The organism is Noviherbaspirillum sp. FW303-A3 (assembly GCF_058788695.1).
This window is the reverse complement of record NZ_JBYTAZ010000001.1, coordinates 2715788-2772983: the sequence shown is the minus strand read 5'-3', so window position 1 is coordinate 2772983 and position 57196 is coordinate 2715788. Positions and strand designations below refer to the sequence as shown.

General features: G+C 61.1%; 53 protein-coding genes and 1 pseudogene (2 of these 54 cut by a window edge). 21 read left to right on the top strand and 33 right to left on the bottom strand.

All coding sequences use genetic code 11. From position 1 onward, the window contains the following. The 11 genes from AC3WOY_RS13370 to AC3WOY_RS13320 form a co-directional block, all read right to left on the bottom strand. Positions 1-206, bottom strand: partial view of an ABC transporter permease gene (locus tag AC3WOY_RS13370; RefSeq protein WP_492424513.1) — the start only. It extends 643 nt beyond the left edge of the window; the window shows 206 of its 849 coding nt (coding positions 1-206); the start codon lies at positions 204-206; the stop codon falls past the left edge of the window. A 1-nt stretch (position 207) separates the two neighbouring features. Next, on the bottom strand, positions 208-1221 hold the full coding sequence (locus AC3WOY_RS13365) for an ABC transporter permease (protein WP_492424511.1): 1014 nt from the start codon (positions 1219-1221) through the stop codon (positions 208-210). Between the two features lie 245 nt (positions 1222-1466). Then, positions 1467-3077: an ABC transporter substrate-binding protein gene (locus tag AC3WOY_RS13360; RefSeq protein WP_492424509.1), complete on the bottom strand. Its 1611-nt coding sequence runs from the start codon at positions 3075-3077 to the stop codon at positions 1467-1469. Positions 3078-3090: 13 nt separating this feature from the next. After that, the gene (atzF, locus tag AC3WOY_RS13355) at positions 3091-4884 is read right to left on the bottom strand and encodes an allophanate hydrolase (protein ID WP_492424507.1); all 1794 of its coding nucleotides are present in this window, start codon (positions 4882-4884) and stop codon (positions 3091-3093) included. Positions 4885-5063: 179 nt separating this feature from the next. Next, complete coding sequence (locus AC3WOY_RS13350) at positions 5064-5306, bottom strand: ATP-binding protein (RefSeq protein ID WP_492424505.1); 243 nt, start codon at positions 5304-5306, stop codon at positions 5064-5066. Between the two features lie 38 nt (positions 5307-5344). Further along, positions 5345-5821 (bottom strand): VOC family protein, encoded by a 477-nt coding sequence (locus tag AC3WOY_RS13345; RefSeq protein ID WP_492424503.1) that lies wholly within the window; start codon positions 5819-5821, stop codon positions 5345-5347. Positions 5822-5835: 14 nt separating this feature from the next. Then, positions 5836-6264 (bottom strand): hypothetical protein, encoded by a 429-nt coding sequence (locus AC3WOY_RS13340; protein ID WP_492424501.1) that lies wholly within the window; start codon positions 6262-6264, stop codon positions 5836-5838. Positions 6265-6366: 102 nt separating this feature from the next. After that, entirely contained in the window at positions 6367-7488 is a 1122-nt protein-coding gene (locus AC3WOY_RS13335) for an NAD(P)/FAD-dependent oxidoreductase (RefSeq protein WP_492424499.1), read from the bottom strand. Positions 7489-7537: 49 nt separating this feature from the next. Beyond that, the gene (locus tag AC3WOY_RS13330; protein ID WP_492424497.1) at positions 7538-7801 is read right to left on the bottom strand and encodes a DUF5985 family protein; all 264 of its coding nucleotides are present in this window, start codon (positions 7799-7801) and stop codon (positions 7538-7540) included. A 4-nt stretch (positions 7802-7805) separates the two neighbouring features. Continuing rightward, entirely contained in the window at positions 7806-8066 is a 261-nt protein-coding gene (locus AC3WOY_RS13325) for a DUF5985 family protein (RefSeq protein WP_492424495.1), read from the bottom strand. After that, a complete protein-coding gene (locus AC3WOY_RS13320; protein ID WP_492424493.1) occupies positions 8067-8459 on the bottom strand; it encodes a hypothetical protein in 393 nt (130 codons plus the stop codon). A 211-nt stretch (positions 8460-8670) separates the two neighbouring features. On the opposite strand from AC3WOY_RS13320, the gene AC3WOY_RS13315 reads away from it, so the two are divergent. From AC3WOY_RS13315 to AC3WOY_RS13260, 12 genes and pseudogenes are all read left to right on the top strand, one after another. Further along, a complete protein-coding gene (locus tag AC3WOY_RS13315; protein WP_492424491.1) occupies positions 8671-11169 on the top strand; it encodes a penicillin-binding protein 1A in 2499 nt (832 codons plus the stop codon). Positions 11170-11266: 97 nt separating this feature from the next. Further along, positions 11267-11398 (top strand): hypothetical protein, encoded by a 132-nt coding sequence (locus AC3WOY_RS13310; protein WP_492424489.1) that lies wholly within the window; start codon positions 11267-11269, stop codon positions 11396-11398. Between the two features lie 162 nt (positions 11399-11560). Beyond that, on the top strand, positions 11561-11992 hold the full coding sequence (locus tag AC3WOY_RS13305) for a GreA/GreB family elongation factor (RefSeq protein ID WP_492424487.1): 432 nt from the start codon (positions 11561-11563) through the stop codon (positions 11990-11992). Between the two features lie 28 nt (positions 11993-12020). Further along, the gene (locus tag AC3WOY_RS13300; protein ID WP_492424485.1) at positions 12021-12911 is read left to right on the top strand and encodes a universal stress protein; all 891 of its coding nucleotides are present in this window, start codon (positions 12021-12023) and stop codon (positions 12909-12911) included. Between the two features lie 37 nt (positions 12912-12948). Continuing rightward, positions 12949-13371, top strand: coding sequence for a GreA/GreB family elongation factor (locus AC3WOY_RS13295; RefSeq protein WP_492424483.1), 423 nt, complete (start codon positions 12949-12951; stop codon positions 13369-13371). A 74-nt stretch (positions 13372-13445) separates the two neighbouring features. Further along, on the top strand, positions 13446-13844 hold the full coding sequence (gene rnk, locus AC3WOY_RS13290) for a nucleoside diphosphate kinase regulator (RefSeq protein WP_492424481.1): 399 nt from the start codon (positions 13446-13448) through the stop codon (positions 13842-13844). A gap of 28 nt (positions 13845-13872) precedes the next feature. Further along, entirely contained in the window at positions 13873-14892 is a 1020-nt protein-coding gene (locus tag AC3WOY_RS13285; RefSeq protein ID WP_492424479.1) for a C45 family autoproteolytic acyltransferase/hydrolase, read from the top strand. A gap of 515 nt (positions 14893-15407) precedes the next feature. Continuing rightward, positions 15408-18818, top strand: coding sequence for a DUF4214 domain-containing protein (locus AC3WOY_RS13280; protein WP_492424477.1), 3411 nt, complete (start codon positions 15408-15410; stop codon positions 18816-18818). A 535-nt stretch (positions 18819-19353) separates the two neighbouring features. Continuing rightward, entirely contained in the window at positions 19354-21252 is a 1899-nt protein-coding gene (locus tag AC3WOY_RS13275) for a hypothetical protein (protein WP_492424475.1), read from the top strand. A 245-nt stretch (positions 21253-21497) separates the two neighbouring features. Then, a pseudogene (locus AC3WOY_RS13270) lies at positions 21498-21710 on the top strand (glycosyltransferase); the annotation flags it as partial. A gap of 73 nt (positions 21711-21783) precedes the next feature. After that, complete coding sequence (locus tag AC3WOY_RS13265) at positions 21784-22416, top strand: glycosyltransferase family protein (protein WP_492429407.1); 633 nt, start codon at positions 21784-21786, stop codon at positions 22414-22416. 13 nt (positions 22417-22429) lie between these two features. Further along, positions 22430-22822, top strand: coding sequence for a GtrA family protein (locus AC3WOY_RS13260; RefSeq protein WP_492424473.1), 393 nt, complete (start codon positions 22430-22432; stop codon positions 22820-22822). A gap of 32 nt (positions 22823-22854) precedes the next feature. On the opposite strand, the gene AC3WOY_RS13255 is transcribed toward AC3WOY_RS13260, so the two are convergent. The 4 genes from AC3WOY_RS13255 to AC3WOY_RS13240 form a co-directional block, all read right to left on the bottom strand. Continuing rightward, complete coding sequence (locus AC3WOY_RS13255) at positions 22855-23235, bottom strand: P-loop NTPase family protein (protein WP_492424471.1); 381 nt, start codon at positions 23233-23235, stop codon at positions 22855-22857. A 457-nt stretch (positions 23236-23692) separates the two neighbouring features. Then, on the bottom strand, positions 23693-25897 hold the full coding sequence (locus AC3WOY_RS13250) for an OsmC domain/YcaO domain-containing protein (protein WP_492424469.1): 2205 nt from the start codon (positions 25895-25897) through the stop codon (positions 23693-23695). A gap of 275 nt (positions 25898-26172) precedes the next feature. Continuing rightward, positions 26173-27102, bottom strand: a complete 930-nt coding sequence (locus AC3WOY_RS13245) for an alpha/beta fold hydrolase (protein ID WP_492424467.1) — start codon at positions 27100-27102, stop codon at positions 26173-26175. A gap of 130 nt (positions 27103-27232) precedes the next feature. Next, entirely contained in the window at positions 27233-27997 is a 765-nt protein-coding gene (locus tag AC3WOY_RS13240) for an SDR family oxidoreductase (protein ID WP_492424465.1), read from the bottom strand. 185 nt (positions 27998-28182) lie between these two features. Between AC3WOY_RS13240 and AC3WOY_RS13235 the strand changes: the two genes are divergently transcribed. Next, positions 28183-29112, top strand: coding sequence for a LysR family transcriptional regulator (locus AC3WOY_RS13235; protein WP_492424463.1), 930 nt, complete (start codon positions 28183-28185; stop codon positions 29110-29112). 108 nt (positions 29113-29220) lie between these two features. On the opposite strand, the gene AC3WOY_RS13230 is transcribed toward AC3WOY_RS13235, so the two are convergent. The 5 genes from AC3WOY_RS13230 to AC3WOY_RS13210 form a co-directional block, all read right to left on the bottom strand. Beyond that, positions 29221-29685, bottom strand: a complete 465-nt coding sequence (locus AC3WOY_RS13230; RefSeq protein WP_492429297.1) for a YaiI/YqxD family protein — start codon at positions 29683-29685, stop codon at positions 29221-29223. 605 nt (positions 29686-30290) lie between these two features. Then, entirely contained in the window at positions 30291-31715 is a 1425-nt protein-coding gene (locus AC3WOY_RS13225) for an aminotransferase-like domain-containing protein (protein ID WP_492429295.1), read from the bottom strand. Positions 31716-31756: 41 nt separating this feature from the next. Further along, positions 31757-31963: a DUF2970 domain-containing protein gene (locus AC3WOY_RS13220; RefSeq protein WP_492424461.1), complete on the bottom strand. Its 207-nt coding sequence runs from the start codon at positions 31961-31963 to the stop codon at positions 31757-31759. An 11-nt stretch (positions 31964-31974) separates the two neighbouring features. Further along, complete coding sequence (gene ccoG, locus AC3WOY_RS13215; RefSeq protein ID WP_492424459.1) at positions 31975-33351, bottom strand: cytochrome c oxidase accessory protein CcoG; 1377 nt, start codon at positions 33349-33351, stop codon at positions 31975-31977. Positions 33352-33487: 136 nt separating this feature from the next. Beyond that, positions 33488-34381 carry a LysR substrate-binding domain-containing protein gene (locus AC3WOY_RS13210; protein WP_492429293.1) on the bottom strand — a complete coding sequence of 298 codons (894 nt, stop codon included), beginning with the start codon at positions 34379-34381 and terminating at the stop codon, positions 33488-33490. A 197-nt stretch (positions 34382-34578) separates the two neighbouring features. On the opposite strand from AC3WOY_RS13210, the gene ycaC reads away from it, so the two are divergent. Beyond that, positions 34579-35205, top strand: coding sequence for an isochorismate family cysteine hydrolase YcaC (gene ycaC / locus AC3WOY_RS13205; protein ID WP_492424457.1), 627 nt, complete (start codon positions 34579-34581; stop codon positions 35203-35205). Between the two features lie 39 nt (positions 35206-35244). Here ycaC and AC3WOY_RS13200 read toward each other — a convergent pair whose 3' ends face one another. Next, positions 35245-35784: a GNAT family N-acetyltransferase gene (locus AC3WOY_RS13200; protein ID WP_492424455.1), complete on the bottom strand. Its 540-nt coding sequence runs from the start codon at positions 35782-35784 to the stop codon at positions 35245-35247. A 117-nt stretch (positions 35785-35901) separates the two neighbouring features. On the opposite strand from AC3WOY_RS13200, the gene AC3WOY_RS13195 reads away from it, so the two are divergent. Next, positions 35902-36798 carry a LysR family transcriptional regulator gene (locus AC3WOY_RS13195; protein WP_492424453.1) on the top strand — a complete coding sequence of 299 codons (897 nt, stop codon included), beginning with the start codon at positions 35902-35904 and terminating at the stop codon, positions 36796-36798. On the opposite strand, the gene AC3WOY_RS13190 is transcribed toward AC3WOY_RS13195, so the two are convergent. The 3 genes from AC3WOY_RS13190 to AC3WOY_RS13180 form a co-directional block, all read right to left on the bottom strand. Continuing rightward, positions 36799-37656 (bottom strand): hypothetical protein, encoded by an 858-nt coding sequence (locus tag AC3WOY_RS13190; RefSeq protein ID WP_492424451.1) that lies wholly within the window; start codon positions 37654-37656, stop codon positions 36799-36801. Between the two features lie 71 nt (positions 37657-37727). Continuing rightward, complete coding sequence (locus tag AC3WOY_RS13185; RefSeq protein WP_492424449.1) at positions 37728-38309, bottom strand: YceI family protein; 582 nt, start codon at positions 38307-38309, stop codon at positions 37728-37730. Between the two features lie 20 nt (positions 38310-38329). After that, positions 38330-38791, bottom strand: a complete 462-nt coding sequence (locus tag AC3WOY_RS13180) for a MarR family winged helix-turn-helix transcriptional regulator (protein ID WP_492424447.1) — start codon at positions 38789-38791, stop codon at positions 38330-38332. 232 nt (positions 38792-39023) lie between these two features. On the opposite strand from AC3WOY_RS13180, the gene AC3WOY_RS13175 reads away from it, so the two are divergent. From AC3WOY_RS13175 to AC3WOY_RS13165, 3 genes are all read left to right on the top strand, one after another. Further along, positions 39024-40235, top strand: a complete 1212-nt coding sequence (locus tag AC3WOY_RS13175; protein WP_492424445.1) for a multidrug effflux MFS transporter — start codon at positions 39024-39026, stop codon at positions 40233-40235. 62 nt (positions 40236-40297) lie between these two features. Next, the gene (locus AC3WOY_RS13170) at positions 40298-40708 is read left to right on the top strand and encodes a VOC family protein (RefSeq protein WP_492424443.1); all 411 of its coding nucleotides are present in this window, start codon (positions 40298-40300) and stop codon (positions 40706-40708) included. Between the two features lie 70 nt (positions 40709-40778). Next, on the top strand, positions 40779-41249 hold the full coding sequence (locus AC3WOY_RS13165; RefSeq protein WP_492424441.1) for a Dps family protein: 471 nt from the start codon (positions 40779-40781) through the stop codon (positions 41247-41249). 8 nt (positions 41250-41257) lie between these two features. Here AC3WOY_RS13165 and AC3WOY_RS13160 read toward each other — a convergent pair whose 3' ends face one another. Together AC3WOY_RS13160 and AC3WOY_RS13155 are read right to left on the bottom strand one after the other, a co-directional pair. After that, the gene (locus AC3WOY_RS13160; protein WP_492424439.1) at positions 41258-41479 is read right to left on the bottom strand and encodes a DUF2061 domain-containing protein; all 222 of its coding nucleotides are present in this window, start codon (positions 41477-41479) and stop codon (positions 41258-41260) included. Positions 41480-41583: 104 nt separating this feature from the next. Then, positions 41584-42261 carry a hypothetical protein gene (locus AC3WOY_RS13155; RefSeq protein ID WP_492424437.1) on the bottom strand — a complete coding sequence of 226 codons (678 nt, stop codon included), beginning with the start codon at positions 42259-42261 and terminating at the stop codon, positions 41584-41586. Positions 42262-42525: 264 nt separating this feature from the next. Here AC3WOY_RS13155 and AC3WOY_RS13150 point away from each other — a divergent pair, with 264 nt between their 5' ends. Further along, positions 42526-43728 (top strand): esterase/lipase family protein, encoded by a 1203-nt coding sequence (locus AC3WOY_RS13150; protein ID WP_492424435.1) that lies wholly within the window; start codon positions 42526-42528, stop codon positions 43726-43728. Here the strand turns inward: AC3WOY_RS13150 and ltaE are convergent. Beyond that, the gene (gene ltaE / locus AC3WOY_RS13145) at positions 43683-44741 is read right to left on the bottom strand and encodes a low-specificity L-threonine aldolase (protein ID WP_492424433.1); all 1059 of its coding nucleotides are present in this window, start codon (positions 44739-44741) and stop codon (positions 43683-43685) included. The two genes, AC3WOY_RS13150 and ltaE, sit on opposite strands and share 46 nt — an antisense overlap. A 200-nt stretch (positions 44742-44941) precedes the next feature. On the opposite strand from ltaE, the gene AC3WOY_RS13140 reads away from it, so the two are divergent. Beyond that, a complete protein-coding gene (locus tag AC3WOY_RS13140; RefSeq protein ID WP_492424431.1) occupies positions 44942-45808 on the top strand; it encodes a response regulator in 867 nt (288 codons plus the stop codon). A gap of 111 nt (positions 45809-45919) precedes the next feature. After that, entirely contained in the window at positions 45920-46399 is a 480-nt protein-coding gene (locus tag AC3WOY_RS13135; RefSeq protein ID WP_492424429.1) for an AP2/ERF family transcription factor, read from the top strand. A 96-nt stretch (positions 46400-46495) separates the two neighbouring features. On the opposite strand, the gene AC3WOY_RS13130 is transcribed toward AC3WOY_RS13135, so the two are convergent. The 6 genes from AC3WOY_RS13130 to AC3WOY_RS13105 all read right to left on the bottom strand — a co-directional run. Then, complete coding sequence (locus tag AC3WOY_RS13130) at positions 46496-51727, bottom strand: calcium-binding protein (protein ID WP_492424427.1); 5232 nt, start codon at positions 51725-51727, stop codon at positions 46496-46498. Positions 51728-52599: 872 nt separating this feature from the next. Continuing rightward, on the bottom strand, positions 52600-53532 hold the full coding sequence (gene cysK / locus AC3WOY_RS13125; RefSeq protein WP_492424425.1) for a cysteine synthase A: 933 nt from the start codon (positions 53530-53532) through the stop codon (positions 52600-52602). Between the two features lie 22 nt (positions 53533-53554). Beyond that, complete coding sequence (locus AC3WOY_RS13120; protein WP_492424423.1) at positions 53555-55294, bottom strand: monovalent cation:proton antiporter-2 (CPA2) family protein; 1740 nt, start codon at positions 55292-55294, stop codon at positions 53555-53557. A 107-nt stretch (positions 55295-55401) separates the two neighbouring features. Next, entirely contained in the window at positions 55402-55638 is a 237-nt protein-coding gene (locus AC3WOY_RS13115) for a hypothetical protein (RefSeq protein WP_492424421.1), read from the bottom strand. A gap of 12 nt (positions 55639-55650) precedes the next feature. Continuing rightward, the gene (locus AC3WOY_RS13110; RefSeq protein ID WP_492424419.1) at positions 55651-56643 is read right to left on the bottom strand and encodes an LLM class flavin-dependent oxidoreductase; all 993 of its coding nucleotides are present in this window, start codon (positions 56641-56643) and stop codon (positions 55651-55653) included. 61 nt (positions 56644-56704) lie between these two features. Continuing rightward, positions 56705-57196: the 3' portion of a TSUP family transporter gene (locus AC3WOY_RS13105; RefSeq protein ID WP_492424417.1), read on the bottom strand. It continues 282 nt past the right edge of the window; 492 of the gene's 774 nt are visible here — the last part of the coding sequence; its start codon lies beyond the right edge, outside the window — the gene reads right to left on this strand; it ends in the stop codon at positions 56705-56707.

Genomic DNA, 57196 nt, shown 5'->3' with positions numbered 1-57196 from the left:
CGTCCCAGCGCATCGGTGCCGAACCAGTGCTGCCAGGACGGCGGTGACATCGGCGTGCCGACGTTGGTGGCGAGCGGATCGAAGGGCGCGATCCACGGGCCGATGACGGCCATCAGCACGAACGCGGCGAACAGCAGCGCGGCGAACGCGGTGATCAGGTTTTCCGACAGCACGTAGCGCAGGTGTTTGAAGAAATTGGATTGCATCTCAGTCCTCCAGCCGCACACGGGGATCGATCAGGCCGTAGAGCATGTCGATGGTCAGGTTCAATCCCACATACAGCAATGCCATCGTCAGCACGAAACCCTGCACCGGCGCGTAATCGCTCGACACCAGCGCTTCGATGGCGAAGGAGCCGACGCCGGGCCAGGCGAAAACCTTTTCCACCAGCACATTGGAACCGAGCAGGAATGAAAACACCATGCCGAGCGTGGTGACGACCGGCAGCAGCGCGTTGCGCAGGGCGTAGCGGAACAGCACGGTGCTGCGCGAAAGTCCCGAGGCACGGGCGGTGCGAACGAAATCGGCAGACAGCACCGACAGCATCGATGCGCGTGTCATGCGTGCCAGTGGCGCGAGCACGAACAGGCCCATGGTCAGCGCGGGCAGGATCAATTGTTTGGCGGCGCCGACGAAGGCCTCGACATCCCGTGCGATCAGGCTGTCGATCAGGTAGAAGCCGGAGACGTGGGCGGGCGCCGAGAGATAGGGATCGAGCCTCCCCAGCGGCGACGGCGCCCAGCCGAGGATGAAATAGAAAACGTAGGCCAGCAGCAGACCGGTGAAGAAGGTCGGCAGCGATACGCCGGCGGTGGTCAGCAGGCGGCACAGATGGTCTATCCACGAACCGGGCTTTGTCGCTGCCAGCACGCCGAGGGGAACGGCAACGGCGACCGCGAACAACAAGGCGGATAGCGTCAGTTCCAGCGACGCGGGAAGGCGTGTGGCGATCTCGGTGAGCACCGGCTGGCCGGTCGACAGCGACACGCCGAGGTCGCCCCGCGCGAGGTCTTTCAGGTAGATCCAGAACTGCACCGGCAGCGAACGGTTCAGGCCCAGTTTTTCGCGGATCTGCTCGACTGCTTCGGTCGTGCCTGCCGGGCCGGCGAAGAAGGCGGCGGGGTCGCCGGGCAAGGCGCGCGTGAGCAGGAAGGTGATGACGATGACGCCGATCACGTTCGGGATGGAGAGGAGCAGGCGTTTCAGGACCAGGGTGAGCATGATTGAATCTCTACGTCGTTTGCTGGGACGTGCTTTTGCATGCGGGTGGTGGCGATTGCATTACGGTTGCCTTTCCCCGTCGTTCCCGCGAAGGCGGGAACCCATAGTGCGATTGTTGGAACAGACCCAGCATGGGTTCCCGCCTTCGCGGGAACGACGGGGTAAGGAACGCCGATACGCCGACCGTCGTCACCCGCATGCAGAAACACACGTCAGGGCGGACGCAAGCACCCGCCCTGCCTTCCTTACATCGCCTTCTTCACCAGCTGCCGATAATCCGGCTGCAGGTGGAACCAGTACGTATACCCCTCGATATTCTTCTGCATCGCCACATCGAGCGAAGGCTGGAACAGCGGCACGCGCGGCACATCGTCGTTGACGACCTTGATCATGTCCTTCACGAAGGAGTCATAGATCAGCTTGCTTTCCGCGAAGCGCGCGTTGGTGATCATCTTGTCGAGCGCGGGGTTCTGGTAGGACATGGTGTTGAACACCGCATTCTGGCCGTGGTAGCACCAGAAGAAGAAATATTCCGGATAGTTCAGCCAGCCGCCGAAGCGGTTGATGACCAGCGGCATGTCCTTCTTCAGCAGCGCGGCGCGCCAGTTGGAACCCGGCACCTTGTTGATGCTGGTCTTGATGCCGATCTGCGCCAGCGATTCCTGGATCAGGATGGACATCGGTTCGGACACGGTGCCCTGGCCGAGGTCGAAGGACATGGTGGTTTCAAAGCCGTTCGGGAAGCCGGCTTCGGCCATCAGCGCCTTCGCTTTCTGCAGGTCGGTCTTGTAGCCGTGCGCCTGCGGCCATGCGGTGGTCTTGGGCGTGTTGCTGGCGCCGTACATCTTCACGCCGCGGCCATACAGCGCAGAATCCCACATCTTTTCATAGGGCAGCGCGTAGGCCACCGCCTGGCGCACCTTGGCATTGTCGAAGGGCGGCCTGGTCACGTTCATGCCGAGGTACCAGAGCGAATTCTCGATCGGCGTGCTGACCACTTTCACCTTGCTCTTGTCGGTGCCGAGTTCGCTGAAATCCTTCGGCGGCATGTCGTAGGTGATGTCGATGTCGCCCTTGACCAGCAGCGCGCGGCGGTTGCCGGCGCTCGGTACTTCGCGCTGGATCACGCGCTTGATCGCCGGCAGCGGGCCGCTCTTCCAGTCGTCGAAACGCGCATAGATGATTTCCTGGCCGGGCTTGTAGCTCTCGACCTTGTAGGCGCCGCCGCCGGCGGTATTGTTCTTCAGCCAGGTCGCGGCCCACGGGTCTTCCGCCGTGGCATGTTTCTTTGCCAGCGTCGCGTTGTAGATCGATGCGACCGGCACCGCGAGGTCCGGCATGGTCAGCTTGTCCTTGCGGATGAACTTGACCTTGAGGATGTGGTCATCGACGGCTTCGAACTGGTCGCCCTTCTCCAGCGAACCGGCCTTCATCTGGAAGGTGGGGAAGCCGCCCATCGCCAGCGCGCGCTCGAAGGACCATTTCACATCCTTCGCGGTGACCGGCGTGCCGTCGTGGAACTTCGCGTTCTTGCGCAGGTAAAAGGTGACGCTTTCGCCATCCTTGGCCATCTCCCAGCGTTCGGCCAGTTCAGGTTCCAGCCTGGTGTAGTCATACATGAAGGAGCCGTCCGGCATCTTCTTGCGGGCGTAGGTCATCAGACGGTCGTAGGCCAGCCAGGCGACGCCGTAAGACGGACGGTTGGCGCCGACGCCGTGGATGTCGAGCATGTTCGGCCCGGTTTCATTGGCGACGACCAGCGTCTCCAGCCGTTTGTCCTGCGCGGCCGCCGGCAGTCCGGCGCTTGCTGCGGCGGCGCACAGCGCCACCATCCCCAACCATTTGCGACGATTCATGAAAAAGCCCCCTTCAGGAATTTGAACGGATGTAATTGCGCCAGCCGCCGTAGCTGCTGACGTCCCTGGCATCGGCGACGGCCAGTGCTTCGCACAGGAAGCCCTGTACCGAGTCGCCGTTTTCCAGCATCAGCGTGCCGATGCCGAGCGGAGCCGGGATTGCTGCCACAAACGAACCGTAGTGTTCGAGCGGCATGTCCCAGACTTCGAGTTCAATGGCCGTGCCGCCGTCGGCCACGCGCACCAGGCCGGGTTTGGGGGGCGTGGTATTGGCCAGGGCGTAAAGGCGGTACGCGGGGGCGGTGCGCGTCTTCTGCAGCAGGCGCGCGCCGCGCTCGACGAGTTCGTGGTTGAGCGGCATGCCGGACAGGTGCGCGCCGACCACCGCGAGGCGGATGCCTTTGTGCGGCGGGCAGGCGACGGGCATGGCGGGATCGAAAGGCACGCGCATGGCGCCGGAATTCACCTGGAAGACACTCGAAAAAGCCGCTGCAAGCCGTGCCAGGCCGAAATCGCTCCAGGCCGGGCCGACCAGGGTCACGCCCGCGGGCAGGCCGTCCTCGCGGAAGGGGCCCGGGACAGCATGGGCGGCCATGTCGAGCAGGTTGACGAAGTTGGTGTAGATGCCGAGGTTGCTGTTCAGTCCCATCGGATTCGCGTGCAGTTGTTCGCGCGTGTAGGCGGCCGGCGCGGTCGGCACCAGCAGCACATCGCATTCTTTCATCAGGTGCTGCGCGGCGCGGCGGCAGGATTCCAGTGCGTATTGCGCGCGGAAGGCATCCGCGGCACTCGGTGCCGCACCGGAAGCGATGATCGTTGCGACAGTCGGATCGAGGGTAAGGCCTTCGGTCTTCAGGGCATCGCCGACGGCCACAAACCGCTCAGCCACCCAAGGACCGCCGTACAGCAACTCGGCGGCCTTGAGCAGGGGCGTGAAGTCGGACGGCACGAGGTTGAAGCCGGCCGCACGCAATTCCTTCAGCGCGTCAAGGTAGGCGCGACGGGACGCCGCGTCGCCAAAAAATTCCGGCTCGTCGGGGATGGCGATGCGCGGATTGCGCAGGGAAATCGGCGCAACCTGAGCAACGCGCGAAAAGGGATCGGCGTCATCATAGGCGCCGGCGGAAGTCGCCACCGCCCATGCGTCACTCGCCGACAACGCGAACACGGAAATGCAATCGAGCGTCCGGCAGGCAGGCACCGTGCCGCGGCCGCTGAACCAGCCTCGCGTCGGTTTCAGGCCATACAGGTTGCACAGCCCCGCCGGCACGCGCCCGGAACCTGCCGTGTCGGTGCCCAGCGCGAACGGCACGATGCCGCGTGACACGACATAGGCGGAGCCAGAACTGGAACCTCCGGAAATGTAGTCTCCATTGAAGGGATTCGGCACTTCGCCATAGGGAGAGCGGGTGCCGACCAGGCCGGTGGCGAACTGGTCGAGGTTGGTCTTGCCCACGGGGATGGCGCCGGCCTCCACCAGACGGGCCACGACGAAGGCGTGCGCGGCGGCTGGGGCTATAGCAAATCCCGGGCAGCCCGCCGTGGTCGCCAGGCCGGCGACGTCGATGTTGTCCTTGACGGCGAAGGGAATGCCGAACAATGGCCGGCGAGCCAGGATGCTGGCGCCTTCCGCTGCAAACTCCTCGTCCGCGCGCCGGGCATCGGCCAGCAGGTCGTCGCTGTCGCGCAGTGCAATCCATGCTTCGGCAGCGCCTTGCAATGCTTCCTTCAACACGCGTTCGACCAGCGTCGTTACCGTGAGACGGCCTTCGATGAATCCTTTCTGGATTTCCGGGATTGTTCGCATTTCAACCTGTCGAGATTAATCATGTATACAAGTTGGTATGCAAAACAGATGCCACGGCCAGTGTGTAAGCACATGCTTCTGTTTGATGCTTGAATTTTGAAGAGATAAGGAAGAAGCCAGCCGGTTGCAGCCTACCGGCTTTTCCTCTGAAGGCTCACGAAATAGGTGCGAAACCCGGTTCAGGCTCGAAAACGGTGCGGGCGGAAGCCCCAGGATTGCTCAGGACGCGTGTGCGGAAGATGCAGGGTGAAGCGCGCACCGCACAGCGGGGAATCCTTCACGCAAATGCGGCCATGGTGCAAAGCGACCACCCTCGCGGCAATCGCCAGGCCGAGCCCGATGCCGCCGGTGGCGCGGCCGAGGTGATGGAAGATTTCGATCGCCTTCCCCGACATTGCGTCAGGCGCGTTCCGGATCGTCATCCACCGCTTTGCAGACGGCGCCGACCGGGGCACGCTCGTCAGCCAGGCGCTCCCCCGAACGCCGCCTTCGACCGCCGTTCGAGCTCATCCGGCGGCACATCCTCCACATGGGTGGCGATCCACCATTTATGGCCGAAGGGATCCGTGATCATGCCGCCGCGGTCGCCGTAGAACTGGTTGGCTACCGGCCGCTCCAGCTTGCCGCCCGCCTTCACCGCGCGATCCACCAGCGTATCGACGTCTTCCACATACAGATGCAGCATCACCGGCGAGCCGCCGATGGATTCCGGACTCTTCGCACCCATGTCGGGGAACTCGTCGCTCAGCATGATGGCCGAATTGCCGATGCGGATTTCCGCATGCCCGATCTTGCCGTCCGGGCTCGCAATCCGGAAGGTCTCATCCGCGCCGAATGCGCGCTTGTAGAAATCCAGCGCCGCCGCCGCATTCCTGATCGTCAGGTAGGGCGTCAGCGTATGGTAGCCATCGGGAATCGGTTTTACCTTGTTCGTCATCGCATATCCTCCAATTACAGACCGCGCAGCATCATGTCGGTATCGAGGACACGCACTCGGCCGCGCACCAGTTCGCCTTCTTCCGGAAACCAGCGTTGCGCAACATAGGGCGCGAAGCCGGTTTCCTCGCGGATCGCGAACTGGAAGATCGCATCCCAGTCCGCATCCCGCGGCATCACCCACACTACCTGCCGGCCGGCGTCGACACGGATGCCCGCATGCCGGAGGTTGGAACGCACGCGTTCCGCACGCGCCTCCCTGCTCTCGGCATAGATGCCGTTTTCGTCCGGCATCGGCAGCACTGCCGGCACGCGCTTCTGCTCCAGCGTGGACGCCGAGGTCCGGAACTTGGCCCAGGGACCGATCAATGTGCTGCCGATGAATTGCATCTCGTCGGCGGTCAGCGGTTCGTCAAGGTAATAGCAGGACAGGATGAAGGCCATGTTGCGGAAATCGAAGGTGCGATACCGCAGGATAAACCTTCTCCAGCGATTTAAACACTGCTGCGCCGGCCGGTACTGATCGGTGCCAAACTTTCGGCAACGTCATGTCAGGAGCCGCGCCGTTCGTTCCGCAATATCGGCACTGAGCGCAACGCCCATGCCGTTGCAGCCGAAACCGATCGCGGTGCGCTCCGACACACGTCGCACGACAGGCTGCTTGTCGATGGTAAAACCCATGATGCCGGACCACCGTTGCGCGATGCGCGGGTTGCGGCCGGGAAGGATGATGTCGTGCAGCAGGCTTTCCAGTGCGCCCTGCACGGCGTCGGTCAGCGCCAGCTCCGTCGTTGCCTCTTCCTCCATGTGAAGGTGGCGCGCGCCGCCCAGAAGTATGCGTTCGCCGACGTTGCGGAAATAGTAGAAGCCGCGCTCCATGTGATAACTGCCCCGCCACGCCAGCCCCGGCACCGGCTCCGTCAGCAGGACCTGTCCGCGGCCGGGCGTGATGCCGCATCCGGACAGCAGCCCTGCCATGAATCCGTTGATGCATACGGCGACGCGCGCGGCACGGAATACGGTGTGCGGCGGCGAGCCGGCATGCACCCGCACAGCGCCATCGCCTTCCTCCAGGGCGTCGACCGTCACCCCGGTGTGCAGCTGGATATCGTGCTGAGCTGCAAGCCGGGCGAGCGCGTGCATCATCCGGCCAGCGTGCAACTGGCCTTCCAGCGCATTGCCCGCCAGCGCCCGCACTTCCATTCCGAATCCGCACCGTCGCCGCGCAGCATCGTCGAGGCAAAACACCGCCTGCCCGAACAGCGGCTTCAGGCAGGCATTGACCTGCTCCAGGCGCTGCAGGGCGGGCAGGTCGGCTTCGCGCAGCAACTCGACCCCCCCCAGTCCTTCATACCCGATTGCGGCATCGCCCAACCGCTCCCGCAGGCGCTGCAACCCGCGCCACCGGCGTGCAACCAGGTCGACCGTCGCATCCACGCCCATGGTATCGAAGTCGTGCAGGATTTCGGTCAGGCTGCCGAAGCAGGCAAAGCCCGCATTGCGTGTCGACGCGCCGGACGGCACCACGCCGCGCTCGAGCACGCGGATCGTGGCATGCGGCTGGCGCGCCCGCAGTTCGAGCGCCGTCTGCAATCCCACGAGGCCGGCGCCGATCACGATGAAGTCGGCATCCAGCATGGCGTCCTGTTCCCAGAAGCTTGGTTGCATCCTGCCTCCTCTCGCTGTCATGGTAGGCCGCCGCGGCCGGATCGGAAAGCTACCCGCCCTTGCCCGGCCGGTTCTTGTCGATGATCGCGTACAGGATCAGGCCGTAGGCCAGCAGCCGGATCAGGTAATACGCCGGTGCGCCGTCGTTATCCTGCGCGACCGGGGCCAGGACGATGCGGTTCACGCCCTCGATGAAGAAGGAAAACGCGAAGAACAGGAAAAAACGGTCGCCCGTGCTGCGCCAGAAGCGCAGGAAGAACAAGCTTGCCACCATGCTTGCCATGGAGATCGCGCCCATCAGCATATCGTTCATCGGCCTACTCCTCTTCCCAGATCAGCCCGTAGAGCAGCGGCAGCAGCGCGATCAGCGCAGTCCACAGGCGCAGCGGAACCAGGTCGACCGCAGTGGGAAACACGACACGGTCGAGGATCAGCAGCAGGTTGTTGATCGTCATGCCCGCGAAGCACAGGCCGCTCCAGAAGAGGAGGCGGTAGCCGGTGCGCGTGTAGCCGCGCAGCAGCAGCCCGCTGCACAGCATCGACGTCAGCGCGCACAGCGCATAGATGAATGGAGCCATTCAGGAATCCTTTCGCCATTTGAAGGCATCGGCAAACTGCTGTGCCTTCTTGCCGGTCTTGGAATGAATGAGGTGCGTGACGTCGACCAGGTGCAATGCATAGGCATCCGCAACCTTGTCGATCATCTCGCGCAGGGAATCGGAAACAGGACAAAAGCAGTAGCACTCCGCCGCGTGAGCATCGGAAACGACGATGCCGGCATCATGCAGTTCCTCCAGCAGCGTGACAGCCGCCTTTTCAGACAGGTATAGCCGCTGCGCCAGGTGCGCGCTGTCCCATCGCGCGTCTGTCTCATTGCGGAGAAGCAGCATCGCTTCGAGATAGGGGACCGACGGAATGCTGGTCAGGATGAAGCGTTTGATGTCGTCGGCGAAGGGAGTGCCGCCAGCCATGATCGTCGATAGTCCTGCTAGTGGTGCTTGATGGAAAGCGCATGATACTCATGCCGCGCACCCCAGTGTCGCGTGGCAATCCCTGCCTTTGACATTTCTCAAACCGGCCGATTCCACGCTGCTGCATTGCAGCGTTTGATCTTTACACACTGTGCAAAACCAACCTGTTGTCACCTTGTCCAACTGTGACCTATCAGCAAAGGGTTTGAGAGTGGACAACAAGAATCCGCAAGACCGGCATCCCCAGCAAGCGAAAGCGCACTCCGGAAAACGCTCCATCCCCCGCCTTTTCCTGCGCATCTTCCTGTACACCTTCGTCCTGGCAACCGTCGCGCTCGCCGCCGGCCTCTACTACGCCACCTCCTACCTGGCGAAGATCGTGCCGCTGACGCCCAGCGTGGAAGCGCTGCTGCAGGCGCGCGGCGCGCAGCCCAGCGTCCTGCTGACGGCCGGCGGCACGCACTTGGCTACCTTCAGCCGGGGGCAGCAGGAGCAGGTAACGCTGGACGACATTTCGCCGTACGTGATCCGGGCGCTGATCGCCACCGAGGATCATCGCTTTTACGAACATCGCGGCGTCGATCTCACCCGCACCGCATCGGCGGTATGGCGGACGCTGCAGGGCGATGCGCAGGGCGGATCGACGATCACGCAGCAGCTCGTGCGCAACTTGTTTCCCGAGGAAATCGGACGTGCCCGCACCATCGACCGCAAGATCCGGGAAATCGTTACCGCCATCAAGATCGAGAAGGCTTACACCAAGGACCAGATCATCGAGACTTATCTCAACACGGTCCCCTTCCTGTACAACGTGGTCGGCATCGAGATGGCCGCCCGCACCTATTACGACAAGTCCGCTGCCGACCTCGACGTCCTCGAAAGCGCCACCTTGATCGGGATGCTCAAGGGAACCAGCTACTACAACCCGATCATCAACCCGGAGCGCGCGCGCAAGCGCCGCAACGTTGTCCTGGCGCAGATGGTCAAGCGCGGCATGCTCAACGAAGAGGTCTACCTTGCACTGCGCGAGCAACCGTTGCAGGTTACGCTCAATCGCCAGCCCGACCCGCTTGGCCACATCGCCCCGCACTTCGCCGCCCATGTCCGCCGGCAACTGATCGAATGGGCCGATGCCAACGACTACAACCTCTACACCGACGGGCTGACCGTGTACAGCACGCTCGACGATGCGCTGCAGGAAGCGGCAGCCGACGCCGTTGACAGGCAGGCGCAAGTGCTGCAGGACATCGCCGATGTCGAATGGGGCAGGAAAACCGAACGCGTTGCCTCGCACACGCCGAGCGCCTATGCCGCGCTGAAAAAGAAGGTCGAGCCCTTCAGGCATTTCTGGAACGAACGGCCCGAGCTCGTCGATGCCTTCGTGCGCGAGTCGCCTGAATACAAACGGGCCGTGGCCGGAGGGCAATCCGTGCGCGCCGCGCTGGCGAAGCTGAAGGCCAACAGCGATTTCATGACCCGCCTGCGCGAGTACAAGACACGCCTCGAAGCCGGCTTCGTCGCGATGGACCCGGCAACCGGCGAGGTCAAGGCCTGGATAGGCAGCCGCGATTTCCAGCGCGACCAGTTCGACCACGTTGCGCAGGCCGAGCGCCAGCCCGGTTCCACCTTCAAGCCCATCGTCTACGGCGCGGCCCTCGAACAGGGCTTTGCGCCCGACCGCATCTATCCCGACGGCCAGGTGGAAATCCGCGCCAACGACGGCAGCGTATGGCGCCCGACCGACATGTCCGGTTTCAGCGGTCGCATGATGAGCATGCGCGAAGGCCTGATCTATTCCAAGAACACCATCACCGCGCAGGTGATGCAGGACGTCGGCCTGGAACACGTCATCAACCTCGCGCGCGCCGTCGGCGTCACCAACAGCCGGCTCGATCCCGTGCCCTCGCTGTCGCTCGGCACCAGTCCCGTCACCCTGCTCGAAATGGTGTCCGCCTATGCCACCATCGCCAAGGTCGGCGAATACCGCAAGCCGGTCTTCATCAGCAAGATCACCGACCGCGAAGGCAAGGTGCTGGCCGAGTTCACCGCCGAGCCGCAGCGCGCGATGTCGGAAGAAACCGCCGTCGAACTGATCGACATGATGCGCGGCGTGGTCCGGCGCGGCACCGGCACCGAGGTGCGCAACCGCTTCAACATCGCTGCCGATATCGCCGGCAAGACCGGCACCACGCAGAACAACACCGACGGCTGGTTCATCCTCATGCACCCGCGGCTCGTGGCCGGCGCGTGGGTCGGCTTCAACGATTCGCGCGTGACCATGCGCAGCGATTACTGGGGACAGGGCGGGCACAACGCCATCCTGCTGGTCGGCGATTTCTTCCGCGGCACGCTGAAGTCGAAGCTGATCGATACCAAGGCCAAGTTCCCGCAGCCGAAACGTCCGCCGCCATTGATGGTGAAGGCGCCGCCGGATAACGAGGCGCAGGACTCCGTGCCTTCCGGTTACGGCGTCATCACGCGCAGCGGCAGCGGCACCGCGGTCGTCGTCGGCCCCGATGGTTCGCGTACCGTCGAGCGCGGTCGGCATGCATCGCCGGCCGATGAACTCGGGCGCTTCCTCAGCGGGTTCGGACGCGATCCCGCGACGGAAATGCGCAGCGAGAGCAGCGGCGATCCGGGGACGCGCGGCGGCGGATTGTCGGGCGGCGGAGATGCCTTCACCGAATGGAATGGCGTGCCGGTGCGTTGAGCGAAGCGTGCATATCGGCCCTTTTCCCCATCACGTTGACGAAACATCGAAAGCGTATATACTCAGCCGTAACACTTTCAATCCACTGCAACGCACCGTGAACAAGTCCGGCATTTCCCTGATGCGCAACTGTTCATCCCTGAACGAGGGAGCCGTGCGCGTGGATGCGTCCTTCGGTTCCGCACGTCCCGCGCACCTGTCCGCTCGACACCTCGCCCGGCTCTCCTAGGCTCGGTGGGCGCCTAGGAAAACCTCCCCGGTTTTCTCCGCCTTCCCGAGCCACCCTTCCCACAAAACTCGAATGATGTGTTGGCGCCGTCAACGCGCGTGACACCTTACGTCCGTACTCAGGCCACGCGCGTTTGCGCAGTGGCCGAGGGGAGCCATTGCCATGAAAAACGAACGCTTCTTGTCCCAGGAAGACGCCGCCGTCCTCTGCCGTCTCGCAGAACACCTGCTGCGGATGCGGGACGTCACGTTCAACTACGCCGAGCAGCTGATCGAGCTGATCGGTTCCTCCATCCTCCTGCCGGAGAACACGGCGCGAAACGATTGCGTCGCGCTGTACTCGGAGGTCACTTTCCGCGAAGTCGGGTCCATGCGCCTGGAGACCATCTTCCTTGTCTGCCCGCAGGACACGCAAGACAGCCTTGCGCGCGTGTCGATCCTCGCACCGATCGCCCTGGCCCTGCTCGGACGTCCGCTCGGCAGCATCACCGCAGTCGTCCTCCCCTTCTTCAAGGTGCGGTACGTCGAGATCGTCGGCATCAAGCATGCGGACGGATGCCGGCGCTCCACCGCGGCCGCAAATCGCCATGCATGACCTTCACCTGTCGCCAACGGAGATGCCTGTGGACCGAATCAGAAAGATCCTGGTTGCAACCGATTACTCGGAAGATGCGCGCCGCGCCGAAACCCGTGCGGCCATGCTCAGTGTCGAGCTGAAGTCGGAGACGCTTGAACTGATGACCGTCGACTGCATGAGAATCGACCTCCGCACGCCGGCGGCGCTTCCCGCCGAAATCGCGGAAGGCGAATCCGCCGCGCTGCCCGGCTGGCCGGAAGACGGTCCGGCGTGCGTGCGTTCGATACGCGCAGGCAACGCGCCGCATGCAATCGTCGGCCGGGCAAAGGAAATACGCGCCGGCCTGATCGTCGTCGCGGCACGCGGCAAGCGGTTCTTTGCCGACCTGTTCAGGCGGCACAACAACGACGAACTGATCCGCCTGACGGACCGGCCGGTCCTGCTTGTCTGTTCCGAACCGGATGACGCGTACCAGCGCGTGCTGGTCGCCATCGATTTTTCGGAGGAATCGAAGGCAGCCGCGCGGGCCGCGCTCGCCATCGCACCGTCCGCGCATTTCACGTTTCTTCACGTGTTCCGCGTCCCCGATGAAGACATGATGCGCGAGACCGGTGTCTCGCTCGACCTGATCCACGGCTACCGGATACGGGCGCGCGAAGCCGCGCGGACAAAACAGAATGACTTTATCGACAGCCTCGGACCGAGGAAGCAGCTGATATCCCGCGCCATCCAGCATGGTTTGCCCGCGTCGGTCATCGGCGCCCACGCGAGGCAACTGAATGCCGACCTGATCGCACTCGGAAAGCATGGCAAGCCGCGCTTCGTCGAATTCCTGCTTGGCAGCGTCACGCGGCGCGTGCTCGACCAGGGATGGTGCGACCTGCTCGTCACGACGGCGGTGGAATCCGAGAACGCTGATTTTCCACCCGCCGCATGAGCAATCCATTCGCGCAACAGACGACAAGGAGGACTGAATGATTCGAGACAACCAAGGCGGCACGGTGATCACCATGTCCGAAACGGACCGGTACCGCATCCAGGAGCTGCTTGCCGGCAGTGAAAGAAGCCGTTGCGCGGCATCCGCCCTGCTGGAGCGAAAACTCGAAATGGCGAAAGTCGTCCGTCCCGATCTCGTGCCCGCAGACGTGGTCACGCTCAACTCTCACATCACGGTGCATGAGGCTGCGACGGATGCCGAGTACGGCTTCCGGCTGGTCATTCCGGGAACGACCGGCTGCGCAGGAGACGTCTCGGTTCTCGCGCCCGTCGGTGCCGCAGCGATCGGGTTAAGGCCGGGACAGGAAATCTTCTGGTACGGCCGCTCGGGAAGAAAGGTCGGCCTGCGCATCCTGGACATTCTCTATCAGCCGGAGGCAATGGGGCATTACCACCTATAGGAATTTTTTGGCGGCACGCCGCCGCAATCGCCGTTCCCAGCGCGGGTACGGTCTCTCACTAGGACAGATGACACATGAAACCAGACATTATCGTGACCACATCGGACTTCGACCGGCTGGAGGCGCTGATCGATGCCATGCCGCCCATCAGCGCGACGACTTCCGAACTGCTGGAGGAACTGAAACGGGCGGAAGTCGTCGAGCCGCATGAAATCCCGCGCACGGTCGTGACCATGCACTCCACGGTGCGCTTCACGATCGGCGGGCAAGACGAGTTTTGCCGGACCCTGGTCTATCCGCGCGAGGTGCGCGACGCCTCGACCATCTCGGTGCTCTCGCCCGTCGGCAGCGCGCTTCTCGGCTTGTCGGCAGGCAGCAGCATCGAGTGGCCCGGTCCTGCGGGAGAACTGCTGGTCATTCGCATCATCGAGGTCATCCAGCAGCCGGAAAGCAGCAGGACAACGGAACACTGAGTACCACGCCGAAATACGGATGAAGACGATGGAACGTATCAAGATCAAGGGAACGCCATTCGACATCGGGATGGAACTCGGCAGGATAGGAAGGCCGGCGGCCGGAATGATTGCCGCCGCGCTTGCGCGCGATGATGCCGCCGTTGCAAGCGCAAGGGCAGCAGCCGTGTTTCTCCTGGACCGCGTGCAAAGCGACTTCCCACGGTACTGGGACGAACTCCGCGGAATGAGCGCGGGGCTCGGGCTGGATATCCGCGATGTATTCGCGTGGAACTGCTGGCCCGACGTCGCAGCGAGCGACAGTGCAGCCAGCAGCACCATCGCGGTGAACCGGCTGGGTTACGGACTGATCCTGCACAATCTCCGGCTGGGACCGGCACTCGCCCGGCAATGCTGCCTGATCGACGTCGAACCCGAAGGCAAGCCGGGCTTCCTGAGCCTGTACGTACCGGGCCGCCTCCCCGGCCTGGCGTTCGCTGCCAACCGCGCCGGTGTCGTCCAGGTCGCCGGACACATCGTCGGAGAAAAACAGGGAACCGGCCTGCCCAGCTTCCTCGTCGGCCGCGCCGTCCTCGATGCGCGCTCGCTGCCCGAAGCACTCGACATCGTCATGGAATGCGAGCGGTTCGGCTCGTCGCACCACGTACTGGCCTCATCCGATGAATTCGTCATGCTGAACATCACCGCCACGCCTGCGGGGACGGTGCTGATGCCCATTCCGAACAAATACTGGCATACGAATCACCGGGTGCAGAAGCGGGTGCCGAAGGGTATGAAGACATCGTCCCATGAAAGGTATCTGGCGTTGGGCGAGCTGCTGGAACAGTTGCCGTCGCATCCTACCGAGTACGACGTTCTTGCGATGCTGCAGTCACTGAGGAAGCGCCCTGACAATGCACCTTCAGGCGCGATGGAGATCGTCGCTGCGGAAGGGGAAATCGGGGCTGCGCTGATCAAGATTCTTCCGAGGCGGATCGAGGTAAGGGTGGTTCCGGTGAAAGCGGATGAGGAACGGCGCTTTGTTGTTCCTGTTGAGCAAGCGATGTGATAGCTGGCTCAATTGCCAACGTTTACCATCCTCTTGAAGTCGTATGGGAGGACCGTGGTGCTTCACACGCTGGCTTCTTGGGAATCTGTTCGGTGTTCGATGCAACGGCGGAAAGCTGCGCAAGATCAGACCTTGCAGAAACTCGACTGAACTTCGCAAATCGACCCGAACCAGCCAGTTGGCTTTCTCAAAAGCGGACATTCTCGGTGCGATTCAACGGTCAAGGTAACAGGCTTGGGAAGCTTTTCGTACAAGGCCAGTTGACTGCCAAGTTAGTCAATTGCTGACCGCTGGATCCCCTAGGACAGTACCAACGCGACCGAAGCCCGTCTACCTAACTTCTGGGAAAAGAGAGTCCATGACGTTAGGCCGTAAGCACCAAGGTTGCAAATTAAGCGCCATATTTATGGGATGGTTATATTGTTTCCCGTGGGAAACAATATAACCATCCATATTCCTTGATAAGAAACGGCAATTTTGGCCGACTGTTGGTCGTCTAAAAGGGAGGGCATCTCATGGCACATCAGAACACGACACCGACGCTTACCGACGGCACAGCAGGCCGGATGCTCCTCCCCCTTGGCAACGGCGCTTACGATATCTTTGAATATAAGGACGGCAAGTTTATCGTCATCGACCGGGACTTCGTGTACCGCTACAATGCGGACGGCAGCCCCGATACCAGCTTCTCCTCCTCTGCCCTCGGTGTACATTCTCTGACAAGCACAGAACGGAAAATCAGTTGGACTGCCGGTGCGACTCAATCGGATGGCAAGATTCTCATATCAGGCACAGGCTGGGGAGCCACCGGCGCACTATCCGTGCTCAGGCTTCATGCAGACGGAAGCATGGACACGAGCTTTGGCGGTGGCGACGGACTGGCATCCGTCTACTCCGGCTATTGGTCTGATCCTTCAACGATTTTCCACAGCACCTATGGCAAATCCAGTATGGTCATTCAACCAGACGGGAAAATCCTGGTTGCCGCCATTGTATCCCCGGATTGGCCGGATAGCGTCTCCAGCCGGAGCGTCATTGCACGTTTCAATCCTGACGGCGTCCTGGATGCCGCTTTTGGAACAAATGGCATCCAGGAAATAGATGGCTACAATCTCAGCCAGCTTGCACTGCAAGACGATGGAAAAATTGTGATTTCCGGCGCCATCCACAACCCTGGCTCTGTCTACTCGAAGTTTTCCGTCCTGCGCCTCAACGCGGACGGCAGCCGCGATACTGGTTTTGCCAAAGAGGCGTCCAGCATGACCTTCATGGATGAACTCGGGAGCGGTGCTTCTGCAATAGCGATCCAACCGGATGGAAAAATTGTGGCTGCCGGCGGTCTTGGTTATGACATGCCACACCCTAACGACAGGACGCATGGGGATGACATCATCACCCTCAATTACCTGGCAATGGCCAGATTCAACCGGGACGGCAGCCTGGATACCTCCTTTGGAGCAAACGGCAAGTCAGTGGGGAGTATTAAGAATGCCTTCGATTCGGCACTTTGGGCCTACCCATGGCTGCAAAACGGAAGCTATATCGTACAAGGGCTTACCAGTATCAATATTGCCGCGGATGGGAAAATTGTAGCAACAGCGTATGCCGATCTCACACTGCAAGGAAACTCCTTTGATATTAAAGACAGCCGCTTCCGTGACTGGTCTGAAGTCCTTAACAAGTTTACGGTGTTGCGTTTTCAACCCGATGGCAAGCTCGACAGCACGTTCGACATGGATGGGGTCGCCCAAACCACCTTCCCGATAAATGCCAGCCTCTCACCATCGCCGTCATCCTTCGCAGTCGATGCAATCATTTTGGCAGACGGAAAAATCCTGGCCGCGGGAAATGCAGGCTTCCCTTTAGACGTTGCGGTTGTCAAATTCGGCACCGATGGCTTGCTTGACAAGACGTTCGCCACCAAGGACGTCGATGCCTTCAACTCGACCCAGTATGCCTTGGGCTACCCAGTGGATGTCATTCTCAGCCATCGGATCTCCGCTTACGATGCCGACCTATCGGCCGCCGCGGGATATCGGGACAACTTCAGCGGCGCACGCATTTCAATAACACGTGAAGGCGGAGCAAATCCCAATGACCTATTCGCCGCCACAGGCAACTTGAAGTTTGTAGACGGCAGGGCCATGCTGTCCGACACGACACTGCACATCGAGCAAAACTATACTGAGATTGGTACGGTGAAAAATGAAAATGGCCGCTTGGAGATAGTTTTCAATGCAAATGCCACCCAAAGCCGGGTGGACGCGGCGCTGCAATCCATTGGTTATAAAAACCTGTCGAATGCGGAGGACGCAAGAAGCATTTCGCTGACATGGACGATTGACGATGGAAATACCGGCAGCCAGGGCGCAGGCGGACCATCCACGGCAACCTACACAACACAAGTCGACCTTACGGCAGTCGCCATTCCATACTGGATAGATGGCCTAATCGCAAGTGCCCCCCTCTATATTGAAAACACCGGTGAAACCCTTCTAAGCTCGACAAAGACCAAGGACCTGATTCTCTCCTATCTGGATGCATCAAAGACGCTCCGTGTTAAATTCCATGAGCCCCCCTCAGCGGAGTATCGCCAGCATCTCGCGTCAGAACAGCAACAGATCTGGAATACCCTGAAATACGCCGCCAGTCTAATCGACATTAACTTCATCCCAAACAATGGCCAAGAGGGAGCATCCTTAGGCTATTTGGGCTATCAGGGCTGGTACGAGGGGGCGCGGGCGACGTACCCATACAGCGAGGGCGGCGGTAGAGTGTACGCCAATGTCTTTACGGGAGACCCAGCAGCTGGCGGTGCGGTACATGTCCGTTCATTGCTGCATGAGTTAGGACACGCTCTGGGTTTGAAGCATCCTTTTGATGATCAAGACCAGGGTAGGAACCTGCCTGACGAGGAAGCAACAACTACATGGACGCTGTTAGCCTATGACGAAACCCGTCCTCAGTCTGAGGTCGAGAACCTTCAGTATAGTCCTCTTGATATTGCGGTATTGCAATATCTCTACGGTCCCAGCAAGACGGCGCGAAATGGTAACGATACCTACACGCTCAACCTCACGAAACCGAACTTTATCTGGGATGGTGCCGGCAATGACGTCATCAGTGCCGCCGGCATTACGCAAGACATCACCTTGCATCTTGAACCCGGACATTGGGATCATATCGGCACCATGGGAGGATATATCACCGACCCGGCACAAATTACCGTCAACTTCGGCAGCGAAATCGAAAACGCCGTTGGAGGAAATGGCAACGACACAATTATTGGCACTGCCGCTACCAACCTACTGGACGGCGGAGCCGGTAACGACAGGCTTACTGGAGGAGGCGGTAACGATACACTGACCGGCGGCCCAGGAATCGATACGGCTGTGTATTCCGACAACCGTGCTGATTACACGATTTCGAAAGTGGGCCACGGCTGGTCGGTGACCGATCATAAGGGTGACGCAGGTTCCGATCTCTTGACGGACATTGAACGACTCTTTTTTGCCGATGGCACCCTGGCACTGGATATCGACGGCAACGCTGGTAATTTATACAGGCTATATAAGGCGGCTTTCGACAGAACGCCGGATCTGAATGGGCTCGGTTGGCAAATCAAAGCACTCGATCGCGGCACCAGCCTGATGCAGATCGCACAAAACTTTACCGAATCGACGGAGTTCAGGGACCTTTACGGGGCTAGCCTGAGCAATAGCGGCTTTATCACCCAGTTGTACAGAAATGCGCTTCATCGAGAGCCAGACCCGGCCGGATATGCTTTCCAATTAAATGCGCTAGACACCGGCCTGATTTCCAGAACGCAACTTCTGTTGAACTTTTGCGAAAGCGCGGAAAACCAGGCACAGGTCATTGGCTTGATACAGAACGGTATCGAATACACCTATTACTCAGGATCCTGAAACTGAGCTTCTTGACGGTATCCAAGCGTACCGTAAGTACATCACCTCGATTCGCTGAAGGCCGCGTCAGCGCTTGGTTTGCAGGTGACTGTTTATAGGCACAGTGATAAAGAAATGTGAAATACGTCACTCGGCCGTTCAACTAAGTCTGGCAACAATGGGCATATCGTGCCATGGCAAAGTTTGCAAAGAAATATCACTTAGAGGAAGTTGTCAAATGGCAGCTTCTGGCCGGGTGTGCCTGGTCGGCGTTCTTAGGGCACAGACCGCTTTCAGCTCCCGTCCAGCCGGTCGCCGAGGCGGCATGACATGGAACAGACGACCCAATCCGGCCGGTCGGCTCCAAGTGCGTTCTATGGCAGGTAACTGAGTAGAGGGGTCATCCGATAGAAGAACATCTGTGTATAGCTTCGCTACGTCGGCGACATATTATTTCTGGACGTAATTCTCATTTGACATGGGGCGAAAAGCACGGGGATACCTGCCTTGGGGGCGTTGAATTTCATATCCTTGACACATCGCGTCGTCGGCTGCGATGATCGAAGATTTCCCCGCCTCAACAATAGTCGCCATGAACCGACGCTCGCTGCTCGTCGCCATTGCCTTCGGCATCGTTCTCGTGCTCGCCTGCCACGCTGCGCTGGTGTTGGGCAAGGTCATCCCGGTACTCGATCACGACGTCGCCAGAAGCCTGACCGACAGTGACGGCTACACACGCCTGCTGCGCCTGCAGGAATGGTCCGGCGCCGGAGGCTGGCACGACCGCCGACTCTACGCCCTCGGGCCACCGGACGGCAGCTACCTGCACTGGGGCCGCGCCGTCGACCTCCTGATCTGGCCGTTCTGGAAACTCGCCTCGCTAGTCCTCGACAGCGGCGCCGCGCTCTTCTGGGTTGGCCTTGTATTCGCCCCGGTCCTGCATGCGGCGCTCGTGCCGACACTAGCCGGCGCCTGCCGGAGCCTGCCGCCCAGCGCACTGTGGTTGCTCGGTCCGCTCCTCGTCACGCAGCGCACGCTGGGCAATGACGCCTTTCCCGGCCGCCCCGACCACCACGTGTTGCTCGCCCTGATCTTCGGTGGGGCACTCGCCGTCTTGGCGGGCTCGCGCGACGCGGCTGGCGTCTTGCCAAAGCGCGGCGTCATCGCGCTCGCACTCGCCGTTGCGCTGGCGCTCTGGGCATCGCCCGAAGCGCTGCTGATCGCGGGGATGATCGGCGCCGTGCTCGCGGCCACATGGCTTGCGGGGTCACATGCGGCGCTCGACGATTGGCGACGGTTTTCGCTATTCCTGGCCGGCTTTGCCTCGCTGGCCTTGCTCGCCGAGCGCGCTCCGGGCGATTTGTTGGCGAGGGAAATCGACCGCCTGTCGATCGTGCATCTGGCCGCTCTGTTTCTGATCGCGGCGGGCCTGGCCCTGCTTTCACGGGCTCCGCAAGGTTTGGTGTCCAATGCCAAGCGCCGCGTCGTCGCATTGACCGCGCTCGGCGGCACGGCGCTGACGCTGCTGCTGGCCCTGTTTCCGGAAATCCTGTCGGGGGGCTATGCGCACGTCGGGCCGGAAGTGCGCGCCCTCCTCATCAGTGTGGTGCCTGCCGAAAACCCGTTGTTGCCCCGCTCGGCACGCGAAGCGATCGATTTCTTCATCGACCTCGGATTGCCGCTCGTCGTTACCCCCTTCGTGGCGTGGAGACTGGTCGTTGCTCCCTCGGCGCGACTGGCCACGCACGCCGTGGCGCTCGCCTTCTTTTTGCCCCTATCGATGGCAATCTCGCGTTTCGCGATGTACGCCGAACTTGCGGCTCTGCTGCCGGCTGCCGAAATGGTTAGCCTCGCCCTCGCAGCCGCTGGCGCGACTCTGCGCCGCAGAGAGACGCCCTCTGCGGTCGCGCCCAAGGTCAAATCGCTGGCCGTGGCAAGCGCCGCGCTCGCCCTGATCGCCTCGCCGTGGCTGATCGGGATATTCCTCCAGCGCCACTATTTCCCGAATCTTTCCTTCCGCGAAACCAGACCCTGCCTCTATCACGATCTTGCCGACGCGGCCGCGTTACGGGGCGGCCTTCCCGCCGGCACGATCCTCACCGAAAACCTGTTCGATGGCCCGGAGGTCGCCTGGAAGTTCGGGCGGCCGGTCGTCGCAGGTCCCTACCACCGAGCACACGAACAGATCGTCGACTGGTATCGCCTGCTCGTCTCGCCGGTCGATGATCCAGAGTTGAAACACGTCATGGTGTATCGCCAGGTTGCCACCGTGCTAGTCTGCCGGGCGAACATTCTGGGCTGGCGCGGTCTCCTGTCGGTCAACCCCGACGCGCTGGTCGGCCGCGCGATCACGGGACAACCGCCAGACTGGCTGAACCGCGTCGCCCTGCCGCCCGACCTGGACCGAAAGTACCTGCTCTACTTCGTGGACCGTGCGGCCTTGTTGCGTCAGTAAACGCTCACAAAATGAAGCGAAACGTCCAGGGCACGGGGCGCCGAGGAAGGCGGCGCGAATAGTTCGGGGCGTGCCACACGAGGCGCAACGGCGCCCCGGATGCTTTGCGCGAGTTTCTAAGCCGCCACAGTGCGGCTTCAAAAAACAAACTCCCTTAGAATATAGAAGATCATTGAGCGGCATATACGGAGCCAGTCGCATGCCGCTCCCCCCCAATCCACTGGCGCCCAGGAGAAAACAAGTCCATGTCGAGCGTTGCGGTGCTGCTCCCCTGCTACAATGAAGGCCTATCGATCCGAAAAACGACCGAGGACTTCAAGTCCGTCCTCCCGAACGCCGTCGTGTACGTCTATGACAATGGATCGACCGACAATACGGCCAACGAGGCGCGGGCCGCCGGCGCCGTCGTTCGCAAGGAAGAATGGCCTGGCAAGGGAAACGTAGTCAGACGCATGTTTTCGGACATCGAGGCCGATATCTACCTGATGGCCGATGGCGACGGAACCTATGATTTTCAGATGGCCCCCCCAGATGGTTCAAAAGCTCGTCGGCGAACACCTCATGGTGGTCGGCATCCGGCAGGGTGTTTATGCGAACGCACATCGCGCAGGCCACGGCTTCGGAAATCGGATCTTCAATGGCCTGTATCGGCGCCTGTTCGGACGCATGTTCAACGACATCTTTTCGGGCTACCGCGTTTTCTCGAGGCGACTTGTCAAGAGTTTTCCCGCCGTGTCGAGCGGGTTCGAGATTGAAACGGAGATGTCGGTTCACGCCAGCCAGCTCCGCATGCCGATCGCCGAAATTCCAACCCGCTACTCCGCCCGAACCGAAGGGTCTACCAGCAAGCTGCGCTCTGTACGAGATGGCCTGCGGATTCTGCTGACGCTGCTGATCCTGTACAAGGAAATCCAGCCCCTCCGGTTCTTCGGGGGGCTGGCGGTCGCGTTGTCGCTGGCCGCCGTCGCCCTGTCAGTGCCAATCCTGCTGACTTACCTGGAAACCGGCCTGGTGCCTCGCTTCCCCACCGCCATTCTTTCGACGGGACTCGCCCTGATGAGCGGCATATTCCTGACGTGCGGCCTGATCCTGGACAGCGTCGCGCGGGGACGCCTCGAACAAAAGAGGATGTGGTACCTCAGCGGCCAGGGCCATCCCAGGTAGGCAATCGGCACCGATGCTCTTTCGCTTCGTGCTTGTCGGTCTCTCCGGATTCCTGATCGACGAAGGCCTGACGGGCCTGCTCGTCCAGGCTGGCGCACCATTCTGGCTGGCCCGACCTCCCTCCATCGCCTTGGCGATGGGCTTCACCTGGTGGGTCAATCGCCATTTCACCTATGAAGTCGAATCGGCGCGCTCAGCCCGCGAGGCAGTCCGATATGCCTCGGTTGCAATGGCGATGGCGGCAGGCAGCTACCTGATCTACCTCACCCTGGTGGTGAACGGCATCGGCCCGGTGTCTGCAGTGGCGATTGCCACTGGCTGCCAAACCCTAATCAGCTTCCACCTTTACCGCCACATCGTTTTCGGAAAACCTACACCAGCGCCCGAAACCCGCACCATCCAGTAAACACGGGGCAGCCAACATGCCCGGCCGGATACCTAGTCCAGCGCCGCCGAACGCGGCGTCGGCTCGAACCACGACAGCAGCGGCTGCCACTGTTCGAGGTCGCGCTGGGCCGCGGCGTCGGAAAGGTCGAACAGCATCATGCCGCGCGCCGCGAGCTGCACGTAGAGCTGGGTATCGCGCAGGTGGGCTAGCACCGGCAGCGCAAAACCCGAAAGGAAACGCTCGAGTTCGTGCGCCGAGCGCGTGCGCGGATCGACGCGCATGCCGACCAGGCCAACCTTGATGGCGCCCTTGCGCACCGCCTTGAGCTCGCGCAACGCGTCGAGGAAATGCCGCGTCGCCAGGATGTCGAACATCGAGGGCTGCATCGGCACGACGACGTGCGTGGCTTCCTTGAGCACGCGCTCGAGCATCTTGCCGTGCAGGCCGGCCGGCGGGTGCCCCCTTCATCAGTGCCAGGGGCGTTCTAGCAAAGTCTGGGGTAGCCTCAGACCACGTCATTCCCCGCCTTCCGGTCCGGCACTTCGGCGCACTGCTCAATTCGCATGTGCATTCCCACTGAGTGGTTATGGGGTGTTGAGGCCGAGTCTTATAAATTGGCACTGTGGCGGTTTTCTGAGTGCAGCAGCCGTTTCAAAGTCCGCAATCAAGACGAGACCAACGTCCGCACATGGCCGATCTCGCCGGGTAGCCGCATTAGTACCGTCGGCGGCTTTGCCCCAGGTTCCAGACGTCCTCTTCCGAAATGCAAATTGATGAGAATGCCCCCAAGCTGCCATTCACACTCCGGCACAGCGGGCACTCGGGTATCGAACACAACTCTGTGCCGGGGATGAATGGCATCATCGCATCCAGCCATGACGCGTAACCCTAACTGGCTGTCGCCGCTGCATTGGCTCGCGCGGTATGCATTTTTTTGTAGCTGTCGATCAGGCGCTGGTGCCTGTCGAGCCCCTCCAGTTTCATGCTGGTTGGCGTCAAGCCAAAGAAGCGCACGCTGCCATCCACCGAGCCCAGCACCGCGTCCATCCGCGGGTTGCCAAACATTCGACGGAAATTGACCACGTAATCGTCCAGTTCGAGGTCGTCATCGAGCAGCACCTCCAGCACCACGTTCAGGGCTTGATAAAACAGTCCGCGCTCGACCGTGTTGTCGTTGTACTGCAAGAAGGCGCCCACCAGTTCGTGCGCCTCCTCGAATTGCTGCAAGGCGAGATGAATGAGCAGCTTCAACTCGAGAACCGTCAGCTGCCCCCATTCCGTATTCTCGTCAAATTCGATGCCGATCAATGTCGCGATGTCGGAGTATTCATCGAGCTCATTGTCATTCAAACGTTCAAGCAGCGCTTCCAGGCCTGGGGCGTCCAGGCGATGCAGGTTCAGGATATCTTCGCGGAACAACAGCGCCTTGTTGGTGTTATCCCAGATCAAATCTTCTATTGGATAAACTTCCGAATAGCCGGGCACCAGAATCCGGCAAGCAATGGCGCCCAGCTGGTCATGCACCGCCATGTACACTTCTTTGCCCATGTCTTCAAGAATGCCGAGCAAGGTCGCGGCTTCCTCGGCATTGGAGTTCTCGCCCTGGCCGGAAAAATCCCACTCGACAAAATCGAAATTCGCTTTGGCGCTGAAAAAGCGCCACGACACGATACCGCTGGAATCGATGAAGTGTTCAACAAAGTTGTTTGGCTCAGTCACCGCGTTGCTTTCAAAGGTGGGCTGAGGCAAATCGTTCAGGCCTTCAAAACTGCGACCCTGCAGCAATTCTGTCAGACTCCGTTCCAGTGCCACCTCGAAACTCGGGTGCGCGCCGAACGAAGCAAAGACACCGCCAGTCCGTGGGTTCATCAAGGTGACGCACATCACCGGATAGGCTCCCCCCAGCGACGCATCCTTCACCAGCACCGGAAAGCCTTGTTCTTCCAATCCCTGAATGCCGGCGAGAATGCGAGGGTATTTCGCCAGCACGTCGTGCGGGACATCAGGCAGTGCCATTTCGCCTTCCAGAATTTCGCGCTTTACCGCCCGTTCGAAAATCTCGGACAGGCATTGCACTTGCGCTTCGGCCAGCGTATTGCCGGCACTCATGCCATTGCTGACGTAGAGGTTTTCGACCAGGTTGGACGGGAAGTACACCACTTCACCGTCCGACTGACGCACAAACGGCAGCGAACAGATGCCGCGCTCTACATTTCCCGAGTTGGTGTCGACCAGGTGCGAGCCGCGCAACTCGCCGTCGGGATCGTAAATGCCCAGGCAGTATTCATCGAGAATTTCAGCCGGCAGTGCATCTTTACGGCCAGGCTTGAACCAGCGCTCGTTCGGGTAATGCACAAACGCCGCATTGGCGATGTCTTCGCCCCAGAACGCACCGGCGTAGAAATGGTTGTTATTCAGTCGCTCGATATACTCGCCCAACGCCGACGCCAACGCGCTTTCTTTGGTCGCGCCCTTGCCATTGGTAAAACACATCGGCGAGTGCGCATCGCGGATATGCAGCGACCACACATTGGGAACGATATTGCGCCACGAAGCGATCTCAATCTTGATACCCAGGCCCGCCAACACGCCCGACATATTGGCGATGGTTTGCTCCAACGGCAGGTCCTTGCCCGCAATAGTGGTGCTGGCGTCAGGAGACGGCTTCAACGTCAGCAACGACTGCGCATCGGCATCCAGGTTTTCTACCTCTTCAATCACAAATTCGGGACCGGCTTGCACTACTTTCTTGACGGTACAACGGTCGATGGAGCGCAAAATACCTTGGCGGTCCTTGTCAGAAATATCCGCCGGCAACTCGACCTGGATCTTGAAAATCTGCTGGTAACGGTTTTCCGGATCGACAATATTATTCTGCGACAGGCGGATATTCTCGGTCGGAATGTTGCGAGTTACGCAATACAACTTTACGAAGTAAGCAGCGCACAAGGCCGATGAGGCCAGAAAGTAATCGAAGGGACCGGGCGCCGAGCCATCGCCCTTATAGCGGATAGGCTGGTCGGCCACGACAGTGAAATCATCGAACTTGGCTTCAAGACGAAGCTTGTCGAGAAAATTGACTTTAATTTCCATGGGAATTTCCAGAACTGGTGCGCGAGATGGTGTGCCCGTCATTATCCGCCAAGTGGGCCTTCCGCAGAGAAAAGGTGGCCAAGTGGCCACTTTTGGCCGATCTCGCCGGATGGCTGCGTTAGTACCGCCACCGGCTTTGCGCCAGGTTCCAGACGTCCTTTGCCAAGGTGAAAATTGATGAGAACGAGCTTTTGCGGACGTTCGCGTGGTTACATCTCTGCATCGCAATGATTCCTGCCGCCGTTCTCCGAGTCGAGGCGGCAGGTGATTCAGAACTACTTCCCACTGCCGAGGAAATTCATGATGAGTGCCGTGGTCGCGTCTGGACTTTCTTCCATCAGCCAGTGACCCGCGCCAGGTATAACAGCCTCCCTGACGTCGGTAGCCGCATTTCGCATCACCGCGGCCATGTTGGAACCAAAGGACTTCTCCCCTCCGACTGCTAGCACGGGCATGGGTAGCTTGTTTTTGGAAGCTATCCGGTTGTCCGCTACGTCTTTCAACGCTATCGCATTGAATTGGGCGAAGGCGGCGCGCATGGCTCCGGGCTGGGCGTATTGCCGAGCGTAGTATGCGCGAGTGGGCTCATCGATCTTTGCAGCATCACCGGCGAATTCATTCCAGAAGCGATCAAGGTAAATGCGCTCCCGCCCTGCAACGAGCCGTTCGGCGTCCGGGCCGCCAAAATTGAAATGCCACAGTTGTGGGCTCAACACGATCTGATCCCACGGAGCGATACCTGGAACCGGCGCATCCATGACCACCAGCTTGTTCACCTTGTCAGGATAGCGGGATGCGTATGCATAAGCCACCATGGTACCGATGTCATGCCCCACTACAACCGCGCGGTCCTGGCCCAGCTTGGTCAAGACGGCCCTGATGTCGGCCGCCTGCGAATGCTTGTCGTAACCGCCGGCCGGCTTGGACGAGCGGCCCATTCCACGCAGGTCGGGCACGATGACGGTGTGCGTTTCAGCGAGCTTGCTTGCAAGCGGACCCCACATCTCGCCGGTGTCGCCGAAGCCGTGAATCAGCACCACGGCAGGTCCGGCACCGCCGGACCTGACATGTATTGCCGCGCCGTCTTGCACTGTGATGGTACTTGTCTTGAAGCTGGCCGGCAGCGACGGTTCTGCTGCTGCGGCGGGATTGGCACTCAATGTACTCGCCAGCAATGCGCCAAAAATCAATGCTCTGATCTTCATATTCATTCCTCTGAAATAGTGAGACGAATAATGAACTGCCAGAACGTCTTGACCGTCCACGCGGACGCAGGCGCCGGACCCGGCAGTTCAGTGTACGGTCGACTTCCGTCTGCAGCCGATCGAAAATTGTTCAAGTACGGGTAATCGACGCGCCGCCATCCACCAGCATCGCGGTGCCCGTAGTGAAGGATGAATCGTCCGAAGCCAGGTATAACACTGAGCGCGCCAGTTCACTCGGCAAGGCGGCACGCTTCAACGCATGCAGATTGGTGACGAAAGCCTGCGCCTCCGGCGTGTTATTCATGTCCCGGTACATCTGGGTGTCCACCGCGCCGGGCAATACAGCATTGACGCGTAGCCCCCGCGGGCCATACTCGGCGGCAAGCACCTGGGTCAGGCCGATCAGGCCGGATTTGCTCGCTGCATAGGCGGCGACACCAGGGAATCCTAAGCTATGGCCGACAAAAGTCGAGGTGAAGATGATGGAGCCGCCGCCGGAATCGAGCATGGCCGGAATCTGATGTTTTGCGCCAAGGAAAGCGCTGGTCAGGTTGGTGGCCAGCGTGTCGTTCCAGCCCTGCATCGATATGCCAGTGCTTTCTCCCATCTCCCCAAGCGTGCCGGCGTTGTTGAATGCAATGTCGAGGCGCCCGAAGTTACGGGTGGCCGCGTCGACCAGCGCCTGCGCATAACCTTCATCCTGTACGTCGCCGGCCAAAGCAATTGCCCTGCCGCCTTCCGCCACGATCTCGGCCACCAGACTCTCCAGTTCGGTCTGACGGCGGGCGCCGACTACCAAGGCCGCGCCTTCCTTTGCAAACAATTGTGCGGTAGCACGGCCGATGCCGGAACTTGCGCCTGTGATGATGGCAACTTTTCCATTGAGTCGATTCATGATGTTTCTCCTGTTTCAGTTCAGTTGTTCGCGGATGACGGCTGTCGTCCGGGTTGAGCAGGCGCGTCACTGTCTGAATTAGCGGTTGGCGTCCTGATGAAAAGCACTCTATGCTTTACTTTTAAGGGCATCAAAGCCCTGGAAATGCATGCTCCATTCAGCTTTAATGAATCATGGAGGCCGTCATGGACCGCTTGCGCGCTTTTGAGATTTTTGTTGAAGTCGTACGGAAAGGCGGCTTTGCCCGCGCAGCAGAGGCGCTGGACACCTCGCCTGCAAATGTCACCCGCTACATCGGCGAACTGGAGGGCCGTCTGGGGACGAGACTCTTGAATCGCAGTTCTCGTCAAATGTCTCTGACCGAGAGTGGAGAGGCACTCTATGAAAGAGCGAAAGCAATCGTCGAAGATTTTGTCGAGGCAGAGGCAGTCGCGTCGTCCTCGGCATTGCATGTACGTGGCACCTTGCGCATCAATGCCCCACTGAGTTTTGGCATCCTTCACCTCGCACCGCTATGGCCGGCATTCATGCGGCGACATCCGGACGTGCATCTCGATGTCGTGCTCAATGACCGGATTGTCGATATCGTGGAAGAAGGTTTTGACCTGGCGGTCCGGATTTCCCGCGGCGGCTCGGCATCATATGCGGCGCGCCGGCTCGCCGGCTCACGCAACATTGTCTGCGCGTCCCCCGACTATCTGCAGCGACACGGTGCTCCGCATTCTCCTGAAGACCTGGTCGATCATGCTTGCATCGGATACCGCAATGCTGCTTCCGAGGATGTGTGGAATTTCAGCGATCCGGTGGGACAGTTGCACTCTGTGAAGGTGCGAACCATCATGCATAGCAACAACGGAGATTCCGCACGGGTGGCGGCGATCGCCGGTCTGGGAATCATCTGGCAGCCAACTTTCCTGATTGGGGATGATTTGCGCACAGGACGTTTGGTTGAGGTACTGCCTGGTTTCCGCATGCCGGACATCGATATACTTGCCGTCTATCCGAGCCGGCGCCATGTCAGTGGAAAAGTACGGACTATGATCGACTTCCTTGCAGAAGCCTTTAAGGAGCCGTTGCAGTGGGATGCCGGATTGCCGGCCCCGCGCATCTCATGAGACGAGGTTCATGACGCTCGCGTACACGGGGTGGCCATTCGCGACAGGGACGCGCGACGCAGCAAAGGTTCGCCACTATCAGACCGGTGAGATGCTGAGAAACAATCCTTAACGAGAACCCGGGCGATTCCTGCTCCGCGCGAGTTCGCGGTCGAGCGCATTGGCGAAGTTCTGCCGATCGGTATGGCTAAACGCGGCCGGGCCGCCCGTGTCGACGCCACTGCCGCGCAGCTCTTCCATGAAAGCCCGCATCGTCAGTTGCTGGGCAATGTTGTCTTTGGTGTACCACTCACCGCGCGGATTGAGCGGCAACCCGCCCTTTTCCAGCACCAGGGAGGCCAAGGGAATGTCGCCGGTCACGACGATGTCGCCGGCGCTGACGCGCTCAACGATTTCGGCGTCGGCCGCATCCGCGCCAACCGGGACCTGGAGCGCGCGAATGAAGCGCGAGCCCGGCACGCGGATCAACCGGTTGGCAACCAGCGTTACGTTGAGCTGCAGGCGTTCAGCCACCCGAAACAGGATGTCTTTAATGACTGCGGGACAGGCGTCGGCGTCGACCCAGATATGCATGACAGTGGAGGAGATCAGCAGGATGACGCATTGTAACTGCAAGCTAACAGCCATCCTGATCAAACGGTTGGCCCACTGCTAAACCGGCGCTCTGCATCCTTCCTCACTTATCTTTGTCATCCAACACGGTTACAGCGACCACTGAAGCCAAAAATGAAAACGGCCCGCAAAGCGGGCCGTCAAAATTGAACCTGTCGCACAGTGCCGGCACCCCAGAACCATGGGTCCATGGGGGTCGGAAGTGGCATGGCTTCGGGTTCATCGCAAAGCGACAATCGCTCCTACCATGACGCATTTCCAACCAAAGCGCGTGATCGTCCAAAGGATGTCTTGGCACGTATGAACGCGACAGGTGAACTTCATACTACGCTCTTGGCCGCTCCTGTCAAGGCAGCTCCGCAGGTTTCCAGAAAATTTTTTCTCGACTCCTCGGTGCAGGATTTACTCGCTGCAATACGTGCCTGTTCCATCAGCGCGATTCAGGCGATGACGGAAGAATGTTGGCACCCGCACGCGCCATGGACCAGAGCCCGAATCGCTTCTTCCACAAGGCGTTGCTCGCGACCGCATCGGCCAACCGCAAAGGGGACTATGTGCGATCAACATCATCCACGTATTGTATTCGCCGCAATCAACCGCCCCAATGTCATCAACGCCTCTTCCGTTTTCGCCGTCCACGGATGCCCGTAGTTGATGCGCAAGCAGTTGCCAAACCTGCGATGCGCCGAAAACATCGGACCAGGCGCAACGCTGATGCCGAGCGCCAGCGCCTGGCGATGTATTTCGAGTGTATCCACCTTCCCCGGCAGTTCGATCCACAGGAAGTATCCGCCGCTCGGCCGCGTCGATCGTGTCCCGCGCGGGAAGTGCCGCACCACGGCCTGCATCATCGCGCTTTGCTGCACCGAGAGCGCATGCCGCAGCTGCCGCAGGTGCTTGTCGTAGCCGCCCTTGGTGAGGTACTCCGCGATGGCCGCCTGCGCGGGGGCGGATGCCGACAGCGTGGTGGTCAGTTTCAGGCGCGCGACATCCTTCGCATATCGGCCGGGCACGGCCCAGCCGATTCTGTATCCGGGCGCGAGGCATTTCGAGAAGGACGAGCAATGCAGCACGAGCCCCTTCGTATCGAAGAACTTTGCCGGCACGGGACGCTTGCTGCCGAAGTACAGTTCGCCGTATACGTCGTCCTCGATCAGCGGGACGTCGTGCTTGGCCAGCAGTTCGACCAGCGCCTGCTTCTTTTCATCGGGCATGGTGCTGCCCAGCGGGTTCTGGAAGTTCGTCATCATCCAGCAGGCCTTGGGGTTGTGCCGCTCCAGTGCCTTGGCAAGCGCGTCGAGGTCGACGCCTTCGCGCGGATGGGTGGGAACCTCGATGGCATTCAGGCCGAAGCGTTCGAGCGCCTGCAATGCGGCGTAGAACGTGGGGGATTCGATGACGACACAATCGCCCGGCCGCGCGACTGACTGCAGGCAGAGGTTGAGTGCTTCGAGCGCGCCGTTGGTGATCACGATGTCGTCCGGATGGACGTGCAGTCCGTCGGCAAGGTAGCGCAGCGCGATCTGGCGGCGCAGGGCGGCGTTGCCGGGCGTGAGGTCGTCGACGGTGCTCCACGGGTCCATCTCCTGCACGCTGGACGCCATGGATTTCGCCAGGCGCGGCAGCGGGAACAGGAGCGGGCTCGGGAAGGCGGAGCCGAGGGGGACGACGTCGCGCGCCTTCACCGATTCGAGCACGTCGAACACCAGTTCGCTGACATCGACCGGCGCCGACTCGCCGGAGGGGCGCGATGACAGGTCGGCCTCCGGCGGAAGCGCCTTCGCACCGCCGATGACGTAGTAGCCGGATCGGTCGCGGGCGCGGATCAGTCCCCTTGCTTCGAGCAGGTAGTACGCCTCGAACACCGTCGATGCGCTCACCGCCCGGCTGGCGCTTGCTTGCCGGACGGAAGGCAGGCGGTCGCCGGGCTTCAGCACGCCGGTGCGGATCGACTGGGCGATTTCTTCGGCAAGGGATTCGTAGCGTTTCATTCCGGGGCAGAGGACCAGGTCGGCCGGTCCGTCCACGCGCATCACGGAACGACCATGTTCACGATTGTAAGCAATATCGCGATGAAGATTGCCGTGCCGATCAATCCGCCGATGATCACATAGAGCGGATTGAGGCCGCCGACATCCTCGTCGAAGTCGCTCTTGCGGCGCAGTCCGATGAAGGACCATCCGACAGCGATCATCGTCCCCATGAACGACCGTGTCTTTCTTGGTGTGTTATCTGTCATGAGCGGCTCCTTTAGTTCGGTACATAGAACATTGCTTTTTCCTGCACGTGCAGGCCGGCGTCGTCGATCGCCTCGAGCATGAAGCGGATCGTGTTTGCACCCTGTTGCCCCTTGCCGGGCGGGACGCGGACCGTGACGGGGACCGCGCGCGATTCCGTGCCGTTCATCGCGATCTCGCCTTGTGCGACGAGGGCGATGCCGTCGATGCCGGAGACCGACAGGCGATAGCGGTGGGTCTGCTCGTCGGTGTTCATGACCTGCAGGCGGTAGACGTTCTCGATCATCCCGTCTTCGACTTCGCGTGCCATCGTGCCGCGGTCGCGGATCACGTCCAGCTTCAGCGGCGTACGGTTGAGCAGCGCGGTCCAGAATGCGGCGATGACCAGCAGCAGTATCGTCGCGTAGACGGCGACCCGCGGACGGAGCACGCGTCGCGCGATCTCGCGTGCGGACAGGCGGTGGCGCAATGCATTGTCCGTGGTGAAGCGGATCAGGCCGCGCGGCGCACCGATCTTGTCCATGACCGAGTTGCAGGCATCGACGCAGGCGGCGCAGCCGATGCAGTCGTACTGCAGGCCGTTGCGGATATCGATGCCGGTCGGGCAGACCTGGACGCACAGCGAGCAATCGATGCAGGCGCCGCCTTTTGCCTGCGCCGTGCGCGGCTCGCCGCGCTGCCTGTCATAGCTGACGATCAGGCTGTCGGCATCGAACATCGCGCTCTGGAAGCGTGCGTAGGGGCACATGGTGCGGCACACCTGTTCGCGCAGCCATCCCGCGTTGCCATAGGTCGCCAGGCCATAGAACGCGACCCAGAACGATTCCCACGGTCCGAGGGACAGCGTGGCTGTTGCCGCGCCGAGCGTCTGGATGGGCGTGAAGTAGCCCACGAACGTGAAGCCCGTCCACAACGCGAACGCGATCCATGTGCCGTGCTTGGCGGTCTTCCTCGCGAACTTTTCCAGGTTCCATGGCTGCCGGTCGAGGCGGATCCGCGCGCTGCGCTCGCCTTCGATCCTGCGCTCGAACCAGATGAAGATTTCGGTGTACACCGTCTGCGGGCAGGCGAAGCCGCACCACACGCGCCCGGCGATGGCCGTGAACAGGAACAGCGAGAAGGCCGCGATGATCAGCAGGACGGCGAGATAGATGAGGTCCTGCGGCCACAGGACGATGCCGAACAGGTAGAACTTGCGCGCCGCGAGATCGAACAGTACGGCCTGCCTGCCGTTCCACGACAGCCAGGGCAGGCCGTAGAAAACGAGCTGCGTCAGCCAGACGCACACCCAGCGCCATTTGGCATACCAGCCCTTTGCTTCGCGCACATAAATGTGGGTGCGCGGGGCGTACATCTTGATCACGGAAACGGATTGCGGTGCCTGGCTCATGGGACGCTCGTCGGTGGATGGCGGCGAGTCGGCGTCGTGGAGTGGCGCACGGCCGCTGCCGGGACTAGAGCCTGGATTGTCGCGTGTTGCGGGCGGGGAAAACAGATTCAGTGCGTGGAAAAAAGACCGTATCAGATCAGTCTTTCCGAATGTGCTCGACAAGATAATCGATCAGTAGCCGGACGCCTGGAAGCAGGCCGCGGCGCGACGGAAACACGGCATGGATGACGCCGCCCTTGGGGGCCCATCCCGGCATGACGTCGACGAGCGTTCCCTTCTTCAGTTCGTCGTCGACGACCATGCATGGAAGCTGCACAATGCCTACGCCGCGCAGTGCCGCTTGCCGCAATGCGGTCATGTCGTCGGTGATGTAGCGTGGCCTGTGCGGAATCTGCGCTTCCATGCCCTGCGGCCCGACCAATTGCCATAGATGGTCGCGCGGCGGCCCCCAGTCCAGGCTGGGCAGTCCGGCAAGATCCTCAGGGTGTTTGGGCATGTCCCTGCCCGCAAGAAAATCCGGGCAAGCCACCAGGCGCTGGGGACTCTCGCACAGCACGCGCATGACCAGGTCACTGTCTTCGAGTGGCGGAAAGCGGACACGCAATGCCAGGTCCAGTCCTTCACCGAGCACGTCGACACGCCGGTTGGTTGCTTCGAGATGGACCTGTATCTTCGGGCACTCGGTCATGAATTGCGCAACCAGATCGCCGATCCGGAATGCGAGCAGCGCCGTCGGGCAACTCATGCGCACGATACCCTGCGGCTCGGAGCGCCGACGTTCCATGACGTCGCGTGCGGCGTCCGCTTCCACGAGAACTGCGACGCAATGCGCATGGAACTCCTTGCCGGTTTCGGTGACCGAGAAATGTCGGGTCGACCGCTGCAGCAGGCGCACGCCGTACCGCTCCTCCAGCGCGGCAATGCGGCGGCTGAGCTTGGACTTTGGCATGTTCAGGGCCCGTCCGGCTTGCGTGAACCCGCCGTGCTCGACCACTTTCACAAAGTAAAAGAGGTCATTCAGGTCATCCATCATTGTTCCTTCAGTAGAACATTGAAGTCATTTTATGGCACTACCGGATACATTGTTGCGGAAATATGATGCGTCCAACGTCAAGTGTGGACGGCATGGTCCTGATCGGCAGTTTGGACGCGTGCCGGGCGATGCCTGGCTTTTTCGACGCGCTTCAGCATGAAGCGTCTTATGTCCCACCCAGCAAGGAGATTGCAATGACTACCCCCTATACACGCCTGGACAAGAACAATGCAGCGGTGCTGCTGGTCGATCACCAGGCCGGCCTGCTGTCACTCGTGCGGGATATCGAACCCGACAAGTTCAAGAACAATGTGCTCGCACTGGGCGACCTGGCCAAGTACTTCAAGCTGCCGACTATCCTGACCACAAGTTTCGAGTCCGGTCCGAACGGGCCGCTGGTGCCGGAACTCAAGGCGCAGTTCCCCGATGCGCCGTACATTGCCCGTCCCGGCCAGATCAATGCCTGGGACAACGAGGATTTTGTCAAGGCGGTCAAGGCCACGGGAAAGAAGCAGCTCATCATTGCAGGCGTGGTGACCGAAGTGTGCGTCGCCTTCCCGGCATTGTCGGCGATTGCAGAAGGGTATGAGGTTTTTGTTGTGGCCGATGCGTCGGGTACCTTCAACGAGATTACCCGCAACGCCGCATGGGAGCGCATGGCCAAGGCAGGCGTACAGATGATGACCTGGTTTGGCGTGGCTTGCGAACTGCATCGCGACTGGCGCAATGACATCGAGGGATTGGGCGCGTTGTTCTCGAACCATATCCCGGACTACCGCAACCTGATCACCAGCTATACCACGTTGACTTCATCCAGGTAAGAAAGATCGGGAGGGGCCTGCCGCAGCCCTCCCTCCTGTTCACCTGTCCCCGGGAATCAGCGAGTAAACCGCCGCATCCAGCGGCGCGCCGCGCACGAACAGCCGGTTGCGTGCGACGCATTCAAAGGTGGCGCCCAGTTTTTCCGCCACCGCGCGGCTGGCGCGATTGTCCTGGGCGGCAACGATTTCGAGCCGGGTCAGGTGCAGTGTGTCGAATCCGAACGTTGAAATTGCGCGGGCGGCACGCGTTGCAATCCCGCGCCGCTGCATGCCTTCGCGCACCCAGTAGCCGACATTGCCGCTGTTGTGCACATGGTCGATCTGGTTGATCGCGATGCCGCCGAGCAGCGTGGCGCAATCTTCCATGAAAATTCCGACGTCATAGGAAAATCCCATGTTCAGCCGCACCGCGCATTGCCCGATCCACGCACGCGCTTCCTTCGCGCCATAGTCCGCGTGGCACCACGGCAGCCACGGGCCGACAGTGTCAACCGACTCGCGCACGGCAGTGGCGAACGCTTCCGCATCATTGATGCGAAAGGGGCGGATGCACAAACCGTCGGCGATGAGGGGATGCATGGCGATAACCGGATGATGGTTGTGGTCGGAGCATAGCACCCCCGCCGCCGGCGATCCACATTGCCCCCGGTGTTCGCCCGTGGCAAGATGCATGCACTCGTTTGATTGCAGGATGCAATGGATACGCTGACCAGCATGAAAGTCTTCGCGGCCGTGGTGGAAACCGGCAGTTTCGCCGCGGCATCCGATCGCCTCGACATGTCGCGCGCGATGACCTCGAAGTACGTCGCGCATCTCGAGGAACATCTCGGCACGCGCCTGCTCCAGCGCACCACGCGCAAACTGACGCTCACCGAATCCGGCTCCACCTACTACGAACGCTGCGTGCAGATCCTGGCCGACATCAGCGAGGCCGAGGAAGGCGCGCTGCACCTGACCGAAGCGCCGCGCGGCACCCTGCGCCTGACCTTGCCGGTGTCCTTCGGCATCCTGCACATGGGGCCGGTGATCTCCGATTACATGAAGCAGTATCCGGATGTGAAGGTCGACATCCTCGTCACCGACCGCCGCGTCGATCTGCTGGAAGAAGGCCTCGACATGGCGATCCGCATCGGTTCGCTGTCCGAGTCCGGACTGGTCGCCAAGAAATTTGCCTCCGACCGCGTCGTGATCTCCGGCTCGCCGGAATACCTGCAGCGGCACGGCACGCCGAAGACGCCTGCGGAGCTGGCGCAGCATAACTGCCTGATCTACAGCTATGCGGCGACGGGGGATGAATGGAAGATGGAAGGCCCCGACGGACACCATACGGTGAAGGTGTCCGGGAGCCTGCGCGCGACCAACGGCGACCTGGTGAAGCTGGCGGCGCTTGGCGGCGTGGGCCTGATGCGCCAGCCCCTGTTCATCTGCGGCGAGGACTTGCGCGCTGGCCGGCTGGTCGAGGTGTTGCCGGAATACCGGTCCTACGATTTGGGCATTTACGCGGTCTACCCCAGCCGCAAGCACCTGTCGGCGAAAGTGCGCACCTTTGTGGATTTCATCGCCGGCGCTTTCAACCTCAAGAGCGACTGGTGATCAGTACCCGCCCGACTCCTGCATGGTCTTCACCGCGAGGCCGACGGTCGTCAGGACCGGCACGGCCGTCAGCACGGCGGCGGTGATCCAGGAGCCTGCGCCGCCCTGCCGGTTGCGCAGGCGATCGATGCCGGCCACCAGCGGATCGGCGAACAGGCCGCCGGCCAGCAGCGCCACGTACACCGGCGAAAATCCTGCGTACACATAGGCATTCATCAGCAGCATGCCGAGCAGCAGCACGGCGGTGCCGGTCGCTGCCGCGGAGAAGGCGATGCGGACGCGCGGCAGGTTGAACAGCAGGCAGGCCGCAAGCGCCGCGGCGAGGGCGCCGCTCGACTGGCCGAGGGCCGCGCTGGAATCGAGCATCAGTGCCAGGCCCGCGCCGCCCGCCACGATGGCGAGCAAGGGCGCGGACGTGGGACGGTTTTCACCGGACTTGGCGAGGAAGGACCAGGCCATGGTGATCAGCAATGCCGCTGTTCCCGCGACGGCGGCGGCCTTCGATGGACCGAGGCTGGCTATCGCCGGCCATACCACCAGCGTCACCGTCACCAGTGCAATCACCAGCCGGGACAGAAGGCGGGTCACCGCATGCGGCGCGTTTTCAGCGGCCAGGCTGCCGGCCACGCCGAACACGGCGATGTAGGGCAACCAGTCGAGCGCCGTCTTCGGCACCGCCGACCATTGCGCATGGAATGCCGAGAAGTAGGCCGCGACAAATCCACCTGCCAGCGCGATCGCGGGGACGATTGCCTGCAGCGGCATGCGGCGCAGTGCGAACAGCAGCGCCAGGGCGACGCTGAAGGGCACGAGGGCGCTTTGCAGGATCAGGGGGATGATGAAGGACGGGTCGGGCATGGTTGGCTCCTTGGGGGAGAGGGGTGGAGTTTTGCAGCGCAAGGTGCCCGCGTACGGGCACCTTTACCGTATTACTGCTTGATCGCCTCGATATTGATACGCAGTTCCACTTCATCCGTCGCCGCCTTGCCCAGGCCGTAGCTCATGCCGAAGTCGCTGCGCTTGATGGTCGAGGTCGCCACGTAGCCGGCACGGGTTTCACCCTTCATGCCCGGGCCGGTGCCGATGTACTTCAGCTTGAAGGTGACCGGCTTGGTCACGCCGTGCAGGTTCAGGTTGCCGCTGACCGTGCCTTCGCCCGCGGCGTTCAGGGTCACGCCGGTGGAGGTGAAGTTCATGGTCGGGAACTGCACCGCGTTGAAGAAATCCGGGCTCTTCAGGTGCTTGTCCAGGCCGTCATGCTTGGTGTCGACGCTGTCGGTCTTGATGTCGACCTTGATCTTGCTGGCTTCCGGCGCGCCGACGATGAGGTCGCCGGAGATGTCGTTGAAGCGGCCCATGAAACGGCTGATGCCGCTCATGTGGCCCACTTCGAAATACGCGACCGAGTGCGCGGCGTCGATCTTGTAGTTGCCTGCCGGCGCATTGGCGAACGCGGCGGAGGACAGGATGAGGCCGGCGGCGGCCAGGGAGCGGAGAAGAGTCTTGGTCATGGCTGGGTTCCTTGAAAAAATTAGCGGGATGCCTGATTGATGAGTTGGCGAAAACGGCGGAAGCCGGCTTCGATGGCCGCGAGTTCTTCGCGGTCGACGCCTTCGAACGCCTGCTGCAGGTGGGCGAAATGCTTGCCTGCAACCCGTTCGAAGGTCGCCCTGCCTTCGTCGGTGAGATTCACGAGATGCGACCGGCGGTCTTCCTGCGAGGTGACGCGCTGCGCCAGCCCGCTCAGTTCAAGCCGGTCGATGATGCCGGTGAGGCTGCCCTTGGTGATGCCGGTCTGTTCGCTCAGCGCCTTGCAGGAGAGCGTGGCCGCGGCGGCCAGCGCGGACAGCACCGAAAACTGCGCCGGCGTCAGCCCCTGCTTGCGCAAGTGCCGCGAAGCGAATTGCTCGAACGCATGCCAGGCCTGCGTCATCTCGCCTACCGTGGCGGGCAGGTGCAGGGAAGTGCAGAAAGTTGCGTCTAGGATGTTCATCGCTTCGTACCGGAACAGTTCGTGTTAGGACGGTATCCATTCTATTTTTTGAAGTTCCGGGGATAAACAACCTTGCAGGAATGAGACTGTTTCTCGGTTGTTGACAATGCGGGAGGCGCCGGCGCTGTCGAATCCACTATCAATGCCTGGGAAACAGTGATGTTCCCGGCTGCGTCTTTATCCCGCCCGCGCGCACGCGTTACAGTGCGGTTCAATCTCGGAAAACCATGTCATGAAGCAGCAACTCCGCGCCCTTACCTTGATGCTTGCCGGCCTGGCAATGCTCGGGCCTTTTTGCATCGACACCTATCTGCCGTCTTTTGCTGCTATTTCCCGCGATTTCGGGGTGCCGCCGGTCTATGTGCAGCAGACACTCTCCGCTTACCTGCTTTGCTTTGCCGGCATGATGCTGTTCCACGGCACGCTGTCGGATTCCTTCGGCCGGCGTCCGGTGATCATCGTTTCGCTGGTGGTATTTACCGCCGCGTCAGTGGGAGCCGCGTTCGCCACCGACATCGCATCGCTGATCCTGTTCCGCGCGTTGCAGGGATTGTCGGCGGGGGCGGGGACCGTGGTGGGCCGCGCCATGATCCGCGACCGGCTGTCCGGCCCGGAGGCGCAGAAGATGATGTCCGACGTCACCATCGTCTTTGCCGTCGCGCCGGCGATCGCGCCCATCCTCGGCGGATGGCTGCAGCTCTGGTTCGGCTGGCGTTCGGTGTTTGCCTTTCTCGCCATTGTCGGTTTGCTGCTGGCCCTGGTCTGCTGGCGCGCCCTGCCGGAAAGCCTGCCGGCCTGCCAGCGCCAAACCTTCCACACGCGCCAGATCCTCGGCAATTACTGGACGGCCCTGCGGCATCCGCAATTCCTGTTGCTTGCGTTCGCGATGGCGTTCGCGTCGATCGGTTTCTTTGTCTACATCGCGTCCGCGCCGCATTTCGTGCCGCAGGTGCTTGGCCTGCCGGCCACATCCTACGGCTGGCTGTTCATTCCGCTGGTCGGCGGCATGGTCTCCGGCGCGACGGTTGCGGGAAGACTGGCCCACCGCTGCCAGCCGGTGCAGCTGATGCGCGCCGGATACGGCCTGATGGCTGTCGCCGCTCTGATCAACCTCGCCTACAACCTGCTGTTGCCTGCAACAGTGCCGTGGGCAGTGATGCCGCTGTTCCTGTACACCTTCGGCGTGTCGCTGGCGTCGCCGAGCACGATGGTGATGACGCTCAATGTGTTTCCCGAGATGCGCGGGCTGGCCGCTTCGCTGCAGGCGTTCGTGCAGATGATGCTGTTCTCGATCGTTGCGGCGGTTGTCGCGCCGCTGGTCGGCGCCAGCGGGCTGAAGCTGGCCATGTTCCTGGCAGCCTGCATCGGCAGCAGTGTCGTGTGCCTCGCCGTCCTGTCGCGGCTGTGGCAACGCACTGCCATTGAGGTGCGCCAAGGCTCCTGACAGACCGTTGTCAGGAGCGCGCGGCTACCATGGTTTCCTCGTCAATCAACCAGGAGAACGCCATGGCAGACGAAATCCCCGGCATCGTGTCGCACGTATCCATTGGCACCAACGATTTCGAGCGCGCACGCGCCTTTTACGACAAGGTCATGGCAACGCTCGGTTGCCGGCGGCTGGAGGAATTCCCCGGCGCGGTGGCCTACGGCAAGACCTATCCGGAATTCTGGGTGCAGACGCCGATCGACGGCTACCCGGCCTCCGTCGGCAACGGCACCCATGTCGGTTTCGTTGCGCTGTCGAAAGAAGCGGTGCATGCGTTCTACGATGCCGCGCTGAAAGCGGGCGCGGCAGACGGCGGCGCGCCGGGACCGCGGCCGCATTACGGCGCACCGTATTACGGCTGCTTCGTGCGCGACCTCGACGGCCACAAGATCGAAGCCGCCTTCTGGGACATGTCGAAAAACGAAGCTTGATCTGCGTCATTGGACGCAGGCGGCCGGACGCACTCTAACAGGCTCGACCAACCTCGATGGAGTTTCGACCATGGAAATCGATATCGGCATTTCCGAACAGGACCGCCGTGCGATCGTCGACGGCCTGTCCCGCCTGCTCGCCGACACCTACACGCTGTACCTGAAGACGCACAATTTCCACTGGAACGTGAAGGGTCCGATGTTCCAGACCCTGCACCTGATGTTCGAGACGCAATACACGGAGCTGGCGGCGGCGGTCGACCTGATCGCCGAACGCATCCGCGCGCTCGGCAGTCCGGCGCCGGGCACCTATTCGATGTTTTCGGCGCTCACGGGGATCAAGGAGCCGGACGGCGTGCCGGCGGCAGAAGAAATGATCCGGCAGCTCATGCAGGACCAGGAAACGGTGGTAAAAACGGCGCGCGCGATGTTCAAGGCGGTCGACCAGGCCGGCGACGAACCGACGGCCGACCTGCTGACCCAGCGCATGCAGGTGCATGAAAAGACCGCATGGATGCTGCGGACCCTGCTTGAAAAGTAAGCGCCTGCTTATGCCCTGATTCTCACAGGCTGGAGCTTGGGCTGTTCGAAGCGCTCACGAATGCGGTTCCAGAGGCGCTCGTGCATCGGCATGACGATGACGTTGCAGATCGGCTCAAGCACGGCCGCCAGCCCGCCGAACGCCATGGAGCCGGTCACGACATACATCGTGGCGAAAGCAACGCCCATGTGGACGAGAATCTGGCTGGTAGTCTTGGCGGCGGTCACCATGGCGGGCTCCTTGTTTGATTCATTGATGCATCAAATGGTAATGATTCGCATTTGATAGATCCAATTGAATAAAACAAGGAATTGAATAGCTGTCGCCTATTGCATCAGAACTTGTAGCTGACGCCGATCCGCAGCACCGGGTACACCCGGAACTTGCGCACCTCCCGCGCCAGCGCCTCGTTCTCGCGCGCGACGTCGTTGGCGAACTGGTTGCAGACGGCGGCACCGGCGGAGCAGCCGTCTGCGGCCAGCGAAGTCTTTGGCGATCCCTGGAACAGCACACCGATATCGGTCGAGAAGGACCAGCCCTTTTCATCCTTCAGGTTGCGGCCCCAGCCGATGCCGAGGTAGGGCGCGAACTTGTTGAAGTCCACCTTGCCCGTCACGCTGCCCACGCTGGCGGCGTTGTACACATTGCCCTGGATGGAATAGGCGCCCGCGGCATCCGGCTTCGCGTGCACATCGATGCGGTTGCCGTTGTAGGCCACGCCGCCCGTGATGCGGAAGGAACTGCCCTTTTCCGGATACCAGTCGATCAGCGCATCATAGGTATTGGCCTTCAGGTCGAGGTCATACTGCATGTCGCGCGTGCTCCCCTTGTAGCTGTAGCCGAGGTAACCAAGACCGATGCGGGCGTTCACGCTGGGTGTGATCGGGAAGGTGGCATGCGCGCCGACACCGGTGGTGCCGACGCTCCCGCTGATGCCGATCTCCGATTGCGACTGGGCAAAAACAGAAGTGGTCAGTGCGGCGAGGGCGATGGCTGCGAGCGTTCTCTTCACGATGGGATTCCTGTCGGTGGAGTGGTTCGGGGCATGCATATTTCGACAACGCAAAATTGCTTGCGGTCAGGGCTTTCTGACTGCCGGCCTTTTTCCCGGTTCCACTATTTTTCCGTCGCAACGCAAATTTCGAGTCGCTTGCAGGAAAGGTTTTCCGAAGGCAACGGAAGCGTTTAATCACGATCAACAAGGATGGCGATTTTCATCACGCAGAAGGGCGCCGCGCTGTTATTGTGCAGGCGACGCCATTGAACGACTTTCCATATGAAAACAAGTCACGTCCACGCCACCGATGTCCGCGCCGTCGCCCGTCTTGTCACCGACGCCACACTCGAACTGACCGACCTCGTCGAAGGCGTGCACGCCGGTATCGTGCGTGCGCCGCGCCAGCGCATGCGCGGCCTTTCCGGATTCGTATACCGGACCGTGCGCGGCATCACGCGTACCGCAGGAGTGACGGCGGATACCATCCTCGGACAGGTCGTGCCGCTGTTCGGCACGCGCCATTCCTCGCCCGCGCGCGAAGCCATTCTCTCCGCCGTCAACGGCGTCGTCGGCGACTACCTGAAATCGACCGGCAACCCCCTGGCCATCACCATGCAGTTTCGTATCAACGGAAAACCGCTTGCGCCCGCCGCGCTGCCGGACGCAAGCCGCAAGCTCCTGGTGCTGGTGCACGGCCTGTGCATGAACGACCTGCAATGGCGACGCGACGGACACAACCACGGCACCGCGCTTGCCCATGACCTCGGCTATACGCCGGTTTACCTGCACTACAACAGCGGGCAGCACATCTCAGCCAACGGCCGCCTGTTGGCCACACGCCTGGAAGCGCTGCTGGCGCAATGGCCGGTGCCCGTGGAGGAGCTCGTCATCGTCGGACACAGCATGGGCGGACTCGTCGCGCGCAGCGCCTGCCATTACGGCATCGAAGCGGGACATGCGTGGCCGGCAAGCTTGCGCAAGCTGGTCTTCCTCGGCACGCCGCACCATGGCGCGCCGCTGGAACGCGTGGGCAACTGGCTGGAAACGGTTCTGAAGGCGATGCCGTATGCAGCGCCCTTCGCACGCCTGGGCATGTTGAGAAGCGCGGGCATCACCGACCTGCGCCATGGGAATGTGCTGGATGGAGATTGGGAAGGCAGGGACCGCTTCCTGCGCGGTTCGGACAAGCGCACGCCGCTGCCCCTGCCGGAAGGAGTCGCCTGTTATGCCATCGCCGGCAAACTGTCACGGCTGACAGGCGATGGACTGGTGCCGATGCAAAGCGCCCTCGGCCAGCATGCGGAAGCATCGCGAAAGCTAGGCTTCCCGGAAGCGCACCAATGGATCGCCGAGGGCGTCGGCCATCTCAACCTGCTCGGCGACGCTGCCGTCTACGAGCGCATCAGGTGCTGGCTCGCCGACGGCCCGGTCAACCGTCAGAACGCGCTCACCACCTTCAGTGCGCGCGCGACATCTTCCTGACCGACGTCGAGGTGCGTGACCCAGCGGATGCGCCTGGCATTGCCGTACACGCCGCTCGTCACCTTCACCTCATTCGCCGCAAGATGCTGCAGGAAGGCATCCGCGACTGAGGCATCGACATCGATGAACAGGATATTCGTCTGCACCGGATGCACGGTCACCTTGCCTTCCAGCTTGGGATGCGTCGCGCAGGCGCGCGCCAGCCCTTCGGCAAGCATGCGTGCATTCGCATGGTCTTGCGCGAGGCGGTGCACATGATGCTCCAGCGCATGCAGGCCCGCAGCCGCCAGCACGCCCGCCTGGCGCATGGCGCCGCCGAGCATCTTGCGCACACGCCGCGCCTGCTGGATGAATTCCTTCGAGCCGAGCAGCACCGAACCGACCGGCGCGCCCAGTCCCTTGGACAGGCAGAGCGACACCGAGTCGTAACCGCTGCAGATCGCGCGCGCTTTTGAAACGGGATCGCTGCCGTCCTGTTCCGCCAGCGCGACGGCCGCGTTGAACAGGCGCGCGCCGTCGATGTGCGCGCGCAGCCCGCGGCGCTTCGCGAGCGCACTGACTTCCTGCATGTACGCCAGCGGCAGCACCTTGCCGCCCGTCGTGTTCTCCATCACCACGAGACGCGTCTTTGCAAAATGCGGATCGTCGGGCTTGATCGCCGCCTCGATGGCGGACAGGGGGATGGTGCCGTCCGGCTGGTGGTCCAGCGGTTGCGGCTGGATGGAACCCAGCACCGCCATGCCGCCGCCTTCCCAGCGGTAGGTATGCCATTGCTGGCCGACGATTGCCTCATCGCCGCGCTGGCAGTGCGCCATCAGCGCGATCAGGTTGGTCTGGGTGCCGCTCGGCGCGAACAGGGCGGCCTCGAAGCCGAGCATCGCAGCCGCCGTCTCCTGGAGGCGATTCACCGTCGGATCGTCGCCGAATACGTCATCGCCCAGCGGCGCGTCCATCATCGCCTGCTTCATTGCCGGGGTCGGCCGGGTCACGGTATCGCTGCGGAAATCGCTCATTGTCTCTCTCGGTAAAACAGAATCGGACGGACATTATCGGCGTTTTGCGCGACCAGCGTTTTGGCAGCCGGTTGGCATGGCCGGCATATGGTCGTTGCGGCGCAGCAAAGAACGCATTTATTCCCGCCAGGTTCTGTTATCATTTCACCAAGTGCGTCCAGCTTTGGCTCGCACACTTTTCTCTACAGGTGTCCACAACCATGGATATGGCACTTACGGCTGAGATTCCCCAGGGCGGCACCCGCCGCTTCGTGCTCGAAATGCTCGGGTTCACCGACGCGGAGAAAAATCTCCTTTCCTCGACTTTCCGCCTCACAGGCCGACGCCCGTTTGCCTACGCCGAAGCGGAGAACGCGGCGGAACGCACCGACATCTACCTCGTCAACGCCGACAACCCGCATGGCCTGGCAGAACTCAAGGTGCGATCCCCGAATGTGCATGCCCCCGCCGTCTTCATCGGCCGCCGCGGCACCGTCGCCGAATGGCCGGTGGTCGAAAAGCCGATCCATTGGATGCGCCTCTTCGAGCAGCTCGACAGCCAGATGGCGAGCGCCCTGCACGAGCGGTCGCAACGCCAGGCCACCGGATGGGACGGACGCACGCGCCGCCGCGCCGCCGACCGCAACCTGCCACCGCCGGCGCCGGTGGTCGAAACCCGCACCAACGAATCCGTGCTGGTGGTGGACGACAGCGCCACCGTGCGCGCCTTCATGCGCAACAAGCTCGCGCCCTTCCGCTTCGACGTCGACTTCGCCGAGACCGGCGAAATGGCGATCGACATGGCGCAGGCCAAGAACTACACCTGCATCTTCCTCGACATCCTGATGCCCGGCATGGACGGCTACCAGGTCTGCAAGCGCATCAAGTCCAGCCCCGCCACCAAGAACGCCGCGGTCGTCATGCTGAGCAGCAAATCCTCCGCCTTCGACAAGTTCCGCGGCTCCTGGGCCGGCTGCGACGCCTACCTCGGCAAGCCGGTCCCCGAGGACGAACTGCTGGCCACCATCGCCCGCTTCCTGCCCAGCGCACGCCGTGTGGCGCAATCTGTGCTCGCGCGCGCAGGGTAGAGGGCGGCATTCTTTTGTTGCACTCATCGACCTTGACTCATAGTTCGACTGGGACCAGCTGAATCGAGGTGGTGTCGGACGATTTTCCGAGGCATGGGCATAATATCGCCCATGCCCACCCCGCACCCACATCGTTTCATTCGGCGAATTGACAATGAACGTACTCGTACACATAGCTGGCATGTCGCTATTCGTACCAAAAACCAGGCAGTGACACGCCATTTCAGCGATAGCGTACATGGAGGAAAACGTAAGGCACTCAAAGCCGCAATTGCATTTCGTGACGAAATGCTCGCGAAGCTTCGCAATTCCGACTACTCCGCCTGGTTAAGGCGAAAACGCAGCAACAATACGTCGGGCATTGTCGGTGTTGCTCGCTATGTGAACGTCACTGCTAACTCGGAGCATCCGCTGGAGTACCCCTACTGGCAGGCATTCTGGCGGGACCGCGAGGGTAAGCGGCACACTCGAACCTTCTCGGTGCTCCGGTACGGTGAGCGAAAGGCCCGTCAACTTGCCATCAATGCGAGACAAAGCGCCTTGCAGGGATTCTTACTTGAGGATGTGGCGAAAAAGGGGATCAAGGTATAGCGAAAAAAGGCTGCCTTGTTGGCAGCCAAAAGTAAGAAGACATATTGAGTGAACAAGCCCGCACCTTTTTTGGCACGGACTGTTCAGACCAATTTGTCAGGCCACAGCGAAGTCGCTGGCGATGAGTGTTTTCAGTCCAGTTAATGTAGCGACATGAACAGCAGAATTCGTGACATTGCTGCCATCCGCATCAAAGTACAAAGCACCGGTTGAACTGTTGTACAGGAATTGTGCAGAGGCTCCTGCGGCTGGTGGAGTCGTTGTGCCAGAAATGAACTGTGCGGTAGCACCTGGTGCCAAACCGAAAGCAGTGCCAACAATTTGTATCTTATCGATTCCGGAAGTGAAATCCGACAAGATGTCCGTGCCCTGATTCAGGCTGACAAACTTGAAGATATCGCTGCCCGCGCCGCCAAATAGAGTATCGTTGCCGATGTTCCCATTTAGAGTGTCGTTGCCGTCGCCGCCATACAAGACATCAGCACCGTTGCCGCCATCGAGCACATCATTGTCGGCGTCACCGTACAGCTTGTCGTCGCCATCGTCGCCGTTGAGCACATCATTGCCGCTGCCGCCGTAGATCGTGTCGTTGCCTGCGCCACCGCCAATAGCGTCATCGGTAGCATAGCCGGTCAGGGTGTCGTTACCGGTAGTATTGACAAGCAGTTTCGCCTTGACGTCCGCCACGCCCCAGATAGAGCCATCCTCGAACTGGATCTGCTCGACCTTGTAGGCATTGTTGCCGTCATCGGACAGGTAGTTCAAGATCGAGACCTTGTCGGTGGAGCCGTTGACCGACAGCAGCAGGTTATTGCCGCTACGGCCAAGCGTCACCTCGCCAGGCAGGATGCCTTTCATGAGCAGCACGTCGATCTTCCCGACGGTCATGTCATACATGCTGATGGTGTCCTGGCCGTCGCCCTTGCTGAAGACGAAGGTATCGCTGCCGTTGCCGCCATCGTAGGTGTCGTTGCCCGCACCGCCGGTCAGCATGTCGTTGCCGTCGCCGCCAGTCAGAAGGTCGGCGCCAAGACCGCCATTGAGCACGTCATTGCCGGCATCACCGTACAGCTTGTCGTCGCCATCGTCGCCGTTGAGCACATCATTGCCGCTGCCGCCGTAGATCGTGTCGTTGCCTGCGCCACCGCCAATAGCGTCATCGGTAGCATAGCCGGTCAGGGTGTCGTTACCGGTAGTATTGACAAGCAGTTTCGCCTTGACGTCCGCCACGCCCCAGATAGAGCCATCCTCGAACTGGATCTGCTCGACCTTGTAGGCATTGTTGCCGTCATCGGACAGGTAGTTCAAGATCGAGACCTTGTCGGTGGAGCCGTTGACCGACAGCAGCAGGTTATTGCCGCTACGGCCAAGCGTCACCTCGCCAGGCAGGATGCCTTTCATGAGCAGCACGTCGATCTTCCCGACGGTCATGTCATACATGCTGATGGTGTCCTGGCCGTCGCCCTTGCTGAAGACGAAGGTATCGCTGCCGTTGCCGCCATCGTAGGTGTCGTTGCCCGCACCGCCGGTCAGCATGTCGTTGCCGTCGCCGCCAGTCAGAAGGTCGGCGCCAAGACCGCCATTGAGCATGTCGTTGCCGGCATCACCGTACAGCTTGTCGTCGCCATCGTCGCCGTTGAGCACATCATTGCCCTTGCCGCCGTAGATCGTGTCGTTGCCTGCGCCGCCGCCAATAGCGTCATCGGTAGCATAGCCGGTCAGGGTGTCGTTACCGGTAGTATTGACAAGCAGTTTCGCCTTGACGTCCGCCACGCCCCAGATAGAGCCATCCTCGAACTGGATCTGCTCGACCTTGTAGGCATTGTTGCCGTCATCGGACAGGTAGTTCAAGATCGAGACCTTGTCGGTGGAGCCGTTGACCGACAGCAGCAGGTTATTGCCGCTACGGCCAAGCGTCACCTCGCCAGGCAGGATGCCTTTCATGAGCAGCACGTCGATCTTCCCGACGGTCATGTCATACATGCTGATGGTGTCCTGGCCGTCGCCCTTGCTGAAGACGAAGGTATCGCTGCCGTTGCCGCCATCGTAGGTGTCGTTGCCCGCACCGCCGGTCAGCATGTCGTTGCCGTCGCCGCCAATCAGAAGGTCGGCGCCAAGACCGCCATTGAGCACGTCATTGCCGGCATCACCGTACAGCTTGTCGTCGCCATCGTCGCCGTTGAGCACATCATTGCCGCTGCCGCCGTAGATCGTGTCGTTGCCTGCGCCACCGCCAATAGCGTCATCGGTAGCATAGCCGGTCAGGGTGTCGTTACCGGTAGTATTGACAAGCAGTTTCGCCTTGACGTCCGCCACGCCCCAGATAGAGCCATCCTCGAACTGGATCTGCTCGACCTTGTAGGCATTGTTGCCGTCATCGGACAGGTAGTTCAAGATCGAGACCTTGTCGGTGGAGCCGTTGACCGACAGCAGCAGGTTATTGCCGCTACGGCCAAGCGTCACCTCGCCAGGCAGGATGCCTTTCATGAGCAGCACGTCGATCTTCCCGACGGTCATGTCATACATGCTGATGGTGTCCTGGCCGTCGCCCTTGCTGAAGACGAAGGTATCGCTGCCGTTGCCGCCATCGTAGGTGTCGTTGCCCGCACCGCCGGTCAGCATGTCGTTGCCGTCGCCGCCAATCAGAAGGTCGGCGCCAAGACCGCCATTGAGCACGTCATTGCCGGCATCACCGTACAGCTTGTCGTCGCCATCGTCGCCGTTGAGCACATCATTGCCGCTGCCGCCGTAGATCGTGTCGTTGCCTGCGCCACCGCCAATAGCGTCATCGGTAGCATAGCCGGTCAGGGTGTCGTTACCGGTAGTATTGACAAGCAGTTTCGCCTTGACGTCCGCCACGCCCCAGATAGAGCCATCCTCGAACTGGATCTGCTCGACCTTGTAGGCATTGTTGCCGTCATCGGACAGGTAGTTCAAGATCGAGACCTTGTCGGTGGAGCCGTTGACCGACAGCAGCAGGTTATTGCCGCTACGGCCAAGCGTCACCTCGCCAGGCAGGATGCCTTTCATGAGCAGCACGTCGATCTTCCCGACGGTCATGTCATACATGCTGATGGTGTCCTGGCCGTCGCCCTTGCTGAAGACGAAGGTATCGCTGCCGTTGCCGCCATCGTAGGTGTCGTTGCCCGCACCGCCGGTCAGCATGTCGTTGCCGTCGCCGCCAATCAGAAGGTCGGCGCCAAGACCACCATTGAGCACGTCATTGCCGGCATCACCGTACAGCTTGTCGTCGCCATCGTCGCCGTTGAGTACATCATTGCCGGCATCACCATACAGCTTGTCGTCGCCATCATCCGCATAGAGCCAATCTTCGCCTTCCCCACCGTAAACCGCGTCGTTCCCTGCGCTTGCAAACACGACATCATCACCGCCATTACCTCGGACAATATCATTACCGCTTACTCCGATAATGATGTCGTCCTTGATTGTTCCCTCCCCGGCAAATCCATTTACACCTACAGTTCCAAGATTGAATTCCGAATAAAGTGAAAGCAGCTCGGAAGTCAAGGGAAGCGAACGGATTGACTGTTCAAGCAGTGCATCACCATTCCAGCCAGCGCCGGAGAGCAGCTTTCTTCCGGCATACTTATTAAACTCGAGCAGGTCGGCCATGCCGCTAACCGCATCATTCGCTATCCGCGTCGCAAATGTATTCTCCAGTTGCGTGAAGTCCAGTCTAATTCCGTCAGCATCTATAACCAATTCGATTTGTTCGAAAAGCGGCACGAATCTTGTCTGGGTGACGAGTGCGGAATAAACCGAATCAGCCAAAGTGTCATATGCCGCATTTAGGAAATCGATCTGTTCTTGAGTGAACGAAACGTAGATTGCCGGCGTTGCTGAGATCCCGACACCGCCGCCGCCTCCGCTGCTTCCGCCACCGGCGACTGCACCCGTAGCGCCCGTTCCAGATTCATTGCTGCCGCCAAGATTAAAGAAGTACCTGCCGTTGAAGGCCTCGAGAATATGGATTTTTTGATCCCATGACGCAACGAGATCTATCCACTTTTGCGTCGGAACGTATCGAGGAGATCCGGTCAAGAAATATCCATCCTGAATCGCGTACCCCTCGTCGGACCGATCAATATCACCAAAGCGAACATAGTCAGCGATAGCGTCTTCCCTATTCGTGACTTTTTTCCAGCGTTCAGCAAGAGTCTCAATGAAACCAGAGGTATCCGCCCAAACGTCAAGCAACTTGTCGAGCATTGCCCGTTGTTCGGTGCGGGTATTCGCCTGGCTAAATTCGGTCAGCAGTTCTTTCAAAGCGGCAGATTGACTGGCGGCCTGATGCAGCTCCCGGACCATGCCCGAGCCCCGCATATTCGGCAGTTCAGCCACACCTGGGGCCAAGGGAATGGTGTCCGGGAACTCAGTATAGAACGTGTCTTCGGCGAGATTGACGTCGCCCATCTTCGCAACTTCACCCAAGGTCGCAGTTTCCCCGTTCGACTTGGTGTATGTGCCAAGGTCGGCAATCTGGTTGCCGTTGGCAAGGGTCTGGTTGTTAGCGGTCTTGGCGGTGCTGAAGCTTGTAATGCCGAGCTGATCGAGCGTGAAGAGTTCTTCCGACTGGGATGTCCCGTCCTGATTCAGATCGCGCCAGACGCGCAATTGACTCCAGCGGGCATCCAGATTGTCGACCTTGCCGTCATGGTTGGTGTCCTCCTGCCTTAGTGCGTCAAAGCCATCGGCCATCTTGCCGTCCGGATTGTAACTGGTGATACCGCTGTTGTCAGGTGTGGAATCACCGAACAGTTCGCTGCCGTTGTCGATAGTGCCGTTGCCGTTGCGGTCGAAAACGAGGAAGCCATCGTCGGGTTTGATCCAGCCAGTTGATGTTTTTATGCCGTCGCCATCATGGTCGAATAATAGATTTGACGAGGCAGCGGCGGTTTCGAGACCGTCATTATCTAGGTCGAGGGTTAGGGGGTCTTTACGAGGCGGTTGTTGAGCACTATCGTAGTCACGTCGGCATTGTGGATCTATGAACGGCTTATATCCCCCGCCAGCGATGTCGTCGCCGGCTTGGTCTATCGCATCTTTTATGGACTGTCTTATGTCCCGCTCACGATCGAGTTCACTTGTTATCTCTGGGGTCGTGCTTTTGTAGGGGTGATACCACCGTCCTGTAATAGGGTCACGTGAATACCCATCAATATTGTTTGGATCGTAAAGCGGAGGAATCATGGGAACTCTATCGCTTCCATCGCCTGCTTCCGCTGTGCCTCTTTTCCACCATCCAAAAATATCCTTAACATACTTGCCTACAACAATTACTGTAGGGGGAATTGCTGGAAATGGCATATACTGCTCCCTTCATTTAGTTATGGTTTTTGCAACACTTATGAGGCTCCTGCCTGCTGCATCATTGCTAGGAGCGAAAAAAGCTAAGTTAGGGCGCGGTTGAAACTGGCGACGAGAAATGCTTCAGTGGGCACCTTCTAGCCAAGCTGACGAGGTGGGCGAAAAAAGCAACTTGAGAACCCAAAGTTCAGCTGCCGTAGATACTGCTGTTGCTATCCATCGGACTCCTGACATAGAGTCGGGCTCAAACAATAAAAGAATCGCGAGCAATGCGCTCAACGAAAATAAGAGGCAAAACCAAGTCCTTGCGCGCTTGCTTCTTCGAGAGATATGAAACGGGATTAGTGCAATACACGCATAAATTACCCATGTCACAGCTGACTCAGCTATCGCGATTTGGCCTAACCACAGTTCATATAAATCAGTGAAAAAAGATAGGACGAGAAGAGAGTAGAGTAGGTTGCAAGCCCTCACAATCTCACGCGGTGGTACAGAGTCACTACGAATCATGCTTCCTCCTTGTTTTGTATATGCACCGAAACGAGGTGATGTCTTACCTTGGCTCTGCTCCGCCACAGAAATTGAGTTGCAAAATTTGCAATAAGATTATCTGCCAGAAGGCAACCTCGCAATCCCCAATTCATGGGATAGGCGACCTTATTGAGAAATACTAACCCTGGGTTTACGGTTATGCGAATCGCTGTTGCGCAAAATTAGGCATTAGCCTGGTGTCAAGGCGCTTGAGCATATTACGCACCGACCTTGTGGCACTCTCGTAAGGTGGCGCCGCCCGCCCGCCGGACAGTGCGGGCGGCGAGATGATCGAATCAGGGGATATTCGCGCGGTATGAGACGCGGCTGCAGAAGGTCTCTCAATCCGCGAGATTCGCAAATAGCGCCGTGCTGAGGTAACGCTCGCCGAAGGACGGGATGATGGTGACGATCAGCTTGCCCTTGTTCTCCGGCCGGCGAGCAATCTGCGTGGCTGCCCACAGTGCTGCCCCGGACGAGATCCCGACCAGCAGCCCTTCCTCACGTGCCGCGCGACGCGCAAACTCGAACGCATCGTCATTCTTCACGCGCACCACTTCGTCATAGATCTTCGTGTTCAGGATGTCCGGCACAAAGCCCGCGCCAATACCCTGGATCGGGTGCGGGCCCTTCTGGCCGCCCGACAAAATCGGCGAGGCATCCGGTTCCACCGCGATGCACTGGAAGCCCGGCTTGCGCGCCTTGATCACTTCGCCCACGCCGGTGATCGTGCCGCCGGTGCCGATGCCGGCGACCAGGATGTCGACCTTGCCGTCGGTGTCGCGCCAGATTTCCTCGGCCGTCGTGTTGCGGTGGACTTCCGGGTTGGCCGGGTTCTTGAACTGCTGCGGCATGAAGTAGCGCGGGTCGGACGCGACCAGCTCTTCCGCCTTCTTGATCGCGCCGCCCATGCCTTCCGGGCCGGGCGTGAGGATCAGTTCGGCGCCGTAGGCGCGCAGCAGCATGCGGCGTTCCTTGCTCATGGTTTCCGGCATGGTGAGCACGCACTTGTAGCCGCGCGCCGCGCATACCATCGCCAGCGCGATGCCGGTGTTGCCGCTGGTCGGCTCGACGATGATCGTGTCCGGCTTGATCAAACCGGCCTTTTCCGCCGCATCGATCATGGCTACGCCGATGCGGTCTTTCACGCTGTGGGCGGGATTGTAGAACTCGAGCTTGGCGACCACGTCCGCGCCGGCGTCCGCCGACAGCTTGCGGATGCGGACCAGCGGGGTGTTGCCGATCAGTTGGGTGACATCGTTGACGATTTTCATTGCATAGACTCCTTTTTTGTTTTTAACCGTGCAGTTCGGCGATGCGCCGGTCGCGTTCGATCTGGATCGTGTGCGCTGCCGTGCCTTCAGAAACACCGAGAGACTGTAGCACGAAGGCGGAGAGCTGCAAGCCGGCTTCCAGCGTTTCCGGAATCACGGTGGAGGCGCCGGCCTGCTTGAGCGCCTGTGCATGCTTTTCGTCGCGCGAGCGGGCAAACAGGGGGACGTCCGGGTACTCGCGCCGGATCGCTTTCACCGCGTGCAGGGCCGAGGCGGGATGGTCCATGGTGAGCACGATCGCCACCGCCTTCTCCGCATGCACCTTGCGCAGCAATTCCACCCGCGCCGCATCGCCGAAGTACACCGGCAGGCCGGCCGCATGCAGCTTGCCCACCACGCGCGAATTGGTTTCGAAGGCGATATAGGGGACGTTCTGCTCCGACACCATCTGCGCCACCAGCTGGCCGACGCGGCCGAAGCCGGCGATGATCACGTGGCCCGTTTCCTTGTCCACCACCGCCTTGTCGAGTTCGCCCGGCTGCTCGGAATGCTCGCTGTCCCACCAGTCGCCGAACGCATGGCCGGCCTTGGCGACCAGCGGCGTGGCGAACAGGCTCAAGCTGACCACCAGCATGATGAACTGGCCGATGTCCTTCGGCATCAGGTTCGCAGTCAGCGCGAAGCCGACCACGATGAAGGTGAATTCGCCGCCCTGCCCGAGCAGCGTGCCGCCCTCGATCGCCCGGCCCCAGTTGAAGCCGCCGATGCGCAGGATCACGCTCGTCACCAGCGTCTTGATGAGGAACAGGCCGATCACCGACAGCGGCAGCCAGAGCGGGGATTTCGCCACTTCGCGCACGTCGATCGCCATGCCGACCGACATGAAGAACAGTCCCATGAGCAAGCCCTTGAAGGGCTCGATCGTAACTTCCACCTCGTGCTTGAACTCGGTCTCCGCCAGCAGCAGGCCGGCGAGGAAGGCGCCCAGCGCCAGCGACAGGCCGGCCAGTTCGGTCAGGGCGGCGATGCCGAGCGTGGACAGCAGCGTGAGCGCCATGAACACATCCGGCTGGCGCTGCTGCGTGAAGGAATGGAACAGCGGCCGGATCACGCGGCGGCCGAGCAGGTAGATCAAGGCGATGGCGGCGACGGACTTGAGCAGCGCCACGCCGACCAGGCCGACCATGCCCTCGCTGGTGCCGCTGGCCAGCACGCCCATCAGGATCAGCAGCGGCACTACCGCCAGGTCTTGCAGCATCAGGATGGAGAAGCCCGCCTGGCCGAGCGGCGTGCCCAGCGTGCGGCGCTCGTTCATCAGCTGCATGACCACGGCGGTCGAGGACAGCGACAGCACCGAGCCGAGGATGGCCGCCACTTCCAGGCTGTTGCCGAAGGCATAAGCGATGACGCCGATGATCGCCGCGCTGATGTAGACCTGCGCGGCGCCCGCGCCGAACACCCATTTGCGCAATGCCCACAAGCGTTCCGCCGACAGCTCCAGGCCGATCATGAACATGAGGAAGAGCACACCGAGTTCGGCCAGCGCCTCCACACCCTCCAGGCGCGGAAACGTGAACCACTCCAGCCACGGATGGGCATCGGCGAGCAGGCCCAGCCCGAACGGGCCGATCAGCGTTCCCGCGGCGAGGAAGCCGAGGATCTGGTTGATGCGCCAGCGCTGCAGCAGCGGGATGAGAATGCCCGTCAGGGCGAGAAACAGGATGGTTTCCCGCAAATAGGGTAGGGACTGGTGTGCTTCCACGTTGAAGAATCCTGATGACGAAGAGCGCGGACAGGGCAAAACCTGCCGTCCGCGCAGCCCTGCAAGTGTGTCACAGAAAGTGGAGCGGGTGGTATGACCTGGATTGCCTAGCGGCGTCTTTTCTTCCAGTTGTAGTCCGGATCCGGATCGGCGACCCCAGGATGGCCGACCGAGTCGGGGTTCTCCGAGCACATGGCGACGAAGCAGATGCCCTCGCCCTCGCGTTGCCGTTTGCGCAAGGTTTCCATGAACTGCATCGCGGCGCTCATCTCGGTCGAGGGGAAGTCCCGGCTTTTCGGCTCGGCGTTGCCGTCATCGACTTCGGTCCAGTACACCATGTACATCCGGTCCTCCGTTCAGCGCGCCTGGGCGGCGATTTCGTAGGAGCGCAGGCGCGCCGCGTGGTCGTGGATCATCGCGTTGACGATCAGTTCATCGGCCTGCGTCTCCTCGGCGAAGGCCTGCAGTTGCCGCCTGACGGTGTCCGGATCGCCGACGATGGACGCGCGCAGGGTGGCTTCGACGGACGCCTGCTCCATCGGCGACCAGCGGCCGTCCATGCTGTCGACCGGCGGCGGCATCCGGCCCGGCACGCCACGGATCAGGCTCACGTGCATCTGCTGGTGCGTGGTGAGCAGGCGGCGCGCTTCCTGTTCGGTATCGGCGGCCACGATGTTGAGGCCGACCATGGCGTAGGGCTTGTCGAGCACGCCGGACGGCTGGAAGCACTGCCGGTACAGGTGCAGCGCGGCCTGCATGTAAGCCGGAGAAAACTGCCCGGCGAAGGCGAACGGCAGGCCGAGGTGCCCCGCCAACTGGGCGCTGAAGTCGCTGGAACCCAGCAGCCAGATCGGCACATCCAGCCCCTCTCCCGGCACGGCGCGGACACGCGGACCGTCGCCGCGCGGCTTGAAGTAGGCACGCAGTTCGGCCAGCTGCTGCGGGAATTCATCGTCGTTTTGCAGCGTGCGGCGCAAGGCACGCGCGGTGAGCTGGTTCGACCCGGGCGCGCGGCCAAGGCCGAGGTCGATGCGGCCGGGATAAAGGGATTCGAGCGTGCCGAACTGTTCGGCAATGACCAGCGGTGCATGGTTGGGCAGCATGATGCCGCCCGCGCCGACACGGATGGTGGAGGTGCCGCCGGCGACATGGCCGATCACGACGGCGGTGGCCGCGCTGGCGATGCCCGGCATGCCGTGGTGTTCGGCCAGCCAGTAGCGATGGTAGCCCCAGCGTTCCGCATGCTGCGCCAGGTCCAGCGTGCGGCGGAATGCGTCAGCCGCGGTCTCGCCTTCGCGGATCGGCGCGAGGTCGAGGATGCTGAGTGGAATGTCCTTGAATTGCTTCATCGTATTTCGTGGCCCGAAGCTGACATTCTAGGTTCGACAGCCGTTTTCTGCTGTCATTCACTTAAAAGGCGACCAGCCCCTTCTGCCACAGATACCTGCCCAGCATGACCACGCACACGGTGACGATCATCGGCCGGATCAGTTTCGTGCCGCCGCGCACCATTGCATGCGAGCCGCCCCAGGCACCGATCACCTGCCCGAGGATCATCGCGCCGCCGGCAGTCCATATCACCTTGCCGCCAAGGATGAACACGGTGAGCGACGCGACATTGCTGGCGAAATTGAGCACCTTGGCATTGGCCGTCGCCGTGATCAGGTTCTGTCCGCGCAGCGCGACGCCGGCGAGAGAGAAGAACGAACCGGTCCCCGGCCCGAACATGCCATCGTAGAGCCCGATTCCCGGCACGACCACGCCCTGGTAGGCGCTGCGGTTCAGGCGCGGCTTCTTCTCCACCGCGCCGGCGTTCGGCGCCAGCAGGAAGTACAGCCCGATACTGGCCAGGACGACGGGAATCAGGACATCGAGGGTCTTGGCATTGACGAATTGCACGAG

Excerpts from the sequence above, each read along its gene's own strand:
- AC3WOY_RS13280 (WP_492424477.1), top strand. The coding sequence starts at position 15,408 with ATGGCACATCAGAACACGACACCGACGCTTACCGACGGCACAGCAGGC.
- cysK (WP_492424425.1), bottom strand. The coding sequence starts at position 53,532 with ATGAAAATCGTCAACGATGTCACCCAACTGATCGGCAACACCCCGCTG.
- AC3WOY_RS13245 (WP_492424467.1), bottom strand. The coding sequence starts at position 27,102 with ATGAAGATCAGAGCATTGATTTTTGGCGCATTGCTGGCGAGTACATTG.
- AC3WOY_RS13360 (WP_492424509.1), bottom strand. The coding sequence starts at position 3,077 with ATGAATCGTCGCAAATGGTTGGGGATGGTGGCGCTGTGCGCCGCCGCA.
- AC3WOY_RS13345 (WP_492424503.1), bottom strand. The coding sequence starts at position 5,821 with ATGACGAACAAGGTAAAACCGATTCCCGATGGCTACCATACGCTGACG.
- AC3WOY_RS13150 (WP_492424435.1), top strand. The coding sequence starts at position 42,526 with ATGAAAACAAGTCACGTCCACGCCACCGATGTCCGCGCCGTCGCCCGT.
- ltaE (WP_492424433.1), bottom strand. The coding sequence starts at position 44,741 with ATGAGCGATTTCCGCAGCGATACCGTGACCCGGCCGACCCCGGCAATG.
- AC3WOY_RS13255 (WP_492424471.1), bottom strand. The coding sequence starts at position 23,235 with ATGCTCGAGCGCGTGCTCAAGGAAGCCACGCACGTCGTCGTGCCGATG.
- AC3WOY_RS13325 (WP_492424495.1), bottom strand. The coding sequence starts at position 8,066 with ATGGCTCCATTCATCTATGCGCTGTGCGCGCTGACGTCGATGCTGTGC.
- AC3WOY_RS13140 (WP_492424431.1), top strand. The coding sequence starts at position 44,942 with ATGGATATGGCACTTACGGCTGAGATTCCCCAGGGCGGCACCCGCCGC.
- ccoG (WP_492424459.1), bottom strand. The coding sequence starts at position 33,351 with ATGAGCCAGGCACCGCAATCCGTTTCCGTGATCAAGATGTACGCCCCG.
- AC3WOY_RS13210 (WP_492429293.1), bottom strand. The coding sequence starts at position 34,381 with ATGGATGACCTGAATGACCTCTTTTACTTTGTGAAAGTGGTCGAGCAC.
- AC3WOY_RS13320 (WP_492424493.1), bottom strand. The coding sequence starts at position 8,459 with ATGGCTGGCGGCACTCCCTTCGCCGACGACATCAAACGCTTCATCCTG.
- AC3WOY_RS13160 (WP_492424439.1), bottom strand. The coding sequence starts at position 41,479 with ATGGTGACCGCCGCCAAGACTACCAGCCAGATTCTCGTCCACATGGGC.
- AC3WOY_RS13265 (WP_492429407.1), top strand. The coding sequence starts at position 21,784 with ATGGTTCAAAAGCTCGTCGGCGAACACCTCATGGTGGTCGGCATCCGG.
- AC3WOY_RS13365 (WP_492424511.1), bottom strand. The coding sequence starts at position 1,221 with ATGCTCACCCTGGTCCTGAAACGCCTGCTCCTCTCCATCCCGAACGTG.
- AC3WOY_RS13275 (WP_492424475.1), top strand. The coding sequence starts at position 19,354 with ATGATCGAAGATTTCCCCGCCTCAACAATAGTCGCCATGAACCGACGC.
- AC3WOY_RS13225 (WP_492429295.1), bottom strand. The coding sequence starts at position 31,715 with ATGAAACGCTACGAATCCCTTGCCGAAGAAATCGCCCAGTCGATCCGC.
- AC3WOY_RS13335 (WP_492424499.1), bottom strand. The coding sequence starts at position 7,488 with ATGCAACCAAGCTTCTGGGAACAGGACGCCATGCTGGATGCCGACTTC.
- AC3WOY_RS13190 (WP_492424451.1), bottom strand. The coding sequence starts at position 37,656 with ATGCCCGACCCGTCCTTCATCATCCCCCTGATCCTGCAAAGCGCCCTC.
- AC3WOY_RS13135 (WP_492424429.1), top strand. The coding sequence starts at position 45,920 with ATGCCCACCCCGCACCCACATCGTTTCATTCGGCGAATTGACAATGAA.
- AC3WOY_RS13200 (WP_492424455.1), bottom strand. The coding sequence starts at position 35,784 with ATGCATCCCCTCATCGCCGACGGTTTGTGCATCCGCCCCTTTCGCATC.
- rnk (WP_492424481.1), top strand. The coding sequence starts at position 13,446 with ATGAAACCAGACATTATCGTGACCACATCGGACTTCGACCGGCTGGAG.
- ycaC (WP_492424457.1), top strand. The coding sequence starts at position 34,579 with ATGACTACCCCCTATACACGCCTGGACAAGAACAATGCAGCGGTGCTG.
- AC3WOY_RS13180 (WP_492424447.1), bottom strand. The coding sequence starts at position 38,791 with ATGAACATCCTAGACGCAACTTTCTGCACTTCCCTGCACCTGCCCGCC.
- AC3WOY_RS13165 (WP_492424441.1), top strand. The coding sequence starts at position 40,779 with ATGGAAATCGATATCGGCATTTCCGAACAGGACCGCCGTGCGATCGTC.
- atzF (WP_492424507.1), bottom strand. The coding sequence starts at position 4,884 with ATGCGAACAATCCCGGAAATCCAGAAAGGATTCATCGAAGGCCGTCTC.
- AC3WOY_RS13220 (WP_492424461.1), bottom strand. The coding sequence starts at position 31,963 with ATGACAGATAACACACCAAGAAAGACACGGTCGTTCATGGGGACGATG.
- AC3WOY_RS13305 (WP_492424487.1), top strand. The coding sequence starts at position 11,561 with ATGAAAAACGAACGCTTCTTGTCCCAGGAAGACGCCGCCGTCCTCTGC.
- AC3WOY_RS13330 (WP_492424497.1), bottom strand. The coding sequence starts at position 7,801 with ATGAACGATATGCTGATGGGCGCGATCTCCATGGCAAGCATGGTGGCA.
- AC3WOY_RS13115 (WP_492424421.1), bottom strand. The coding sequence starts at position 55,638 with ATGTACATGGTGTACTGGACCGAAGTCGATGACGGCAACGCCGAGCCG.
- AC3WOY_RS13230 (WP_492429297.1), bottom strand. The coding sequence starts at position 29,685 with ATGCATATCTGGGTCGACGCCGACGCCTGTCCCGCAGTCATTAAAGAC.
- AC3WOY_RS13185 (WP_492424449.1), bottom strand. The coding sequence starts at position 38,309 with ATGACCAAGACTCTTCTCCGCTCCCTGGCCGCCGCCGGCCTCATCCTG.
- AC3WOY_RS13295 (WP_492424483.1), top strand. The coding sequence starts at position 12,949 with ATGATTCGAGACAACCAAGGCGGCACGGTGATCACCATGTCCGAAACG.
- AC3WOY_RS13285 (WP_492424479.1), top strand. The coding sequence starts at position 13,873 with ATGGAACGTATCAAGATCAAGGGAACGCCATTCGACATCGGGATGGAA.
- AC3WOY_RS13240 (WP_492424465.1), bottom strand. The coding sequence starts at position 27,997 with ATGAATCGACTCAATGGAAAAGTTGCCATCATCACAGGCGCAAGTTCC.
- AC3WOY_RS13170 (WP_492424443.1), top strand. The coding sequence starts at position 40,298 with ATGGCAGACGAAATCCCCGGCATCGTGTCGCACGTATCCATTGGCACC.
- AC3WOY_RS13235 (WP_492424463.1), top strand. The coding sequence starts at position 28,183 with ATGGACCGCTTGCGCGCTTTTGAGATTTTTGTTGAAGTCGTACGGAAA.
- AC3WOY_RS13260 (WP_492424473.1), top strand. The coding sequence starts at position 22,430 with ATGCTCTTTCGCTTCGTGCTTGTCGGTCTCTCCGGATTCCTGATCGAC.
- AC3WOY_RS13175 (WP_492424445.1), top strand. The coding sequence starts at position 39,024 with ATGAAGCAGCAACTCCGCGCCCTTACCTTGATGCTTGCCGGCCTGGCA.
- AC3WOY_RS13130 (WP_492424427.1), bottom strand. The coding sequence starts at position 51,727 with ATGCCATTTCCAGCAATTCCCCCTACAGTAATTGTTGTAGGCAAGTAT.
- AC3WOY_RS13110 (WP_492424419.1), bottom strand. The coding sequence starts at position 56,643 with ATGAAGCAATTCAAGGACATTCCACTCAGCATCCTCGACCTCGCGCCG.
- AC3WOY_RS13250 (WP_492424469.1), bottom strand. The coding sequence starts at position 25,897 with ATGGAAATTAAAGTCAATTTTCTCGACAAGCTTCGTCTTGAAGCCAAG.
- AC3WOY_RS13340 (WP_492424501.1), bottom strand. The coding sequence starts at position 6,264 with ATGGCCTTCATCCTGTCCTGCTATTACCTTGACGAACCGCTGACCGCC.
- AC3WOY_RS13350 (WP_492424505.1), bottom strand. The coding sequence starts at position 5,306 with ATGACGATCCGGAACGCGCCTGACGCAATGTCGGGGAAGGCGATCGAA.
- AC3WOY_RS13195 (WP_492424453.1), top strand. The coding sequence starts at position 35,902 with ATGGATACGCTGACCAGCATGAAAGTCTTCGCGGCCGTGGTGGAAACC.